Source organism: Rhodococcus sp. 06-156-4 (assembly GCF_002259345.1).
Classification (GTDB): Bacteria; Actinomycetota; Actinomycetes; order Mycobacteriales; family Mycobacteriaceae; genus Rhodococcoides; species Rhodococcoides fascians_E.
The window spans coordinates 168,436-225,515 of the sequence record NZ_NPGB01000014.1; the positions used below are offsets into that span (position 1 = coordinate 168,436).

Annotated in this window: 52 protein-coding genes, 2 tRNA genes and 2 pseudogenes (2 of these 56 only partly in view); 29 read left to right on the forward strand and 27 right to left on the reverse strand. The window is 64.5% G+C overall.

The features are described from left to right. A protein-coding gene (locus tag CH290_RS08915; RefSeq protein ID WP_020111397.1) for an alpha/beta hydrolase crosses the window boundary here: on the reverse strand, positions 1 to 473 show its start. It extends 559 nt beyond the left edge of the window; only the first 473 of its 1,032 coding nucleotides appear in the window; it begins with the start codon at positions 471 to 473; its stop codon lies off the left edge, out of view. 117 nt (positions 474 to 590) lie between these two features. Here CH290_RS08915 and CH290_RS08920 point away from each other — a divergent pair, with 117 nt between their 5' ends. Then, positions 591 to 1,973 (forward strand): WS/DGAT/MGAT family O-acyltransferase, encoded by a 1,383-nt coding sequence (locus CH290_RS08920; protein ID WP_019664534.1) that lies wholly within the window; start codon positions 591 to 593, stop codon positions 1,971 to 1,973. An 11-nt stretch (positions 1,974 to 1,984) separates the two neighbouring features. Here the strand turns inward: CH290_RS08920 and metG are convergent, their stop codons facing one another. After that, positions 1,985 to 3,541 (reverse strand): methionine--tRNA ligase, encoded by a 1,557-nt coding sequence (gene metG, locus CH290_RS08925; RefSeq protein ID WP_033190766.1) that lies wholly within the window; start codon positions 3,539 to 3,541, stop codon positions 1,985 to 1,987. Between the two features lie 20 nt (positions 3,542 to 3,561). Between metG and CH290_RS08930 the strand changes: the two genes are divergently transcribed. From CH290_RS08930 to rsmA, 3 genes are all read left to right on the forward strand, one after another. Further along, the gene (locus CH290_RS08930) at positions 3,562 to 4,392 is read left to right on the forward strand and encodes a TatD family hydrolase (protein WP_027498739.1); all 831 of its coding nucleotides are present in this window, start codon (positions 3,562 to 3,564) and stop codon (positions 4,390 to 4,392) included. A gap of 201 nt (positions 4,393 to 4,593) precedes the next feature. After that, positions 4,594 to 5,721, forward strand: a complete 1,128-nt coding sequence (locus CH290_RS08935; RefSeq protein WP_033190767.1) for a resuscitation-promoting factor — start codon at positions 4,594 to 4,596, stop codon at positions 5,719 to 5,721. 36 nt (positions 5,722 to 5,757) lie between these two features. Beyond that, positions 5,758 to 6,633, forward strand: coding sequence for a 16S rRNA (adenine(1518)-N(6)/adenine(1519)-N(6))-dimethyltransferase RsmA (gene rsmA, locus CH290_RS08940; protein WP_019664538.1), 876 nt, complete (start codon positions 5,758 to 5,760; stop codon positions 6,631 to 6,633). Positions 6,634 to 6,644: 11 nt separating this feature from the next. Here the strand turns inward: rsmA and CH290_RS08945 are convergent, their stop codons facing one another. Further along, positions 6,645 to 7,631, reverse strand: coding sequence for a helix-turn-helix transcriptional regulator (locus tag CH290_RS08945; RefSeq protein ID WP_033190830.1), 987 nt, complete (start codon positions 7,629 to 7,631; stop codon positions 6,645 to 6,647). A 70-nt stretch (positions 7,632 to 7,701) separates the two neighbouring features. Here CH290_RS08945 and CH290_RS08950 point away from each other — a divergent pair, with 70 nt between their 5' ends. The 4 genes from CH290_RS08950 (at position 7,702) to CH290_RS08965 (ending at position 11,663) form a co-directional block, all read left to right on the forward strand. Then, complete coding sequence (locus CH290_RS08950) at positions 7,702 to 8,637, forward strand: 4-(cytidine 5'-diphospho)-2-C-methyl-D-erythritol kinase (protein WP_027498738.1); 936 nt, start codon at positions 7,702 to 7,704, stop codon at positions 8,635 to 8,637. After that, positions 8,637 to 10,433, forward strand: coding sequence for an ABC-F family ATP-binding cassette domain-containing protein (locus CH290_RS08955; RefSeq protein ID WP_033190768.1), 1,797 nt, complete (start codon positions 8,637 to 8,639; stop codon positions 10,431 to 10,433). The genes CH290_RS08950 and CH290_RS08955 overlap by 1 nt, the downstream gene beginning before the upstream one ends. A 91-nt stretch (positions 10,434 to 10,524) precedes the next feature. Then, positions 10,525 to 10,989, forward strand: a complete 465-nt coding sequence (locus CH290_RS08960; protein ID WP_033190769.1) for a GNAT family N-acetyltransferase — start codon at positions 10,525 to 10,527, stop codon at positions 10,987 to 10,989. After that, positions 10,986 to 11,663 carry a DUF4166 domain-containing protein gene (locus CH290_RS08965; protein WP_033190770.1) on the forward strand — a complete coding sequence of 226 codons (678 nt, stop codon included), beginning with the start codon at positions 10,986 to 10,988 and terminating at the stop codon, positions 11,661 to 11,663. Before CH290_RS08960 ends, CH290_RS08965 begins: the two co-directional genes overlap by 4 nt. Positions 11,664 to 11,672: 9 nt before the next feature. On the opposite strand, the gene CH290_RS08970 is transcribed toward CH290_RS08965, so the two are convergent. From CH290_RS08970 to CH290_RS08980, 3 genes are all read right to left on the reverse strand, one after another. Further along, complete coding sequence (locus CH290_RS08970; RefSeq protein WP_033190771.1) at positions 11,673 to 12,284, reverse strand: hypothetical protein; 612 nt, start codon at positions 12,282 to 12,284, stop codon at positions 11,673 to 11,675. A 92-nt stretch (positions 12,285 to 12,376) separates the two neighbouring features. Continuing rightward, positions 12,377 to 13,030, reverse strand: a complete 654-nt coding sequence (gene pnuC, locus CH290_RS08975) for a nicotinamide riboside transporter PnuC (protein ID WP_033190772.1) — start codon at positions 13,028 to 13,030, stop codon at positions 12,377 to 12,379. Further along, the gene (locus CH290_RS08980; RefSeq protein ID WP_020111386.1) at positions 13,030 to 14,691 is read right to left on the reverse strand and encodes a peptide chain release factor 3; all 1,662 of its coding nucleotides are present in this window, start codon (positions 14,689 to 14,691) and stop codon (positions 13,030 to 13,032) included. Before CH290_RS08980 ends, pnuC begins: the two co-directional genes overlap by 1 nt. 145 nt (positions 14,692 to 14,836) lie before the next feature. Between CH290_RS08980 and CH290_RS08985 the strand changes: the two genes are divergently transcribed. Beyond that, on the forward strand, positions 14,837 to 16,471 hold the full coding sequence (locus tag CH290_RS08985; RefSeq protein ID WP_019664547.1) for a fatty acyl-AMP ligase: 1,635 nt from the start codon (positions 14,837 to 14,839) through the stop codon (positions 16,469 to 16,471). A gap of 87 nt (positions 16,472 to 16,558) precedes the next feature. Here CH290_RS08985 and pth read toward each other — a convergent pair whose 3' ends face one another. From pth to CH290_RS09000, 3 genes are all read right to left on the reverse strand, one after another. Next, entirely contained in the window at positions 16,559 to 17,137 is a 579-nt protein-coding gene (gene pth / locus CH290_RS08990) for an aminoacyl-tRNA hydrolase (protein ID WP_033190773.1), read from the reverse strand. A gap of 89 nt (positions 17,138 to 17,226) precedes the next feature. Next, positions 17,227 to 17,868 carry a 50S ribosomal protein L25/general stress protein Ctc gene (locus CH290_RS08995; protein WP_170945143.1) on the reverse strand — a complete coding sequence of 214 codons (642 nt, stop codon included), beginning with the start codon at positions 17,866 to 17,868 and terminating at the stop codon, positions 17,227 to 17,229. 154 nt (positions 17,869 to 18,022) lie between these two features. Continuing rightward, on the reverse strand, positions 18,023 to 18,655 hold the full coding sequence (locus CH290_RS09000) for a TetR/AcrR family transcriptional regulator (RefSeq protein WP_020111384.1): 633 nt from the start codon (positions 18,653 to 18,655) through the stop codon (positions 18,023 to 18,025). 60 nt (positions 18,656 to 18,715) lie between these two features. Between CH290_RS09000 and CH290_RS09005 the strand changes: the two are divergent. Continuing rightward, positions 18,716 to 19,480 (forward strand): annotated as a pseudogene (locus CH290_RS09005) (DMT family transporter); the annotation flags it as partial. A 43-nt stretch (positions 19,481 to 19,523) separates the two neighbouring features. Here CH290_RS09005 and CH290_RS09010 read toward each other — a convergent pair. Next, positions 19,524 to 20,702: an aminotransferase class V-fold PLP-dependent enzyme gene (locus tag CH290_RS09010; protein ID WP_033190831.1), complete on the reverse strand. Its 1,179-nt coding sequence runs from the start codon at positions 20,700 to 20,702 to the stop codon at positions 19,524 to 19,526. 171 nt (positions 20,703 to 20,873) lie between these two features. Here CH290_RS09010 and egtA point away from each other — a divergent pair, with 171 nt between their 5' ends. Genes egtA through egtD form a run of 4 tightly spaced genes read left to right on the forward strand, consistent with a single transcriptional unit; the run spans position 20,874 to position 25,132 of the window. Further along, entirely contained in the window at positions 20,874 to 22,103 is a 1,230-nt protein-coding gene (gene egtA, locus CH290_RS09015; protein ID WP_019664553.1) for an ergothioneine biosynthesis glutamate--cysteine ligase EgtA, read from the forward strand. After that, positions 22,100 to 23,398 (forward strand): ergothioneine biosynthesis protein EgtB, encoded by a 1,299-nt coding sequence (gene egtB, locus CH290_RS09020; RefSeq protein WP_026347696.1) that lies wholly within the window; start codon positions 22,100 to 22,102, stop codon positions 23,396 to 23,398. Before egtA ends, egtB begins: the two co-directional genes overlap by 4 nt. Further along, on the forward strand, positions 23,391 to 24,125 hold the full coding sequence (gene egtC / locus CH290_RS09025; protein WP_033190832.1) for an ergothioneine biosynthesis protein EgtC: 735 nt from the start codon (positions 23,391 to 23,393) through the stop codon (positions 24,123 to 24,125). The genes egtB and egtC overlap by 8 nt, the downstream gene beginning before the upstream one ends. A gap of 11 nt (positions 24,126 to 24,136) precedes the next feature. After that, the gene (egtD, locus tag CH290_RS09030) at positions 24,137 to 25,132 is read left to right on the forward strand and encodes an L-histidine N(alpha)-methyltransferase (protein WP_033190774.1); all 996 of its coding nucleotides are present in this window, start codon (positions 24,137 to 24,139) and stop codon (positions 25,130 to 25,132) included. On the opposite strand, the gene CH290_RS09035 is transcribed toward egtD, so the two are convergent. The 8 genes from CH290_RS09035 to CH290_RS09070 all read right to left on the reverse strand — a co-directional run bounded on the left by CH290_RS09035 (position 25,106) and on the right by CH290_RS09070 (position 32,702). Next, complete coding sequence (locus CH290_RS09035) at positions 25,106 to 26,485, reverse strand: ABC transporter permease (RefSeq protein WP_020111378.1); 1,380 nt, start codon at positions 26,483 to 26,485, stop codon at positions 25,106 to 25,108. The two genes, egtD and CH290_RS09035, sit on opposite strands and share 27 nt — an antisense overlap. After that, on the reverse strand, positions 26,482 to 27,234 hold the full coding sequence (locus CH290_RS09040) for an ABC transporter ATP-binding protein (RefSeq protein WP_019664558.1): 753 nt from the start codon (positions 27,232 to 27,234) through the stop codon (positions 26,482 to 26,484). The genes CH290_RS09035 and CH290_RS09040 overlap by 4 nt, the downstream gene beginning before the upstream one ends. A 98-nt stretch (positions 27,235 to 27,332) precedes the next feature. Continuing rightward, on the reverse strand, positions 27,333 to 27,986 hold the full coding sequence (locus CH290_RS09045) for a response regulator (protein ID WP_033190775.1): 654 nt from the start codon (positions 27,984 to 27,986) through the stop codon (positions 27,333 to 27,335). Then, positions 27,983 to 29,167, reverse strand: coding sequence for a sensor histidine kinase (locus tag CH290_RS09050; RefSeq protein ID WP_019664560.1), 1,185 nt, complete (start codon positions 29,165 to 29,167; stop codon positions 27,983 to 27,985). The genes CH290_RS09045 and CH290_RS09050 overlap by 4 nt, the downstream gene beginning before the upstream one ends. 26 nt (positions 29,168 to 29,193) lie before the next feature. Then, positions 29,194 to 29,772: a hypothetical protein gene (locus CH290_RS09055; protein WP_033190776.1), complete on the reverse strand. Its 579-nt coding sequence runs from the start codon at positions 29,770 to 29,772 to the stop codon at positions 29,194 to 29,196. 340 nt (positions 29,773 to 30,112) lie between these two features. Beyond that, complete coding sequence (locus CH290_RS09060) at positions 30,113 to 31,096, reverse strand: ribose-phosphate diphosphokinase (RefSeq protein ID WP_019664562.1); 984 nt, start codon at positions 31,094 to 31,096, stop codon at positions 30,113 to 30,115. Further along, positions 31,093 to 32,577, reverse strand: coding sequence for a bifunctional UDP-N-acetylglucosamine diphosphorylase/glucosamine-1-phosphate N-acetyltransferase GlmU (gene glmU, locus CH290_RS09065; protein WP_052060086.1), 1,485 nt, complete (start codon positions 32,575 to 32,577; stop codon positions 31,093 to 31,095). Before glmU ends, CH290_RS09060 begins: the two co-directional genes overlap by 4 nt. 54 nt (positions 32,578 to 32,631) lie before the next feature. Then, a tRNA-Gln gene (locus CH290_RS09070) sits at positions 32,632 to 32,702 on the reverse strand. Positions 32,703 to 32,935: 233 nt separating this feature from the next. Between CH290_RS09070 and CH290_RS09075 the strand changes: the two genes are divergently transcribed. The 4 genes from CH290_RS09075 to CH290_RS09090 all read left to right on the forward strand — a co-directional run bounded on the left by CH290_RS09075 (position 32,936) and on the right by CH290_RS09090 (position 39,036). Then, complete coding sequence (locus CH290_RS09075; protein ID WP_019664564.1) at positions 32,936 to 33,562, forward strand: TetR/AcrR family transcriptional regulator; 627 nt, start codon at positions 32,936 to 32,938, stop codon at positions 33,560 to 33,562. A gap of 190 nt (positions 33,563 to 33,752) precedes the next feature. Then, entirely contained in the window at positions 33,753 to 34,391 is a 639-nt protein-coding gene (locus CH290_RS09080) for a ScbR family autoregulator-binding transcription factor (RefSeq protein ID WP_019664565.1), read from the forward strand. Positions 34,392 to 34,486: 95 nt separating this feature from the next. After that, complete coding sequence (gene mfd / locus CH290_RS09085) at positions 34,487 to 38,125, forward strand: transcription-repair coupling factor (RefSeq protein WP_033190778.1); 3,639 nt, start codon at positions 34,487 to 34,489, stop codon at positions 38,123 to 38,125. Continuing rightward, positions 38,125 to 39,036: a nucleoside triphosphate pyrophosphohydrolase gene (locus CH290_RS09090; RefSeq protein ID WP_020111372.1), complete on the forward strand. Its 912-nt coding sequence runs from the start codon at positions 38,125 to 38,127 to the stop codon at positions 39,034 to 39,036. Before mfd ends, CH290_RS09090 begins: the two co-directional genes overlap by 1 nt. A gap of 151 nt (positions 39,037 to 39,187) precedes the next feature. On the opposite strand, the gene CH290_RS09095 is transcribed toward CH290_RS09090, so the two are convergent. The 6 genes from CH290_RS09095 to efeU form a co-directional block, all read right to left on the reverse strand. Next, entirely contained in the window at positions 39,188 to 39,829 is a 642-nt protein-coding gene (locus tag CH290_RS09095; protein WP_033190779.1) for a dihydrofolate reductase family protein, read from the reverse strand. A gap of 92 nt (positions 39,830 to 39,921) precedes the next feature. Continuing rightward, complete coding sequence (locus tag CH290_RS09100; protein ID WP_033190833.1) at positions 39,922 to 40,305, reverse strand: hypothetical protein; 384 nt, start codon at positions 40,303 to 40,305, stop codon at positions 39,922 to 39,924. Between the two features lie 23 nt (positions 40,306 to 40,328). Beyond that, on the reverse strand, positions 40,329 to 40,856 hold the full coding sequence (locus tag CH290_RS09105) for a DUF3558 domain-containing protein (RefSeq protein WP_033190780.1): 528 nt from the start codon (positions 40,854 to 40,856) through the stop codon (positions 40,329 to 40,331). Positions 40,857 to 40,991: 135 nt separating this feature from the next. Then, positions 40,992 to 42,236 carry an iron uptake transporter deferrochelatase/peroxidase subunit gene (gene efeB, locus CH290_RS09110; RefSeq protein WP_080748815.1) on the reverse strand — a complete coding sequence of 415 codons (1,245 nt, stop codon included), beginning with the start codon at positions 42,234 to 42,236 and terminating at the stop codon, positions 40,992 to 40,994. Continuing rightward, entirely contained in the window at positions 42,217 to 43,383 is a 1,167-nt protein-coding gene (gene efeO, locus CH290_RS09115; protein WP_033190782.1) for an iron uptake system protein EfeO, read from the reverse strand. Before efeO ends, efeB begins: the two co-directional genes overlap by 20 nt. Next, positions 43,380 to 44,237: an iron uptake transporter permease EfeU gene (efeU, locus tag CH290_RS09120; protein WP_019664573.1), complete on the reverse strand. Its 858-nt coding sequence runs from the start codon at positions 44,235 to 44,237 to the stop codon at positions 43,380 to 43,382. The genes efeO and efeU overlap by 4 nt, the downstream gene beginning before the upstream one ends. A gap of 151 nt (positions 44,238 to 44,388) precedes the next feature. On the opposite strand from efeU, the gene CH290_RS09125 reads away from it, so the two are divergent. The 9 genes from CH290_RS09125 (at position 44,389) to CH290_RS09165 (ending at position 53,415) form a co-directional block, all read left to right on the forward strand. Then, complete coding sequence (locus CH290_RS09125) at positions 44,389 to 45,114, forward strand: lytic transglycosylase domain-containing protein (RefSeq protein WP_033190783.1); 726 nt, start codon at positions 44,389 to 44,391, stop codon at positions 45,112 to 45,114. 203 nt (positions 45,115 to 45,317) lie between these two features. After that, a complete protein-coding gene (gene eno / locus CH290_RS09130; protein WP_020111364.1) occupies positions 45,318 to 46,604 on the forward strand; it encodes a phosphopyruvate hydratase in 1,287 nt (428 codons plus the stop codon). Between the two features lie 30 nt (positions 46,605 to 46,634). Beyond that, on the forward strand, positions 46,635 to 47,315 hold the full coding sequence (locus CH290_RS09135; protein WP_230594178.1) for an FtsB family cell division protein: 681 nt from the start codon (positions 46,635 to 46,637) through the stop codon (positions 47,313 to 47,315). Next, positions 47,312 to 47,839 carry a DUF501 domain-containing protein gene (locus tag CH290_RS09140; RefSeq protein WP_033190784.1) on the forward strand — a complete coding sequence of 176 codons (528 nt, stop codon included), beginning with the start codon at positions 47,312 to 47,314 and terminating at the stop codon, positions 47,837 to 47,839. Before CH290_RS09135 ends, CH290_RS09140 begins: the two co-directional genes overlap by 4 nt. Then, a complete protein-coding gene (locus tag CH290_RS09145) occupies positions 47,836 to 48,780 on the forward strand; it encodes a Ppx/GppA phosphatase family protein (protein WP_033190785.1) in 945 nt (314 codons plus the stop codon). The genes CH290_RS09140 and CH290_RS09145 overlap by 4 nt, the downstream gene beginning before the upstream one ends. A gap of 118 nt (positions 48,781 to 48,898) precedes the next feature. Continuing rightward, positions 48,899 to 50,329 carry a short-chain fatty acid transporter gene (locus CH290_RS09150; RefSeq protein ID WP_026347701.1) on the forward strand — a complete coding sequence of 477 codons (1,431 nt, stop codon included), beginning with the start codon at positions 48,899 to 48,901 and terminating at the stop codon, positions 50,327 to 50,329. Between the two features lie 46 nt (positions 50,330 to 50,375). Beyond that, positions 50,376 to 50,452 (forward strand) — tRNA-Leu (locus CH290_RS09155). A gap of 427 nt (positions 50,453 to 50,879) precedes the next feature. Then, a complete protein-coding gene (locus CH290_RS30660; RefSeq protein WP_230621142.1) occupies positions 50,880 to 52,148 on the forward strand; it encodes a hypothetical protein in 1,269 nt (422 codons plus the stop codon). A gap of 46 nt (positions 52,149 to 52,194) precedes the next feature. Beyond that, positions 52,195 to 53,415: an SNIPE associated domain-containing protein gene (locus CH290_RS09165; RefSeq protein WP_033190835.1), complete on the forward strand. Its 1,221-nt coding sequence runs from the start codon at positions 52,195 to 52,197 to the stop codon at positions 53,413 to 53,415. 940 nt (positions 53,416 to 54,355) lie between these two features. Here the strand turns inward: CH290_RS09165 and CH290_RS09170 are convergent. Further along, positions 54,356 to 54,700: a MerR family transcriptional regulator gene (locus CH290_RS09170; RefSeq protein ID WP_033190786.1), complete on the reverse strand. Its 345-nt coding sequence runs from the start codon at positions 54,698 to 54,700 to the stop codon at positions 54,356 to 54,358. A 97-nt stretch (positions 54,701 to 54,797) separates the two neighbouring features. Here CH290_RS09170 and CH290_RS09175 point away from each other — a divergent pair, with 97 nt between their 5' ends. Next, a complete protein-coding gene (locus tag CH290_RS09175) occupies positions 54,798 to 55,730 on the forward strand; it encodes an SDR family NAD(P)-dependent oxidoreductase (protein ID WP_052083382.1) in 933 nt (310 codons plus the stop codon). Between the two features lie 44 nt (positions 55,731 to 55,774). Continuing rightward, positions 55,775 to 56,173 (forward strand): annotated as a pseudogene (locus CH290_RS30665) (IS110 family transposase); the annotation flags it as partial. A gap of 146 nt (positions 56,174 to 56,319) precedes the next feature. On the opposite strand, the gene CH290_RS31110 reads toward CH290_RS30665, so the two are convergent. After that, positions 56,320 to 56,613, reverse strand: a complete 294-nt coding sequence (locus CH290_RS31110; RefSeq protein WP_368665487.1) for an Abi family protein — start codon at positions 56,611 to 56,613, stop codon at positions 56,320 to 56,322. A gap of 123 nt (positions 56,614 to 56,736) precedes the next feature. Beyond that, positions 56,737 to 57,080, reverse strand: the 3' portion of a protein-coding gene (locus tag CH290_RS09185; protein ID WP_033190787.1) for a universal stress protein. It continues 103 nt past the right edge of the window; the window shows 344 of its 447 coding nt (coding positions 104-447); its start codon lies beyond the right edge, outside the window; the stop codon is at positions 56,737 to 56,739.

Below are 57,080 nucleotides of genomic sequence, written 5' to 3' on the forward strand. Positions count from 1 at the left end.
CCGTCGACGCCGTCCTCCACCGCATGTGCGATGGGGTTGCGCGGCATCATCCGGTAGTCGACCGACAGAACCGGAGCGTCCGCGCTGGCCGAGACACGTGAAGTCAGACGCCGGTGGCTGTTCAGCCCGCAACAGACGAAGGCGCCTCCGTGCAGGTAGAGCACCACGCGGTCGTTGGAAACGCCCTCGGCGCGGATCCATTCCGCCTCGCACTCGGCGAGCGTGACCTTGCTGTGGCGGGTTCCCTTGAGCGGCGGCACCAGCATTCCCGCGTAATCGACGAGGCCCATCGGCCACGGAAGAGCGGACGTCTTGGACCACACCGTGAGGAAGGGGCGAACCGTGAGCTGCAGATACGTCGAAAGAGCGCGCGAGTGAAAGCTGCGACCGTGCATGTCGAGCCTGGTGGGGACGCCTCCGGGCGTCGGCTGGGGCAGAGCGGTGAGCACGGTGGTCATCGTCCTCGCCTCCATTTCGCGTCTTCTTGGAACTCCTGGTAACGGACAATAACCCGTGACCTAGTCTGTCTAAACATGCGGTCGTGTTCGATGTCACACCGTGATCGAAACTAGGCGGAAAGGTGATCGCAGATGGCGCTCATGCCTGTTACCGAGTCCATGTTCTTGATCGCGGAGTCTCGCGAACACCCTATGCACGTCGGCGGATTGCAGTTGTTCGTTCCGCCTGGTGACCCCCACGAATTTGCAGAAGAAATCCACAAACAATTCACAACGGGCGACGTGCACGATCTGTTTCGAAAACGCCCCGGCCGACCGGTGAACGTCATGGGAAGCCTCGCCTGGTCGAGGGAAGACGACATCGATTTCGAATACCACGTGAGGCGCGTGGTACTGCCTGCTCCTGGTCGCATCAGAGAACTCTTCCAATTTCTCTCGCTGCACCACAGTGCACCCCTCGACCGGTACCGGCCGATGTGGGAACTGCACATCATCGAGGGCCTCGCCGACGGCCGGATCGCGCTCTACACCAAGGTTCACCACTCGCTCGTCGACGGCGTGTCCGCGCTCAAGCTGATGTTGAACACCCTCACCACCGACCCCGACGACCGCACCGGCGTCGCCACGTGGGATCCGTCGCTGTTCCGGGAGAAGAAGCGCAAGGAAGCGCCGGGAGCGCTGGAAAGGGTCTCCGGGGGGTTGTCTCTCGGTCGCAAGCTTGCCGGCGACATCGCGGACTTCGTACCTGCCGCAGCACGATTGGGCGTGCGCGCCGTCCGCAACGAAGGTGCGCAACTGCCGCTGCGTGCGCCGCGAACGATGTTCAACGTGCCGATCGGTGGTGCGCGACGCTTCGCGGCCGAAAGCTGGTCGATCAGCCGAATGAACGCGGTCGCAAAGGCATTGGACGTGACCCTGAACGACATTCTGCTCGCCATGTGCTCGGGAGCCCTACGGGGATATCTGATCGATCAGGACGCCTTGCCTGAATCACCCTTGATCGCAATGGTTCCCGTCTCGCTCCGCAAGCCGGGCGAGGACAGCGGACCGGGCAACTCCGTATCCACCATCCTGTGCAATCTCGGTACACACCAACCGGATCCGCTGGACCGGCTCGCCACCATCACCGACTCCACCGTCAAGGGCAAGGACATGATGCGGGAGTTCAACACTCTCGAATCCCTCGCCTTCGGCGCCGTCACCATGCTGCCACTGCTCTTCGGACCGGTACCCGGCTTCGTCAACAACACGCCGCCGCCGTTCAACGTCATCATCTCCAACGTCCCCGGAACGAAGGACGAACTGTACTGGAACGGCGCCAAACTCGACGGAATCTACCCGGCGTCCATCGTCTGCGACGGCATGGCGCTGAACATCACCGTCGCAAGCAACGGCGACTCGCTCAACTTCGGCCTCATCGGCTGCCGTCGCAGCGTCCCACACCTGCAGCGCATGCTCACACACCTGGAGAACTCACTGGAGGAGCTGGAGAAGGCGGTCTCTGCGTCTGCGTGAGTGGTGAACCCTCAGAGGTCCTTCACCTCGTATTTGGGGAAGACCGGTGACGGTGTGGGCAGAGGCGAACCCGGCACGATGCGGGTGCCGATGTCGGAGAACTGGTTCGCCGGGCCGCCGAGGAGTTCGAGGATGCGAGCCGCCGATCCTGGCATGACCGGTTGCACCAGAATGCCGACGATGCGCAGGACTTCGAGCGTCACGTACAGCACGGTGGCCATGCGGTCCGGGTCGGTCTTGCGCAGTACCCACGGTTCCTGCTGGGAGAAGTAGCGGTTGGTCTCGCCGAGCACCGACCAGATTGCTTCCAGAGCCGTGTGCAGCGCTTGGACGTCGAATTCGCGTCGGCAGATCTCGAGCAGTGCATCGGCGCGGGCCAGCAAAGCTTCGTCGTCGGTCGTGAACGGTCCCGGCGTCGGGACCTTTCCTTCGAGGTTCTTGGCCACCATCGTCAGCGAGCGCTGCGCGAGGTTGCCGAGCTCGTTGGACAGGTCTGCGTTCATGCGGGTGACGATGGCCTCGGCGCTGTAGCTACCGTCCTGGCCGTAGGAGACCTCGCGCAGCAGGAAGAAGCGCAGCGGGTCCAGGCCGAACTCGTCGACGAGCGCGAACGGGTCGACGACGTTGCCGACCGACTTCGACATCTTCTCGCCCTTGTTGTTCAGGAATCCGTGCACGAACACCCGCTTGGGCAGCTCGATGCCCGCGGACATGAGGAACGCCGGCCAGTACACGGTGTGGAAGCGCGTGATGTCCTTGCCGATGATGTGCAGGTCAGCGGGCCAATACTTGGCGAACTTCTCCGACGATGCGTCCGGGTAGCCGACGCCGGTGAGGTAGTTGGTCAAGGCGTCGACCCAGACGTACATGACGTGCTCGGGATCGTTCGGGACCTGCACGCCCCAGTCGAACGTGGTGCGCGAGATGGACAGGTCCTTCAGTCCACCCTTGACGAAGCTGACGATTTCGTTGCGCCGCGTGTTGGGCGCGATGAAGTCGGGGCTGCTGTCGTACAGCTCGAGCAACTTGTCCTGGTACGCCGACAGCTTGAAGAAGTACGTCGACTCCTCGGTCCACTCCACCGGCGTGTTCGTCTCGGTGGCCACGCGGGTCCCGTCGTCGGCGACGGTCGTTTCGCCCTCGGTGTAGAACGCCTCGTCGCGTACCGAGTACCAACCGGAGTACGTGTCCAGGTAGATGTCGCCGCGCTCGACCATCTTCGACCAGATCGCTTTGCTGGCCTCGTGGTGATCGGCGTCCGTCGTGCGGATGAATCGGTCGTAGGAGATGCCGAGTGTCTCGTCGAGCTTCTTGAACACGTCTGAGTTGCGTGTCGCGAGGTCGCGGACGTCGATGCCCTCTTTGGTGGCCGTCTGCTGCATCTTCAGGCCGTGCTCGTCCGTGCCGGTCAAGAACATGACGTCGTATCCGTCGAGTCGCTTGAATCGAGCGATCACGTCCGTCGAGATGTACTCGTATGCGTGGCCGATGTGCGGGACACCGTTGGGGTACGCAATGGCGGTCGTGACGTAGAAGGTGGGCCGTGAGGCATCAGCTGGCGCAGTCATGGTGCGCCTACTCTATCGGCGTGAGTAGAGAACGTCCTGCACCACCTTTGCCGGAAGCGCTGTCGCCACTCGTCGACGCGCACACACACCTCGACGCCTGCGGCGCATCCGACGCCGGGAGCGTGGCCGAGATCCTGGATCGGGCCGAGTCCGTCGGCGTCGGGAGAGTCGTGACCGTCGCCGACGACCTCGAGGCCGCGCGCTTCGCCGTCGACGCCGCGAACTGGGACTCTCGGGTCTGGGCGGCCGTCGCGATCCACCCGACGCGGGCGAACGTTCTCGACGACGACGTCAGGGCGGAGATCGAGCGGTTGGCGTCGGATCCTCGGGTCGTGGCCGTCGGCGAGACGGGGCTCGACTACTACTGGCCGGGCAAGCTCGACGGGTGCGCGACCGTCCCCGAGCAGCAGGACGGTTTCCGCTGGCACATCGACCTGGCAAAGCGGCTCGGCAAGCCGTTGATGATCCACAACCGCGAGGCCGACGACGACCTGCTGTCCGTGTTGACGGACGAGGGCGCGCCGGAGACGGTGATCTTCCATTGCTTCTCCTCGGGTCCGGAGACCGCGCGAGCGTGCATCGACGCCGGCTACGTGCTCAGCCTCTCCGGCACGGTCAGCTTCAAGAACGCCCACGCTCTGCGCGAAGCGGCCGTGCTGATTCCGGACGGCCAACTGCTCGTCGAGACCGACGCACCGTTCCTGACGCCGCATCCCTTCCGCGGTGCACCGAACGAGTCGTACTGCCTTCCGTACACAGTGCGCGCATTGGCGGACATCCGCGGTGCCGATCCGGTCGAGCTCGCGTCGCACGTCACCGCCAACGCCGAGCGGGTGTACGGCCTCTCCTGACGCCTACTTTCGCTCACCTTCCAGTCATCCGCTCGTGTTGCAACCTGTGCGAGTGACTGAAACGTGTGCGGCAGCGCCCCCAGGTGACCGAACGTCACGTTCGCTCCGGACCGGGCGAGCAGAGTTGCGGTAGCTCCATCAATTCGTTACCGTACCGTGATCCAGCCGACGGGCTCTGCCCGAAGAACTCAGGAATTGCTTGTGTCCAGTATTGCTCGCCTGAACTCCTCCAGGTCCATGATGTTGTACCTGGTGGTCGCTGCGCTGCTGGCCACTCTGATCGTCGGGGGCGCCACCGCGGTCGCACGTCACAAAACGGTGACGATCGACGTCGATGGCGAAATGATCACGCTCAGCACCATGACGGGAGACGTCAACGGTGCTCTGCAGGCCGCAGGCTACGAAACAGGCGACAAGGACCTGGTAGCACCCTCGGGTGACTCGGAATTGTCGGATGGTGAGACGGTCGTCCTCCGTCGCGCTCGAGAGCTGAGTGTGACGGTGGACGGCCAGCCTCAGCAGATCTGGACGACCGCGCTGACCGTCGACGAGGCGTTGCAGCAGATGGATCTGGCCGAGGATGTGCACGTGTCCGCGTCGCGCGGCGAACGTCTTCCGCTGGAGGGCACCGAACTGGACGTGGCGTTGCCCAAGGCAGTGTCCCTGGTCGACGGCGCCGCACCTGCCGCACCGCTGACCCTGGCTGCGCCCACCGTGCGTGAGTTCCTGGAGGAAGCGGGCAAGCCGCTCGAGCAGGCCGACACCGTGACCCCCGCGCCGGATGAGAAGGTCGAGGACGGCACCGAGATCGTCGTCACCCGTGACCGTACCGAGACCAAGACCGAGACCACCGACGTCGAGCCTCCGGAGCAGCGCATCGAGGACCCGACGATGAACATGTCCAGGACCGTCGTCGAGAACCCGGGTTCGCCGGGCGTCTCCGACATCACCTGGGAGATCAACACCGTCAACGGCCAGGAAGTGGGCCGCGAGAAGGTCGACGAGGACATCCAGGTTCCCGCACAGCCCAAGGTCGTGCGTGTCGGAGCGAAGCCGGGAACCGAGGTCCCGCCCGTCGAGAACGGTGCGATCTGGGATGCGCTCGCGCAGTGCGAGGCAACCGGCAACTGGGCCATCAACACCGGCAACGGCTTCTTCGGCGGCGTGCAGTTCGATCAGAACACCTGGGAACGTCAGGGCGGACTGAAGTACGCCCCCCGCGCGGACCTGGCCACCCGCGAGGAACAGATCGCCATCGCGTCCGTCACGCAGAAGTCCCAGGGCTGGGGCGCCTGGCCCGCGTGCACCTCGCGACTCGGCTATCGGTGACGAACCATCGAGTGACGGGTGCGTAGAGTTTTCACAGTGTCCGAACATGTGAGAGAACCCGCGGCGCTGCTCGGACCCGCGGAAGTACGGTCTCTCGCCGCAGAACTGGATGTCCGTCCCACCAAGCAACTCGGACAGAACTTCGTCCACGACGCCAACACCGTCCGTCGCATCGTCGCCTCGGCGGGTGTCGGGGGAGCGGACACCGTGCTCGAGGTCGGCCCCGGACTCGGCTCGCTGACGCTGGCGCTTCTCGATGTCGCCGACGCTGTGATCGCGGTCGAGATCGATCCCAAGCTCGCCGCACGGTTGCCGCAGACGGCAGCCGAACGAGCGCCGTCACACGCCGACCAGTTGACCGTCGTCGAGTTCGACGCGCTTCGGGTCACTGCTGCGGACATTCCCGGTGACCCGTCCGCTCTGGTCGCGAACCTGCCGTACAACGTGGCGGTTCCGGTTCTGCTGCACCTGTTCTCGCAGTTACCGACGCTGCGCACCGCATTGGTCATGGTGCAGGCCGAGGTTGCGGACAGGCTCGCGGCGGACCCGGGTAGCAAGATCTACGGAATCCCGAGCGTCAAGGCCAACTTCTTCGGCACCGTCAAACGTGCAGGCTCAGTCGGGCGTTCGGTGTTCTGGCCGGTGCCGAAGGTCGAATCAGGACTGGTTCGTATCGATCGGTACGCCGAGCCTCCGTGGCCGATGGACGACGAGCACCGCCGTCGCGTCTTCGCCGTCGTCGACGCAGCATTCGCGCAGCGCCGAAAGACGTTGAGAGCAGCGCTTGCCGGATGGGCGGGTTCGCCGGTAGAAGCCGAGCGGCGGCTGCGTGAAGCCGACATCGACCCCAGTGCCCGCGGGGAAACCATCGACGCCGCGGCATTCGTGCGGTTGGCGGGCACTCGAGCCTGATCCTTCGCCCCTCATCGCTCGACTGTCGAGCGCACACTCGCGAGATACCGTTCGCTGAGAAGGCTGTGTCGCTGAGCCACTTTCAGGCACTCGTCGCGCAGTTCGGGCGGGTCGAGGACGGTGAACGGCGTGTCGAAGGCCGAAAGCCATCGTGCAATGGAGGCGAGTGAGTCACCGGACAGGATGAGGGTGCACGCGTCCTCGGAGCCGGATTCGAGGGTGCCCCACTGCTCGTCGACCATCGGTGCAATCGTTTCGATGGATGCCGCCAGTTCGATGCGTGCCTGCACTCGGGTGAAGGTGCGGTCGATTCCGGCGGCGACGAATGCCGCGGCACCGCCGTCGGGAAGTGGTCGCGGGGTGAATCGCGGGCCGGTGGGGATCTTGGGTTCCAGCCTGTCCACGCGGAAGGAACGCCAGTCCTCGCGCAGCAGGTCCCACCCGAGCAGATACCAGCGTGCCCCCGAACGCACGAGGCTGTAGGGCTCGACTTCGCGGCGGGCTTCCGTGCCGTCGTGGCGGCGGTAGTCGAACCTGAGGCGTTCGTGGTTGTGGCAGACCCCGGCGACGGTCGACAGCACCGTGGCGTCGACCGCAGACACCGCCGTGCGTTCGACGACGTCGATCCGCAATGCGTCGAGGCGGTGCTGGATGCGTGACGGCATCACCTGGCGCAACTTGGTCAGCGCGCGCAGCGACGCCTCCCCGATGCCCGCTACGGAGCCTCCTGCTGCGGATTGGAGGCCGAAGGCGACGGCGAGAGCTTCGTCGTCATCGAGGAGCAGCGGTGGCATCTCGGCACCCGCACCGAGTTGGTATCCGCCGCCCACCCCGGCCGTCGCGTTCACGGGGTATCCGATCTCTCGGAGTTTGTCGACGTCGCGGCGGACGGTGCGCGGCGTGACGTTCAGCCTGTCGGCCAGGTCGGCTCCGGCCCAATCACGACGTGTCTGGAGCAGTGACAGCAGCTTGAGCAGTCGTGCAGATGTTTCCCGCATGGGTTCGATGATGGCAGGTATTGCGGACGGATGCTGTCCTCGAACCGATGCTCGATTAGTCTTGAACACCGTGCTCTCAGTTGTCCACAGTCCCGTTGTCGTTCGGGCTCCGTCCAAGGTCAACCTGCATCTGTCCGTGGGTGACCTCCGCGAGGACGGCTACCACGAACTGACGACCGTCTTTCAGGCGCTCTCGCTGTCCGACGAGGTCTCGGTGGTGCCGTCGCAGGGGCTGAAGGTGATCGTCAAGGGCGCCGACGCGAAGAGTGTGCCGACGGACGAGCGGAACCTCGTGTGGAAGGCCGCTGTGCTTCTGGCGGACAAGGTGGGGCGTGAACCTCTCGTCGAGATCACGATCGACAAGGGAATCCCCGTCGCGGGCGGCATGGCCGGTGGTAGTTCCGATGCCGCGGCGACCCTCGTCGCACTCGATTCGCTGTGGAAGCTGGACCTCTCGCGCAGCGAACTCAGTGATCTCGCCGCTCAGCTCGGCAGTGATGTCCCGTTCGTTCTGCACGGCGGAACGGCGGTAGGGACGGGCCGCGGCGAGAAGCTGCTTCCGGTGTTGTCACGCAACAGTTTCCACTGGGTGCTGGCGCTGGCCAAGGGCGGATTGCAGACTCCTGCCGTCTTCGCCGAACTGGACGAGCTGAGGGCGAAAGGCGATCCGCCCCGATTGGGCGATCCGGACGCCCTGATGCAGGCCCTGGTGAGCGGCGACGCCCACGCTCTCGCTCCACTTCTGGGCAATGACCTCCAAGCCGCGGCGGTGTCGCTCCTCCCGCAGCTGCGTCGTACGTTGCGAGCAGGCCTGACCGCAGGTGCTCTGGCCGGGATCGTGTCCGGATCCGGCCCGACCTGCGCATTTCTCTGTGCCGATTCCGATACCGCGGTGTCGGTCGGCGCCGAACTCTCCGGTGCAGGCGTCTGCCGTACCGTGCGTGTCGCGAGCGGACCCGTTCCCGGCGCTCGTGTAGTCACTAGTGAATCGATTGGTTTCCCCTGATGGTCAATCTCGTCAATCTCGAAAACGTCTCCAAGTCCTTCGGTGTCAAACCGCTGCTCGACGGCGTCTCGCTCGGTGTGCAGGAGGGCGAGCGCATCGGCATGGTCGGCCTCAACGGAGGCGGCAAGACAACCACTCTCGAAGTGCTCGCAGGTCTCGAACCACCGGATTCCGGGCGCGTCAGCCGCGTCGGCGGGCTGCGGATGGCCGTCGTGACGCAGCGCGGGGTTCTGCCGCCGGGATCGACCGTCGGACAGGTCGTTCTGGATCCGCTCGGCATGGCCGAGCACGAGTGGGCCGGTGATTCGCGGGTCCGCAACATCCTGACCGGCATCGGTATCGCGGACCTCGGTCCTGCGGGCAGCTCGGGTCTCGACGCCACCATCGACAACCTGTCCGGCGGCGAGCGTCGCCGTGTCGCGTTGGCGGCAGCCCTGGTTCAGGATCTGGATCTGCTGGTGCTGGACGAGCCGACCAACCACCTCGACGTCGAGGGTGTGCAATGGCTTGCGGCTCACCTGGTGTCGCGGCGCAGTGCGCTCGTCGTCGTGACACACGATCGGTGGTTCCTCGACACCGTCGCCAACCAGACGTGGGAAGTAGTCGGCGGCAAGGTCGAGACGTACGAGGGTGGGTACAACGACTGGATCTTCGCGCGCGCCGAACGTGCCCGCCAGGCCGATGCGTCGGAAGAGCGTCGTCGAAACCTCGCACGTAAGGAGCTCGCCTGGCTGCGGCGCGGTGCTCCGGCTCGAACGTCCAAGCCCAAGTACAGGATCGAAGCCGCCGAGGCCCTCATCGCCGACGTGCCTGCGCCCCGAGATTCCGTGGCATTGGCGTCGTTCGCGAAGCGCAGGCTCGGACGGGTCGTCATCGAACTCGAGGACGCCCGCCTCGAAACTCCCGACGGCCGTGAGCTGGTGAAGGACTTCACGTGGCGTCTGGCGCCGGGTGAACGCGTCGGACTCGTCGGCGTCAACGGTTCCGGCAAGACGACGCTGCTGCGTACCCTCGCGGGCGAGCTGGAACCGGCGACCGGCAAGAGGATTCAAGGTCAGACCGTGGAGATCGGTTGGCTGAGACAGGAATTGGACGATCTGCCGAAGAACCTGCGTGTTCTCGACGCCGTCAAGGAAGTCGCGGAGCGAATCACCCTCGGTGACAAGGAGATCTCCGCCGGTCAATTGGCCGAACGGTTGGGGTTCACGCCTGCGCGGCAACGCACGCCCGTCGGCGATCTGTCCGGCGGCGAGCGTCGCAGGCTTCAGCTGACGCGTGTGCTCATGGCCGAGCCGAACGTGCTGCTGCTCGACGAGCCGACCAACGACCTGGACATCGATACGCTGCAGCAGCTGGAGGACCTGCTCGACGGTTGGGCCGGAACTCTCGTCGTGATCAGCCACGATCGTTACCTGATCGAACGTATCTGTGATTCGACGTGGGCTCTGTTCGGTGACGGCAAGCTCACCAACCTGCCCGGAGGGATCGAGGAGTACCTGCGGCGTCGTGCGGTTCTCGCGGCCGAGGCGACGCCGGATTCCCTGACGACCGGGGGGACGGCGAAGAAGGCGGTGCGCGACGCCGCGTCCGAGCGGGCAGCGCGTAAGGAACTGAGCAAGCTCGAGAAGCTGGTGGTCCGGTTGTCGGATCGCGAGATCGCGCTGCACGCGGAACTCGCGGAAGCGGCCACGGATCCGGGCAAGCTCGTGGAACTCGACGCTGAGTTGAAGAAGGTTCTGGCGGACAAGGACGTCGCCGAGGAACGCTGGATGGAACTGGCTGCCGAGCTCGACTGACCTACGTGAGTGGCAATGTGGTGCCTATGGTCACTCCGCGGGCTCCGCTCCTGCCCCTGCCCTACATTTCCGCTCACATAGGGTGGGGTGCATGAACCCGACGCTGGTGCTCATGGACCCCGAGCGAGTCCGGGAATGGCTCGCGGGTACCAGGGAACGGTACGTGGCCGAACGCGTCGCGACGGGAGAGACGCAGGCCGAGGCGGAAGCCAATGCGGAGATTTCCTACCGGCTCACATTCCCCGGTGGAGTGCCCACGCCGACCCAGCGCATCTTCGACGTGTTCGACGACGACGTACGCGTCGGCTACCTGTGGATCGCTCCGCGAAACGACGCGGAACCGCTGCACTGGTGGGTGTGGGACATCGAGATCGACGAGGAGTTCCGCGGTCGGGGGCTCGGCCGGGCGACGATGCGGCTGGCAGAGGATTCCGCTCGGTCGGAGGGAGCTGTGTCGTTGGGGCTCAACGTCTTCGGTGGCAACGCCGTCGCTCGGCAGTTGTACACCTCGTTGGACTATCGGGAAACGTCGATTCAGATGAGGAAAGACCTATGACATCCGTCGTGCGTACCGCTCTCGGTAGCGAGTTCGAGAAGCTCCATCCGAAGGTGCAGTGGAGGTTCGGTCTCGCATCCGGAGACCATCGATGCCAGCTCGGAGTGGGTGTCATGGAAGAAATGCGGCACTCGACGTTGATTCCGCCGCCGGTGCTGTGGCTCGGCGGAAAACGTGGGCTGTTTCCCGGTGGGCGGGGGACGGACGTGCCGTTCACGATCGAAAACTATGCGTACGTCGACGCTGTCGGCCGCGAGACCATGGCGTTCATTCGTCGGTTCGCGTTCGCCGGATCACCTCAGGGGATGAACTCGGTGATGGTGACGCCCGCTCGCACGCCCGGCGCGGACTTCGCGCTGGACTACCTCGGCTTCTCCTCGGACATGATCGTCCGAACGACGTGCTCGGTCGACTCCGCCGGCGGCCTCGTCCTGGAGAGCGGTGCGCCGCGGGTACTGGGAATCAGGATTCCGCAGCTGGCGTCGGCTCTGACCTCCGCGCGGGAGTGGTGGGACGAAGACGAACAGAAGCACCGGGTGCAGATCGACGTCAAGAGTCCGCTGCTGGGCACGCTGTTCCACTATCACGGCTGGTTCACCGCAGAAGAACACGAGTGTGCTCCGGCCGACATTCCGGCCGGAGCACACCCGTCGAAGCTGGTGGAACGGGAGTGACCTAGCGGGTCAGCGGTAACCCTTGGCCGGGTTCAGCAGGTCGAGAACGATGGTCTGGCCGTTGGATCGAACGTGAATCTCGGGGTTCTGCAGACCGCCGGACACCAGGTACTCGCCGAGGAGCTGCAGCAGCTCGTCCGGGCCGACGGACGTGTCCGGGGTGCGGATGTCGCCGGTGCGGCTACCGAGCTCGTTCTGAGTGAGGCGGCCCGCGATGCGCACGGACGCGACGCCCATGGCGGTGCGGCGGTCAGGGGCTCCGCCGCGGCCGGCGGCCGTGGACGTCGAGCCCGACGAGTGGGTGGAACGGCCATTGGTAGGCAGGCCGTGCTCGGAGATCTGATCGCTAGTAGTCACTTCAACCTCGTTCGAATCCTTGGAGGGCTGCTTCGGCGTTGTGCTGTCGGCTTCTTGCTTCGTCTCGGCCTTCGATGCGGAGTTCTCGGTCGACTTCGCCGCTACTGGGTCCGCAGCCGCACTGTCGGTCGCCGCGTCCGAGGGGGAGTTCGACTTGGACGCCGAGACGCCGCTGGCCAGCTTGGGAGTCGGCGTGCTCAACCGGTGAGCCGGCGCCTGGCCGATCTTGATTCCCGCCAGCGGATAGCTGGATCCCTGCGTCATAGCGAGCCCTGCGTCATATCCAACCCCACATCAGAAGCGTGAAAACCTACTCGAAGTCCGTTCGGACCACCGAAGAATAACACTTCACCCGTTTAAGCGGAGATTTTCGAAGTACCGTTCGCCTTCTGAATGCGCAGCCACACCACGAAACCCCAGGCCACAAAGGCTGCGTACACAAGATACAGAAATGCGGACGGGTAGAAACCGGCACGGAACAGCAGCGGCACACCCACCACGTCGACGCCGATCCAGATCAGCCAGAATTCGGTGATTCCCCGTGCCATGCCGAACGTCGCGAGCAAGGATCCGGTGAAGATCCACGCGTCGGCCCATTTGCCGTAGGACCCGAGGTACCCGAACAGCTGGGCGAAGGCAGCGGTGCCGACGACCATCACCGCGATCATCGCGATGCGTTCCTTCGTCGACGCCCACCGCGGCAACACCGCCGTCTTGCGGGCCCGCGAGGTGCGCAGCCACTGCGACCAGCCGTAGACGCTGACCGCGATGAACAGCAACTGGCGCCCGGCTTGCCCGTACAGATCCAATGCCTGCGGCGTGTGAAAGGCGCCGCCGAGGAACACGGTGAACAGCAAGGCGTTGCCGATGATCCCCACCGGCCACGCCCACACCACTCGCCGCATTCCCCCGATCGCCGACGCCAGGCCGAAGCCGTTGCCGACGATCTCGCGCCACAGGATGGGGTGTCCCGCGATGGAGACCTGCGCGTCGAGCAGCCCGAGGAGCACTATTCGCCCGCGGCGACGAGAGGCTCCAGCGTCAGTTCGGGCATTTCCTTCTCGAGGTACTGCAGACGCCACTTGTCGCTGACGAGTGCCAGCAACGCGCCGTCGGTGCGAGTGAAGACCTCGACGCCACGCTGGCGGCCGAGTTCGACGGCGGATTCGGTGTCGGTGCGGCGTGCGACGGAGTAGCCGAGCGGTTCGAGCCGGGCGTCGACGCCGAACTCGGACTTCATGCGGGCGGTGACCACCTCGAACTGCATCGGCCCGACGGCGGCGAGGACAGGGGAGGCGTCGCCGCGAATATCGTTGCGCAACACCTGAACCACGCCTTCGGAGTCCATCTGTTCCACGGCGCGACGGAACTTCTTGTACTTGTCCGCGCTGTCGACCCGCAGGGCAGCGAAGTGTTCGGGCGCGAAGGACGGGATGGGTGGAAACTCCACCTTCTTGTCGGTGAACAGGGTGTGACCCGGTGCCAGCGCGGTGGCGTTGACCAAGCCGACGACGTCGCCGGGGTAGGCGTTCTCCACGGTGGTGCGTTCGCGGCCGAACACCGTCAGTGCGTACTTCGTCGTGAACGGTTTGCCGGTCTGTGCGTGGGTGACCACCATGCCGCGCTCGAACACGCCGGACACGACGCGCATGAACGCCAACCGGTCGCGGTGCGCGGTGTCCATTCCGGCCTGGACCTTGAAGACGACGGCACTGAAGGGATCGGTGACGTCTCGGACACCGCCCTTGACGTCGTCGCGCGGGCCGGGTGCGGGCGCGAGGGCGACCAGTGTGTCGAGGATCTGGCGGACACCGAAGTTCAGCATCGCGGAACCGAAGATGACCGGCGACGTCTGCCCCGCCAGGAACAGCTCCTGGTCGTGCGCTTGCCCGCTCGAGACCAGCAACTCGCTCTCCTCGAGAGCCGTCTCCCATTCGTCACCCTCGCGGGCGGCCGCGGCGTCGGCGTCGAGCAATTCCTCGGGGGCGATGGTCGCGCCGCCCGCGGTTCGGGTGAACCGGATGTAGTTGCCTGCGCGGACGTCGAGCAGACCGCGGAAGTCGCCCGCGATACCGACGGGCCAGTACAGGGGCGTCGGCGTCAGGCCGATCCGCTGCTCGATCTCGTCGAGAAGTTCCAACGGCGACTGGCCGGGGCGGTCCCACTTGTTGATGACGGTGATGACCGGGATACCGAACTGTCGGCACACCTGGAAGAGCTTGAGGGTCTGCGGTTCGAGGCCTTTGGCGGCGTCGATGAGCATGACCGCGGCGTCGACGGCCGTCAGGACGCGGTAGGTGTCCTCGGAGAAGTCGGCGTGACCAGGGGTGTCCACGAGGTTGATGACGTTGGTGTCGTCGACGGCGGCGTCGACCTGGTAGTTGAACTGCAAGGCCGTCGAACTGACCGAGATGCCTCGCGCCTTCTCCATCTCCATCCAGTCGGAGACGGTGGAGCGCCTGCCTGCCTTGCCGTGGATCGCGCCTGCCTCGGAAATGACACGAGCGTGCAGCGCCAGAGCCTCGGTGAGCGTCGACTTACCGGCATCGGGATGGGAGATGACGGCGAACGTCCGGCGCCTGGACACCTCGGCGGGAAGTTCCTTGTGAGCGTTCTTGGGGGCCGACTCGGTGGGCGCAGTGTTGGTCTCGACCGAATCCGGCGTACTCAAGCGAACCTCTTCTATTCACGGGGGCGGTGTTGCCGGTACCAGGGTACTCGTGGTCGTTCGTACGTTTTCTCGGGTAACGGCTCCGCGGGCCTGCGAATTTCAATAGCGTGGGTACAGGTCGGACCGTCGGCACAGGAGATGAGTTTTGAGCAGATTCACCGAGGAGATGTTCTCGACGGCGCGCACGAGCGAGCGGGGGCTCGTCACCGGTGAGCCGGATCAGGCGCTGAGGCAGTCCTGGGGCGAGATTCACCAGGTGGCGCGATCGATGGCGGGCGCACTCGCCGACGCAGGCATCGAACGCGGCGACGCCATCGGTGTCCTCGCCGGCCAACCGGTCGACATCGCGCCTGCGTGCCAGGCGACGTGGATGCGAGGCGGATCGGTGACGATGCTGCACCAGCCGACACCGCGTACCGACCTCGGGGTGTGGGGCACCGACACCGAGACGGTCGTGAAGATGATCGACGCGAAGGCTGTCATCCTGGGCGCCCCGTTCGACATCGCGGCGCCCATTCTCGAAGAACGCGGCATCACCGTGCTGAAGATCGACGACATGCGGGCGGGCCGGGACTGCGATCCCGTCGACACCGACGAGTCGGACATCGCACTGCAGCAGTTGACGTCCGGATCCACCGGTTCACCGAAGGCCGTGCGCATCACGCACGAGAACTTCTACGTCAACGCGTACGCCATGATCGACCGCATCAAGTTCGACGTCGACTCCGACGTGATGGTCAGCTGGCTGCCTCTGTTCCACGACATGGGCATGGTCGGGTTCCTGACGGTGCCGATGCAGGTGGGTGCCGAGGTCGTCAGCATCACGCCGCTGGATTTCCTCCGGTCACCGCTCCTGTGGGCCAAGCTGATCCACAAGTACGGCGGAACCGTCACCGCAGCACCCAATTTCGCGTACTCGCTGCTCGCGAGGAGACTGTCGCAAGCCGAGGACGATCTCGATCTCGACCTGAGTTCGCTCCGCTACGCGTGGAACGGCGCCGAGCCCGTGGACCCGGACACGATGGCGGCGCTGGCCGAGGCCGGGGCGCCGTACAACCTCGATCCGCTCGCACTCGCGCCCGTGTACGGCATGGCCGAAACCACACTCGCCGTGTCCATCCCCGACCCGGGCCAAGGGCAGGTCCTCGACGTCGTCGACGCCGATCTGCTCGAGGCGATGGGCCGAGCCGTCCCGTCGACCAAGGGCAATCTGCGACGCCTTGCGACACTCGGCAAGATGGTGCCGAACCTCGAAGGCCGTGTCGTGGACAAAGAAGGCCAGGTCCTCACTCCGCGCGGCGTCGGCATCATCGAAGTGCGCGGCAAAGCCGTCACACCGGGGTACATCACCGTCGACGGACCCGTCGCCACACAGGACGAGGACGGGTGGCTCGACACCGGCGATGTCGGCTACTTCACCGAAGAAGGACTGGTCGTCGTCTGCGGCCGCGTCAAGGACGTCATCATCATGGGCGGCCGCAACATCTACCCGACCGACATCGAACGTGCAGCAGGCTCGGTACGCGGGGTGCGACCGGGTAACGCCGTCGCGATCAGGCTCGACGCGGGCGACAAGCGGGAGAGCTTCGCCGTTGCCGTGGAGACCAACGACTTCCAGAATCCCGACGAGGTGAAGCGAATCGAACACGACGTCGTTCACGCCGTGCACTCGGAAGTAGGAGTACGGCCCAGAACCGTTGCCGTCCTCGGTCCCGGATCGATTCCCAAGACGTCCTCCGGCAAACTCCGTCGATCCAACTCGGCGGGGCTGCTGGGCTGAGTGGGACCGAGTCAGCACCCTTTTTGCAGACTTCGCACGCCTTCCAGTGCGAGAGCACGCGTGCCAGCTCGGCAAAAACGGTGCCAGCTACCTCGGATGAACCTGGTTCTGCGCTGCTTCGAGGCCGACGCGCAGGAGTAGTTCGGCGGCGTCGGCGGCCTCTTCCACGATCACGCCGAGGTCCTTGCGTTCGGCCGAGGAGAAGGGTTTGAGGACGTACGAGGCCGGGTCCATTCGGCCGGGAGGACGCCCGACTCCGACGCGCACACGCAGGTAGTCCTTGGTGCTCAGGTGCTGAGAGATGGAGCGAAGCCCGTTGTGGCCGCCTTCGCCGCCGCCGAGTTTGAGGCGGATGGCACCGAAATCGATGTCGAGTTCGTCGTGGACTACGACGACGTTCGACGGCTCGACGGAGAAGAATCGTGCCAGGCCCGCGACGGGTTGCCCGGACAGGTTCATGAAGGTGCGGGGTTTGGCGACGATCACCGAGCGGTCCGCGAGGCGTGCTTGGACGATGTCGGAGTTCGACTTCTTGTGCGAGGAGAACTTCGCACCGATCCGGGTGGCGAGCGCGTCGGCGACCATGAATCCGACGTTGTGGCGGGTCGTTTCGTACTGTGCGCCGGGGTTACCCAGGCCGACGATCAGGGCCGTATCTGCTGTCACGGTTGATCATGCTCCCATCGAGAAGGGTGAAACGAGAACGCGCCGCTCCCGACGAGGGGAGCGGCGCGTGTCGTGATGCGGGGCTGAGATCAGCTCTCGTCGGAGCTTTCCTCGGATGCCTCTTCTTCGTCGACGACGTCGCCGGTCGGAGCTTCTTCGCCCTCGGCTTCGAGGTCTTCCTCGGTCGGGGCCTCGACGACGTTGACGAGCAGGAGCTCGGGGTCGGAGATCAGGGTGACGCCGGCCGGAAGGGTCAGGCCGCCTGCGAGGATCTGGGTGCCTGCCTCGACGCCCTCGACCGAGACCTCGACGGACTCGGGGATGGACAGTGCGTCGGCCTCGATCTCGACGACGGTCGAGTCGGTGGTGACCAGGGTGCCGGGGGCTGCGTCACCCTCGACGACGACGTTGATCTCGACGGTGACGCGCTCGCCCTTGCGCAGGACGAGGAGGTCGGCGTGCTCGATGCTGCGCTTGATCGGGTGAACGACGACGGACTTGGTCAGGGCGACCTGCTCCTTGCCGTCGATGTCGAGGGTCAGAACAGCGTTGGTGCCGTCCTTACGCAGGACTGCGGCGAATGCGCGGGTGTCGAGGGCGAGGTGCTGCGGGTCGGTGCCGTGTCCGTACAGAACAGCGGGGACCAGGCCGTCGCGGCGTGCGCGGCGTGCAGCGCCCTTGCCGAACTCGGTGCGTACAGCAGCCTTGAGGTTGTTTACTTCGTTCGACATCAGAGAACAGCTCCTTGAGATCACGGTGTGGGCAAGTGCTTCGTCGGGGCAGACACGAACGAGCACGGCCGAGGAGCCGAGCCGCGTCGATCACGGTAGTTCCTGTGCGGAGCTACCCTCGCCGAGACAACCCGGGAGACTCTACACGACCCCCTCACGTGAGTGGAAACGTAGACCTGGGGGAAGGAGCGGAGCCTGCGGAGCGACCGGACTGCAAGGCTCCACTCACGATTCCATTCACAAGGGTGGAGGCGATGGATCGGGCGACGTCGACGGCGTCGGCGCGAGCTCCCGCGGTGCTCATCACGACGGCGCCTTCGTGGATAAGGGACAGTTTCAGGCCGAGCTCGTCGGGTGCAGGCAGGCCTGCGTCCTCGGCGAGCTGAACGAACAGTGCTCGCGTCCAGTCCTTCTCGGATCGGATGACGTCCAGGGCCGGGTGGTCGGTCCCGCCGTATTCGGCGAAGGCGTTGACGAACCCGCAGCCGCGGTGGTTGTCGCGCATCCAGGAGGCCAGCGCGTCGTAGATGCTCAGGACGCGTTCGGGGCCGGTGGGGATCGGTTCGAGGTAGGCGTTGACGAACTCGCGCCATCTCTCGAAGCGTCGCTCGAGGTACCGCATCACCAGTCCGTCCTTGGAGCCGAACCGGTCGTAGAGCGTCTTCTTCGTCGTCCCGGCTTCGTCGGCGATGAGGTCGACGCCGACGGCCCGGATGCCGCGTTCGTAGAACAACGCGCTGGCGACGGTGAGGATGCGCTCGCCCGCGGGTGTCAAAGCCTTGGTCATGGGTGTCTCCGATCACAGGTCCACTGCAAGTATACAGACCTGTATGGTTACCTCGTCGGTATGGACAAACTAGCGGCCACCGCTCTGGTGATTCTGTGGAGTTCCGGATTCATCGGCGCGGACCTCGGCACCGCCCACGCGCCCGCACACACCCTGCTGGGATGGCGGTACCTCGTTGCTGTCGCGATCCTCGGTGCCTGGTGCTGGTATCGGGGGCTCCGCACGACCTGGGCGGGGGTTCGCCGGCAGAGTGTGCTCGGCTTCTTCAGCCAGTTCCTCTACCTGGCGTGCGTGTTCGGGGGCGTCGGGCTCGGTGTTCCGGCGGGTACGGCGGCGCTGATCGCGGCCATGCAGCCCCTGGTCGTGGCGGGCCTGGCTGCACGTCTGTTGGGCGAGGGTTTCGGCGTCGGCAAGTTCGTGTCTCTGACCGTGGGATTCGGTGGAGTCGTCGTCGTGGTCGCCGGTGACCTCGGCGGTGAGGGTGCGCCCTGGTTCGTGTACTTGCTGCCGCTGGCGGGCATGGTGTCGCTGGCCGTCGGCACCGTTGTCGAACGCAAGCTGCGCACGACGGAACCGATTCCGCTCGCGATGCTGATCCAGGCGTGCGTCGCGGCCGGACTCTTCATGGGATGGAGCGCGGTTCTCGGCGACGCAACGCCGCCCGTCACGGTCGGCTTCTGGGGCGCGGTCGCGTGGTTGGTCGTGCTGTCGACCTTCGGCGCATACGGCACCTACATGTTCGTCCTGCGCCGCAGCGGGGCCACCCGTGTCAGCGCGCTGCTCTACCTCACACCTGCGACGACGATGGTGTGGGCTCTGCTGATGTTCGGCGACCCCATCACCTGGACGGCTGTGGCCGGGACGGCGATCAGTGCCCTCGCCCTGTGTGCATGGAGGCGACCAGCTCGTCGAGTTGATCGAACGTCACGAAGTAGTGCGGAGATGCGCGAATCACCGAGTCCAACCCTCTCGAGCTCATGTCCACGAGTGTCGAACGTCGATGGCTGACCGTCACGGTGATGCCCTTCGCGGCCAACTCGTCGCGCACGTCGGTGGGATTCCTGCCGTCGACGGTGAAGGACACGATGCCGCTGCGCCGGTCACCGAGGTCGTGGACGGTGACGCCTGCGACGGTGCGAAGGCCGGCGCGTAGGTGTTCGGCGCGGGCGCTGACGGCGTCCTGGACGGCATCGATTCCGATGTCCAGCAGGTAGTCGACGGCCACGCCGAGCCCGAGTCGGGACGCGACGGAGCATTCCCAGAATTCGAACCGCGAGGCGTCGGCCGCGAGTTGGTACTCACGTTCGCCGCTCCATTGCGCACTGTGCAGATCGAGTGCCGGTGGCTCGAGCGTGTCGGCGAGACCTGGGCGGACGTAGAGGAATCCCGTTCCGCGGGGCCCGCGCAACCACTTTCGGCCCGTCGCGCTGAGTGCGTCCACCCCGAGTTCGCCGACGTCGACGCGCACCTGTCCGATTGATTGGCATGCGTCGAGCAGTACGAGTGCGCCGACTCGGTGGGCGAGTTCGGAGACCTCTCGTGCGGGATTGATCAGTCCACCGTTGGTGGGCGCGTGGACAAGTGAGACAATTCGGACGCGTTCGTCGAGCATGTCCTCGAGTGCGGCGAGGTCGATCTGGCCCGAGGGGTCGCTCGGTACGAACTCCACGGTTGCGCCCGTCGCGGCGGCGCGCTGCAGGGCAGCGATCGCGTTGGACGCGTATTCGACCTGGCAGAGCAGTATCCGATCACCGTGAGTCAGCGGGATGGAGTAGAAGAAGTCGCTCCACGATCGAGTTGCGCTGTCGCTCAGAGCAATGCCCGACGGCGTCGCGCCGATCAACCTGGCAATGGAGGTCTTGACTGCCGCGAGATCGGCCATCCGTTCGTTCGCTGCGCGGTATCCACCGACCGCCGCTTCGCGACGAAGATGTGCGACGGCGGCGTCGACGACGGGGTCGGGCGGCAGTGACGATCCCGCGCTGTCGAGGAAAATCGAGGAGACCGCGGCCGGTGTGTCCCGGCGGATCCGATCGAGATCGAACATGTCGACGCCTTCCTGGTGCACTGCTGGGGAGTCGTGGTTACTGTCGTAAGCGGAGCCCGACGGGTCGATCCGCAGGCTTCACTCCTGCAAGGCTTTCACATGTGCTCGGTTTCGAGCGGAACAGCCTCGGGTAGTCGTGGCAACTCAGCTAGTCGGGACGAACGTGAGGAGATGGCGATGACGTCCACGGTCAAGTCCCGGGGGCTGAGCTCGCGGCCTGCCGCAGCGGCCTACGTCGAACGTGTGTGCTTCAAGCTCGGTCCACCTCGACTCATCGGTGCCGAATTGGAGTGGTTGACACACACGCCGGACGGGGCGAGGCCCGCGTTGGACTCTCTGGCGGCTGCCCTCGGGCAGTACGCCCCGCGAAACATTTCCTCCATCTCGCCTGCCCGTCCGCTCCCCGGCGGGAGCGTCGTGACCATCGAGCCGGGTGGCCAGGTGGAACTGTCCAGTTCGCCGTTCCCGTCGGTGCGGGAGCTCGCTCGATCGGTCGACGCGGACTCCCGTCTTCTCGAGTCGATGCTGAACACCGCACGGATCGGTATGACGTCCGTTCCCGCAGATCGCGACCGGGAACCGCAGCGTCTGCTCGTTCTCCCTCGATACTGCGCGATGGAGGACAGGTTCACGACCATCGGCCCCTTCGGCAAACTGATGATGTGCAACACGGCCGCCGTTCAGGTGAGCGTCGACGCCGGGCGGGACCGCGAGGACGTGGCGCGCCGGTGGACCATGTTGGAGGCCGTCGGGCCCGCACTCGTCGCCGCCTTCGCGTGCTCGCCGACGCTACGCGGTGCACCGGAGGGGAGCTGGGCGTCTCAGCGGATGCGGACGTGGCTCGAATTGGACGGCAGCAGAACCGAAGTGCCCAACACGGGCGATCCGATCGCGGACTATTCGGCTTGGGCGCTCGACGTCCCGCTGCTATGTATCAGGGGCGAGAGCGAGAACTGGACGGCTCCACCGGGAACGACGTTCGCTGACTGGATTGCCGACCACGGCCGTGTCGGGCGACCACCGACCACCGATGATCTCGATTACCACCTCACCACGTTGTTTCCGCACGTTCGCGCGTGTGGGCACTTCGAGATCCGCTACCTCGACGCACAGCCCGACGGCCAGTGGGTCGTTCCCGCAGCCCTGTTCGACGCATTGCTGTCCGGGCCCGACGTGATCGAGCGCGCAACGCAGATCGCGGCGGAGACTGCCGGCCGGTGGGTCGACGCTGCCCGCGACGGTCTCGCCGATTCCGATCTTCGTCGTGCCGCAGAAGCGTTGCTGCACTTGGCTGCCGACAACTCGTCGGACCATCGAACGCTGTTGCTGGACACCGCCGAGCGATGTCGTCTCGCATCGGCACCTATCGCACAGCATTCCACCGGAAAGGAATCGGCATGACGAGCACCGAACAACTGCGCAGCACCGTCGAGCGGGTACTCGCCCGCAGTCGTGCCCGCAGTTCGGCCCTCACCGACGCAGTGGACGACGCGGACCTCACCGCGCAGCATTCGCCGCTGATGAGCCCGCTCGTCTGGGACCTCGCGCACATCGGGAATCAGGAAGAACTCTGGCTTGTCCGCGACGTCGGCGGGCGCGAACCGGTACGGTCCGACATCGACGAACTGTACGACGCGTTCAAGCACTCCCGGTCCAGCCGTCCGTCACTTCCACTGCTGACACCGGACGAGGCGCGCGCGTACGTCGGGTCCGTCCGCGACAAGGTGTGGGACGTACTCTCCGCCAGTCCGCTGGACGGGCGCAGGCTCGAACGCGATGGCTTCGCCTTCGGCATGGTGGCCCAGCACGAGCAGCAGCACGACGAGACGATGCTCGCGACCCACCAATTACGTACCGGTCCAGCGGTTCTCCACGCGCCGCCTCCTCCCGCAGCGCAGATCTCGGCGGCCGGAGAAGTGATCGTCGACGGTGGTGTCTTCACCATGGGCACCACGCTCGACCCGTGGGCACTCGACAACGAACGACCCGCACATTCGACGTACGTCGCCACGTTCGCCCTCGACGTCGCGCCCGTGACCAATCGTCAGTACGAGGAATTCATCGCCGACGGTGGATACTCGCGTCCGGAACTGTGGAGCGAACGCGGCTGGGCACACCGAACCGCCGAAGGGCTCGTTTCCCCACAGTTCTGGGAACGCGACGCCGACGGCAGCTGGTGGCGTCGGGCATTCGGGGTGACGGCACCGATCAAGCCCGACCAGCCCGTCGTACACGTCTGTTTCTTCGAAGCCGAGGCGTACGCGCGGTGGGCAGGCAAAAGGCTGCCGACCGAAGCGGAGTGGGAGAAGGCTGCCCGTTTCGATCCAGCGACCGCGACGGTACGCAAGTACCCGTGGGGAGATGCCGAACCGACCGAGGTGCACGCCAATCTCGGTCAGCGGCACCTCGAACCCGCCGACGTCGGCGCCTACCCGGCCGGGGCGTCGCCGCTCGGAGTGCAGCAGCTGATGGGTGACGTGTGGGAGTGGACGTCGTCGGATTTCGAGCCCTACCCGGGCTTCGAGCCGTTCCCGTACGCCGAGTACTCCGAGGTGTTTCTGCGCGGTGATTACAAGGTCCTGCGCGGCGGATCGTTCGGGACGGACGAGGTCGCGTGCCGCGGCACGTTCCGCAACTGGGACCACCCGATCCGGAGGCAGATCTTCGCCGGCTTCCGGTGTGCCCGAGATGTGTAGGCACCTGGGCTATCTCGGACCGAGACGGTCGGTCGCCGACGTTCTCACCGCCGGCGAGAACTCGTTGTTCGTGCAGTCCTGGGCGCCGAAGGACATGCGGGGCGGCGGCACGATCAACGCCGACGGATTCGGCGCGGCGTGGTGGGACGACGACGGTGCCCGCAGCTACCGCAATGCGATGCCGATCTGGTCGGACCCGGCGGTCGCCGACGTACTCGGTGCGACGTCGTCGACGGCCGTGCTCGGAGCCGTTCGGTCTGCAACCGTCGGGATGCCGGTCGAGCGGAGTGCCTGCGCCCCGTTCACGGACGGGACGTGGGCGTTCAGCCACAACGGTGTCGTGTTCGGGTGGCCCGACGCGTTGGCCGAACTGGCGTCGGAGGTGCCGCCGACCGAGTTGCTGGCACTGCCGGCACCGACGGATTCTGCGGCTCTGTGGGTGATTCTCCGGAACCTGCTGCGGCAGCACGATCCGGAGAAAGCGTTGCGGGTGTTGATCTCCCGCGTGGAACAGTCGTCGCCCGCTCCGCGTCTGAATCTCCTGCTGAGCGACGGTCACACGTTGTACGCGAGCGCGGTGTACCACTCGCTCTCCGTACTGGACACGGGGGACTCCGTCACCGTGGCATCCGAGCCCACCGACGGGGACTCCCGGTGGGTGTCGCTTGCGGACCGAACTTTCGTCGTCGCCCGACCGGGGCATGTCGACGTCACAGATCTCGATTGAGGGGAAAGCTTATGGCTAATATCGCTCTGGACGTGCACATCTCACCCGAAAGGCTGCTCGACGATCTTCGTTCCGATGTGCGGTTGGGTATGACGGCGGCGCCGAAAAGGATTTCTCCCAAATGGTTCTACGATGCGCGTGGGAGCGAGCTGTTCGAGCAGATCACCGAACTGCCGGAGTACTACCCGACGCGCACCGAGCGTGCACTGATCGAGGCACACGCCTACGACGTCGCCGAGCGGACGGACGCCGCGATACTGGTGGAGTTGGGTTCGGGGTCCTCGGAGAAGACACGACTGCTGCTGAATGCGGGCATCAAGCACGGGTCGCTGCGCAAGTACGTACCCCAGGACGTGTCGCCGACGGCACTGGAGGGGGCGATCGAGGTGATCGCCCGCGAGCATCCCGGGCTCGAGATCCAGGGGATCGTCAGCGATTTCACCGATACCCTGCAGAACCTTCCTGCCGACGGCAGCCGAACCATCGCGTTCCTGGGCGGCACTCTGGGCAATCTCATTCCCGAGGAGCGTGCGCTCTTCCTCGCCGACATCGCCCAGGCTCTGATCGTCGGTGAATTCCTGCTGCTGGGAGTCGGATTGGTAGTCGAGGAGAGTGTGGTCGTCCCGGCGTACGACGACGCGGCCGGTGTCACGGCGCAGTTCAACGCGAACGTTCTGTCGGTGTTGAACGAGCGTTTGAACGCGAACTTCGATCCAGGCCAGTTCGAACATGTGGCGCTGTGGAATTCGGACGCCGAGTGGATCGAGATGCGTTTGCGGGCTCGCACGGCGCAGGACATCCGAATCGAGGATCTCGACCTCGACGTCCACTTCGACGAGGGCGAGGAGTTACGCACGGAGATCTCGGCCAAGTTCAGGAAAGAGGGGATAGAAGCAGAACTCGTCGACGCGGGGTTCCGCGTCGACGAGTTCTGGACCGATCCGGAGAGCAGGTTCGCCCTCATCCTCGCCAGTCGGACATCACTCGGACAGCGCGACGACCGGTGAGATGGAGTTCGCTCGGCGCGACGGCATGAGCGAGGCCACCAACGCCAGCACCGCAGCCGACAGGACGGTTCCGGCGATGAGCGCCCATGGCAGCGTCGGCAGGCCGATGCCCGATTGCGCGATGGAACCGAGCAGCGATTGCGCGGCCGCCCATCCGTAGACGATGCCGAGGAGAAGGCCGAAACCCATCGACGCGATCACCATCTGCGCGCTCTCGGACACGATCATTCCACGGACCTGCTTGCGGGTGAAGCCGAGAGCGCGCAACAGGCCGAGTTCGCGGGTGCGCTGCATGACGCTGAGCGAGAGGTTGTTGACCATCCCGACGGCCGCGATGACACCCGAGAAGCCGATCAGTCCGGTCATGATCCCGACGGTCACCGTCAGCACCTGATCGAGCGATTCTTCGCTGAACTCGTGTTGCAGCATCGTTCGGTAGCTGTACATCGCCACGGCGAACGTCACCACCAGCGTGACGCCGATCAGCAGACCCAGCGCTGTGCGCGTGGCACGCTCCGGGTACCGCGTTGCGTTCGCTGCGGCCAGGCGCGCCGACGGCGTGCTGCCGAAGAGCCTGCCGACTACTCGCAGGACCCACGGCACGATTCTGTGTGCGCCGACCATGATGCCGGTGAACGACGCGGCGCCGCCGAAGAAGGCGATGAGCACACCGGCAGGGGTCACCGTGCCGACGAGCACCCCGAGTCCCAACAACACTGCGCCACCGGCGATGAGAACGATCGACAACGTCGTGCGTGCGGCTCGCCGCCGCGAATCCTCGGACGCAGCGGTCACGACGACGCCCGTCGCCTGAATCGGCGTCACGTCGAGGACGCGTTTGCTCCCGATGTACGACGCGGCCCACGTGGTTCCCACGACGATGACGACCGGCAGCGCGACGAGTGGCTGCACCGTCGTGTATGCGACGTCGGGTAGCTTGCCTGCACCGACGGCGATCGCTCGGGCGAGGTGACTGGCGGCGACACCCACCACCAAGCCTACTGCGGCACCGAACAGTCCGACGGACAGTCCTTCCCGGGACACGGATCGACGCAGTTCTCGGCCGGATGCACCGAGGAGCCGGAGCAGCGCAATGGTTTTCGTGCGGCCGGCGACGATCGTACCGAACGTGTTCGCGGTGACGACCGACGCGACGTACAGCGCGAGAAGTACGAACACCATCGCGACGCTGTAGAGAGCGACGGCGACAGCACCTTGTCCGTCGGTACCGAAGATGTCGAGCAGGAACGCCGTTGCCTGGATCAGCACCACACCGAAGAACGATGCGAGCGCTGTGACGAGGATGCTCGCTCCGTGTTCACGACGCGGTGTCGACGCGGTGGCGGCCCTCATGCGACCTTCTCCATCGCAAGCATGTAACCGGAGATCTGCTCGGGCGTCGAACGTCCGCGCTCGTCGACGATTCGCCCGTCCGCCAGGAACACGATCCGGTCTGCGTAGCTGGCCGCGACCGGGTCGTGCGTGACCATGACGATCGACTGCCCGTACTCGCGAACCGCGGCCGCCAGGAGCGCGAGAACTTCACGGCCGGTGCGGGAATCGAGGTTTCCCGTCGGTTCGTCCGCGAAGATCAGGTGTGGCCGCGAGCCGAGCGCCCGTGCGATGGCGACCCGCTGCTGCTGCCCACCGGACAACTGATGGGGGCGATGGGACGTGCGTTCACTCAGGCCCAGTGTGGCGATGAGCTGTTCCACCCATGCGGCTTCCATCTCGGTCGGTGCGTGGCCGTCGAGCTCGAACGGAAGCAGAATGTTGGATCTGACGTCCAGCGTCGGGACCAGATTGAAAGCCTGGAAGATGAAGCCGATCTGGCGTCGGCGAAGCTCGGTGAGTGCATCGTCGCCGAGATCGGTGATGTCGGTGTTCGCGAGCACGACTTGCCCGGACGTCACCGAATCGAGGCCCGCCATCACGTGCATGAGGGTCGATTTGCCGGAGCCCGACGGGCCCATGATGGCCGTGAACTCTCCGGAGCGGATGTCGAGCGACACGTCGTCGAGCGCGTTCACGTGGTTGGCTGCGTCGCCGTAGCTCTTGTGGACCCGGTGAACCCGGGCTACCGGTGCTGGTGTTGTGGTCATGTCTGTAGAAACTACGAACCACCGGGGTGAAAAGCGTCAGGCTGCAGTCTCTGCTTCGTACATCCAGAGGATGATCTGGGGTCGGTGCATCGGGGAGTTCACCGCACCAGACCGTGTTCGAAGGCGTACACGACCAACTGAACGCGATCCCGCAGACCGAGCTTCGTGAAGATTCTGCTGATGTGAGTCTTGACGGTTGCTTCGCTCAGGAACTCCTGTGCCGCGATCTCGGAGTTGCTCGCACCCCTCGCCGCCAGGTGAAACAGCTCGCGTTCACGTGCGGTGAGAAGCTCGAACTCCTTGGGCACCTGTGGAGTTGCCGGAGTGTCGGTGAAGTGACCGAGCAACGCCGTCGTAGCCGACGCCGCGATCACCGAGTTACCGGCATGAACGGTGCGGATCGCCGCGAGCAAGAATTCAGGATCGGCGTCCTTGAGAACGAATCCACTCGCGCCGGCCTTGATCGCCTTCGCCGCACTCTCGTCGAGATCGAAGGTCGTCAACACGAGGATCCTCGGCGGCTCGCTCGATGCGGCGACGATCTCCGCTGTCGCCGCAATGCCATCGAGAACCGGCATCCGAATGTCCATCAACACGACGTCGGGGGAGACCTCGGCCGCCAACTCGACCCCGGCCTTGCCGTCGCCGGCCTCGCCGACGAACTCGAGATCGGGTTGCGACGAGATCAGCATCCTGATCCCGGCACGAAAAAGCTGCTGGTCGTCGACCAGCGCTACCCTGATTCGGCTCATTCCGCAGGCTCCGTTCCTGTGAGTGCTCCGGGAATGTGCGCGACGAGTGTCCACACACCATGATCGTGGCTGGTCTTCAGGGTGCCGCCGGACAGGACCGCGCGTTCGCGCATACCGATGAGGCCGTGCCCGCCCGTGGATTCGGGTGCTTTTCGCACCGAGTTGCGCACGGTGAGCGTCGTGCCGCTGGGTCCGGACTCGACGGCTACCGATACCGGGCGCGACGAGTCCCCGTGCCGCAGAGCGTTGGTCAGTGCCTCCTGCGCTATCCGGTACAGCGTCAGATGACCTCCGGCACCCAGGTTTGCGGAGTCGCCGGTGGAATCGAAGTCGATCCGCAGCCCGGCCGCGCGCATTCGGTCGACCAACGTGGACAGGTCCTGCGATTCCGTGGCCGGAACGTCGTCGGTGTTGTGGCGTAACTGGGCCAGCACGCCGCGGACGTCGCGTAGTGCGTCGCGAGCGGTGCCTGCGATGGTGCCGAGGGCCTCGTCGACAGCCTCGGGATCCGCTTTGCGTGCGTACCGGGCACCGTCGGCCTGCGCGATGACGACGGCGAGGGAGTGCGCGACTATGTCGTGCATGTCGCGGGCGATTCGGTTGCGCTCGTGTTCGACGGCAATGTCCTGCAGTGCCCGTTCCTGTTCGATCTCGGCCAACGCGCGTTGGTGCTTCTCCTCGATGGACATCCGGTTCGCCAGCGCGATGCGACCCAGCGCCCACGACAATCCCAGGACAGCCCAGGAGGCAACCAGCAGGATGATCAGTTGCTGCGCGTAGTCGCCGACGGAGCGGCTGCCGTCCGGTGAGACGTTCGGGTCCCCGACGAGGGTGAGAAAGGTAGCGGCGACTATGCCGCCGACGACGGTGGACACGAGACCGATCTTGCGAACGCGGTCCGAACCGTATGCAGCAGTGGCGAACAGCACGAACAGAATTGCAGTGTCGGCGCCCTGTGTGCCGAGACCACCGGCCATCTGACCGATGGCGAAGACCCAGGAGATCGCCAGCGCCAGAGGAGGCGAGAGACGACGCAGTGCCAGCGCGACGCCGTAGCCGAGCAGGACGACAACGGCGAGCGCACCGTTGTCTGCGGCGGCGGACGGAAACAGCACGGCCGTGAAGACGGCGGCGAATCCGACGTCGATGGCGACCTGATAGCGCGCTAGCGTCCTGAACACCCGTCCAGGGTACGTACCGCCGAGTGTCAGATGCGGCGACGCGCCTTCTCGAGCGCACCGAGGGTGGTGAGCACGGTGGTGCGCTGCTTCTCGAGATCCTTGCGGCGCGCGCGTGCCGGCAGGCTTTCCTGTCCCTCGATCGCGCTGATCTGTGAGTCGACGTCGGTGAGCTGAGCGAGCAACTTCTGCACTCGCGACTCGAGCTCGATCATGTCGATGCCACTGACACCCGCCTGCTGCTTCTTGGGAGCGGCCGGCTTGCTCGCAGCAGCAGAGGAAGCAGACGACGAGCTTGCACTGCTCGGTGCCTGGCGAGGAGCAGCAACTGCAGCAGCAGCCCTGGGGCGCAACGCTTTGCGAACCGCAGCCGGATCCGGCAGCTTCTCGAGACGAATGCTGTTCAGCACGGCACGAGCATCACGAGCAGTGACGCGGTACTCGCGCTCCTCCTCGTCGTCGGACGCAAGAGTGCCGCCGAGTGGGCGCAGACCGTACATGCCGATGAAGTGCTTCGCCTCGTCGATGACGGCTTCTTTTTCACGGCACAGGCCGCAACGCGGTTCATTGCGATAAGTTTCGATCGAGTCGGTGCTTCCGCACCACACGCACCCACCCGGAGTCCACCGGGCGATACGGACGGTAGAAGTTGCTGCAGGGCTGTCCATGGTTTGCGCGTCGATCACGACGAGTCATCTTAGGGTACAACGCAACCCGCCCCGCACACCCCCTCCCTCCCGAACTGCGCTTTCCATCACCGAAGTGACGAAGCTCATTTCCAGGAATCAGGGGTCTGCGGAGCGGGTGTAAAGAAACCGAACGTGACGTTCGGTCACTTGGGTGGACCGTCCGTTTGGAGCGAACGTGGCGTTCGGTCCGTCAGACGGACTGAACGCCACGTTCGCTCCGGAAAGTGCGGAGCTACACCACCGGAGCCTGCGGAACGACCTAGGCCGAGCCGTTGAACAGGCTTGTGACGGACCCGTTTTCGAAGACCTCGCGGATGGTGCGGGCGAGGAGGGGTGCGATGGACAGCTCGGTGAGGGTGTCGAATCGCTTCTCGTCGGTGATGGGGAGGGTGTTGGTGACGACGACTTCCTTGGCTCCGCAGTTGGCGAGGCGTTCGGCGGCGGGGTCGGAGAGGACGCCGTGGGTGGCGGCGATGACGACGTCGCCTGCTCCGGCTTCCTTGAGGACCTTGACGGCGCCGGCGATGGTGCCGCCGGTGTCGATCATGTCGTCGATCAGGATGCAGGTGCGGCCTTCGACGTCACCGACGACGCGGTTGGACTTGACCTGGTTGGGCACCAGTGGATCACGGGTCTTGTGGATGAAGGCGAGGGGTGCGCCGTCGAAGCTGTCGGCCCACTTCTCTGCGACGCGGACTCGGCCGGAGTCGGGGGAGACGACGGTGATGTGTTCGAGGCTGTACTTGTCGCGGATGTGATCGGCGAGTTGGCTGTGTGCGTGCATGTGGTCGACGGGGCCGTCGAAGAAGCCCTGGATCTGGTCGGTGTGGAGGTCGACGGTGATGATCCGGTCGGCGCCTGCGGTCTTGAGCAGGTCGGCGACGAGGCGTGCGGAGATCGGCTCACGTCCGCGGTGCTTCTTGTCCTGGCGGGCGTACGGGTAGAACGGCAGGATCGCGGTGATGCGCTTCGCCGATCCACGCTTGAGCGCGTCGATCATGATGAGCTGTTCCATCAACCAGGTGTTGAGCGGGAAGGGGTGGCTCTGCAGGACGAAGGCGTCCGATCCTCGGACCGACTCCTCGAAGCGAACGAAGATCTCGCCGTTTGCGAAGTCGCGTGCGGTCTGCGGGGTTACCTCGATCCCCAGTTCCTTCGCAACCTGCTGTGCGAGTTCGGGGTGAGCTCGACCCGAGAAGAGCATGAGGTTCTTCTGGTTGTCGATCCAGTTCGGGGTGGTCACTGCTGTTCGCCGTCCTTTGATTTTTGCGCGTTTGCCGATTCGGCCGCCAGAGCGCGTGCTGCAGCGTCTGCTGCGGCAGTGCCTGGACGCTTCTTCTCGACCCAGCCTTCGATGTTGCGCTGGGAACCAGCGGAGACAGCGAGCGTCCCCGGTGGTACATCGTTGCGGAGCACGGTGCCTGCTCCGGTGTACGCGCCGTCGCCCACTCGCACGGGGGCGACGAACATGTTGTCCGAGCCGGTGCGGACGTGGGATCCGACTACGGTTCGGCTCTTGTTGACGCCGTCGTAGTTGACGAACACGCTCGATGCTCCGATGTTGGAGTGTTCGCCGATGGTCGCATCTCCGACGTACGTCAGGTGCGGCACTTTCGAGTGGTTGCCGACGGTCGAGTTCTTGGTCTCGACGAAGGTTCCGATCTTGGCGCTGTCCCCGATGTCCGATCCGGGGCGCAGGTAGGCGAAGGGCCCGACGGTTGCGCCGGGCCCGATGGTGGATTTGTCTGCCTGCGTACGTACGACGGATGCGCGTTCGCCGACGACGACGTCGCGCAGAGTCGTGTCGGGTCCGATGACGGCGTCCTCGCCGACGTGGGTGCTGCCGAGCAGCTGGACACCCGGCTCGAGTCGAACGTCGGCACCGACGGTGACGTCGATGTCGATCCAGGTGGTCGCGGGATCGACGACGGTGACTCCCGCGCGCATGTGCTTTTCGACGATGTGGCGGTTGAGGACGGCGGTGACGTGGGCGAGCTGAACGCGGTCGTTGACGCCCATGACCAGGTCGGGGTCGGCGAGCTGGGTTCCGTACACGGGTAGGCCGCTGCTCTTGCTGATCTTGACGACGTCGGTGAGATAGAGCTCGTGCTGCGCGTTGGCCGTACTGAGCTTGCCGAGCGCGACGCGCAACGCGGTCGCGTCGAACGCGTAGACGCCGGAGTTGACCTCGTCGATCAGGACCTGCGCGGGGGTGGCGTCGGCGTGTTCGACGATCTCGGCGACCTGATCGTCGTCGGCGCGGACGATGCGGCCGTACCCGTTGGCGTCGTCGGGCACGAACGTCAGGACCGTCGCTGCTGCGGGAAGCGGCGCGCTCAGGTGCTCGTCGAGCAATGCTTTGAGGGTGTGTCCGTCGAGGAGGGGGACGTCGGCTGCCGTGACGAGGACGGTTCCCTCGAAATCGTCGGGAAGTGCACTGAGGCCGCACTGCACTGCGTGGCCGGTGCCCAGCTGCTGTTCCTGCACCGTGGTGACGATGGTGCGTCCGAGTTCCTCGCTCAGTTCGAGGACGGATTCGGTGACCCGCTCGCGGTCGTGTCCGACGACGGTGACGAGGTGGTCGGGACCGAGGTCGGCGGCGGCGTGCAGAGCGTGCGCGAGCATCGTCCGCCCGGCCAGCGGATGCAGAACCTTCGGGGTCTTGGATCGCATTCGGGTGCCTGCACCTGCTGCGAGAACGACCACGGCGGTATGCAACGGCAACGGGGCTCCTCGGGCGACGATCGCTGAACTGGATCTTCAGGGCAATGTTTCTCGCTCCGCCGCCAGGACTCGAACCTGAACTATCTGAACCAAAATCAGAGGTGCTGCCATTACACCACGGCGGATCATTTCACCAGCGGTTTCTCCGGTCGCCGGTGTCTGCACAAGACAGACTACTGGCCTCGAAGCTCCCGCCGAGCGCAACGAGTCTCGCATGCGGGGTGGCCCGAGGTCGAACCGCTCCCGCCGATCGGTGTCATTCGTCCCATAAGCTCGGGTTTCGACGCTGGGAGACCGGAGCTCCAAGTTTCGACGCCGGGAAACCGGCAGGAGTGACCAGATCACAGGGAGGTGCGTCATGTCCGAGCCCGAGAAGGCGCCGCGTGTCCGGATGACGGGCACGCAGCGTCGCGAACAGTTGATCGAGATCGGCCGCTCCTTGTTCGCCGAGCGGGGGTACGAGGCGACGTCGGTGGAGGAGATCGCGGTCCGCGCGAACGTGTCGAAGCCCGTCGTCTACGAGCATTTCGGCGGCAAGGAAGGTCTCTACGCCGTCATCGTCGACCGCGAGATGTCGACTCTGCTGCACATGGTCACCTCGTCGCTGTCGCAGAACCGATCGCGGGTGAGGGTCGAGCGGGTTGCTCTCGCATTGCTGACGTACGTGGAGGAGCGAACCGACGGGTTCCGCATCCTGGTCCGTGACTCTCCGGTCGCTGCTGCCGACGGCAAGTACTCGTCGTTGCTGAACGATGCGGTGAGCCAGGTCGGGCACATCCTCGCCGGCGACTTCACCCGTCGAGGTTTCGACGCCGGGTTCGCGCCGCTCTACGCGCAGGCGCTGGTCGGGATGGTGTCCATGACGGCTCAGTGGTGGCTCGACGTCAGGGAGCCGTCGAAGGAAGTCGTCGCCGCGCACGTTGTCAATCTGTGTTGGAACGGTCTCACCAATTTGGAGGCCGCGCCCCTACTGGCCGGTGAATGAGCCGAGTATTTCCCCACGTGTCGGTGAAAGAGCGGGTAGGGTTTGATTTGCGTCCATGAGACCTACTTCACAGCGACGCATGTATGTTGTTCGGACCATCTGCACGTTGACCAAGGTAAGAATGCCACCGAGTGGTACCGTTCGCTCGTAATTTGCGCAGTGGCAGTCGAGTATTGCGAAGGCGGATCCAATGGTCAGACAGGCACGCGCTGAGATCACGCGCGACACCGTGCTGTCGGGTGCCGCAAATGTTTTTCTGCGGCTCGGCTACGCGAACGCGAGCCTCAGCGAGATCATCTCTCAGTCCCAGGTCACCAAAGGTGCCCTCTACTTCCACTTCGGGTCGAAGGAAGAGTTGGCTCGCGCGGTCATCGACGAGGGCAACGGCCGGCTCATCGCGGCGTGCCAGCAGTTCAACGACGGCCGTATCCCTGCGCTGGAAGCAGCCATCGGCATCTCCTACATCGTCGTCGACATGTCGGTGAGTGACCCGATGGTGTCGGCAATGCTGCGGCTCAGCCACCAGATCGGTGACTACCGGGGCACCCAGGGCAACGTGATGTCCGGCTGGAGCGAGTCGTTCAACGCGCTGGCCGCCAAAGCGATCAAGCAAGGTGACCTCGCCGCTGATGCCGACCCCGCGACCATCGGTGCTCTCGTCCTCGAGATCCTCACCGGCGTGCACATGGTTGCCGTCGCCACAGGCAACACGGAGGAGCTTCCGTCTCGGATGGAACGTCTCTGGTACTACCTCCTTCCGTCACTCGTGACGGCGGGCAAGGTCGAGTACTTCCGTGAGTTCGCGGCCCGGCGCGTCATCCGGCACTAGTTGCCCGTAGCTGGACGTATGTAAAGAACGCACGACGTCGGCGGTAGGATCGATCGCGATATCCATTGCGCCGATCTCGCTCAGGAGCCCCGCAGTTGTCTTCCGATTCTTCGCTTGCACTGTCGGGCCTCGCGCGCGTCGCGCTATCGGACTCCACGCTCGCCGCCTTGCGCGACGCCGTCGGAGCCGCGGAGCGCACCCTCGTCGCACCCAATTCGGTGCGGCCGTTCGTCGCATCCGCCATCGCCGAGCGAGCGCAGGTCCTCGTCGTCACCGCAACCGGCCGTGAGGCCGACGATCTGACGACGGAACTGAAACAGATTCTCGGCGACGCCGTCGCTCAGTTCCCGTCGTGGGAGACACTGCCGCACGAGCGGTTGTCCCCGAGTGCGGACACCGTCGGCCGACGGCTCGAGGTTTTGCGACGCCTGGCCCGGCCGGACGACAAGGACTACGGCCCGACGCTTCAGGTCATCGTCACCACCGTTCGCTCGCTCGTGCAGCCGATGGCGCCGGGGCTGGGGGAGATCGAACCCATCGGCTTGCGCGTCGGCGTCGAAATCGACTTCGACGGGCTCATCCACCGCCTCGTGGAACTGGCCTACACGCGCGTCGACATGGTCGGTAAGCGCGGTGAATTCGCCGTTCGCGGCGGTATTCTCGATATCTTCTCGCCGACGGCCGATCACCCCGTTCGCGTCGAATTCTGGGGCGACGAGGTCACCGAGCTGCGCGCCTTCTCGGTCGCGGACCAGCGGTCGCTCCCGGACGTCGACATTCAGTCGGTCATCGCGCCGCCGTGTCGTGAGCTGATTCTCACCGAGACCGTCCGTGACCGTGCGGCGGCGCTCGCTGCGGACAACCAGGCGGACGCAGCGCTGGTCGAGATGCTGGACAAGCTGTCCGCGGGTGTTCCCGTGGAAGGCATGGAGGCCCTGCTACCGCTGCTGCAACCCGGTGAGCTCCAGCTGCTCGCCGACGTATTGCCCGACGGCGCGCATGTCCTGCTGTGTGATCCGGAGCGAATCCGCACGCGTGCAACCGATCTGGTCCGTACCGGCCAAGAGTTCCTGGAAGCGTCGTGGACGGCCGCGTCGGTCGGCGGAGCGGCTCCGCTCGACGCGTCGACGGTCAACACCGACAGTCTCGGCGGAGTGAGCCTGGATCTCGGGGCGTCGGCGTACCGCTCGCTCAGGCAGATTCGTGAATCCGCACAGGCGCTGGGACGACCGTGGTGGACCATCAGTCCTCTCGCGTCCGGAAGCGAGGACGAGGTCGCACTCGTCGTCGAGTCGGTCCCGGAGGTCCGTGGCTCCGAGGAGTTGCTCGCCGGTGTGTTCGCGATGCTCCGCGCACACGTCTCGACGGGTGGGCGCGCGGTCATCGCCGTCGCCGGTGCAGGCACCGCCAACCGCATCATCGAGCGGCTCGGCGAAGCGGAAGTACCTGCGGCACATATCGAGTCGGGGTCCGAGCCGTTGCCGGACGTCGTCAGCGTCCTGTGTGGCACGTTGAACGAGGGACTGATCCTGCCCGACGCCCGGCTCGTGGTCGTCACCGAGAGCGACCTCACCGGAAACCGCGTCGCTGCCACCGAAGGGCGAAAGCTACCGGCGAAGAGGCGAAATCAAGTCGATCCGCTCGCTCTCGTGGCCGGCGACAGCGTCGTGCACGATCAGCACGGCATCGGACGATTCGTGGAGATGATCGAGCGCACCGTCGGCGGTGCACGACGCGAATACCTCGTCATCGAGTACGCACCCAGCAAACGCGGTCAGCCCGGCGACCGATTGTTCGTGCCGATGGATTCGCTGGATCAGCTCTCGCGCTATGTCGGTGGCGAATTGCCGTCGCTCAGCAAGCTCGGCGGATCCGACTGGGCGAACACCAAACGAAAGGCGCGCAAGGCGGTTCGTGAGATCGCCGGCGAGCTCGTGCAGTTGTACGCGGCGCGTCAGGCGGCGCCGGGCCACGCGTTCGGTCCGGACACCCCGTGGCAGCGTGAGATGGAAGACGCGTTCGGGTTCACCGAGACCATGGACCAGATGACCGCGATCACCGACGTCAAGGCGGACATGGAGAAGGCAGTTCCGATGGACCGCGTAATCCTCGGCGACGTCGGCTACGGCAAGACGGAAATCGCCGTCCGCGCCGCGTTCAAAGCAGTTCAGGACGGCAAGCAGGTGGCGGTACTCGTGCCGACAACGCTGCTGGCACAGCAACATCTGCAGACGTTCACCGCACGAATGGCCGCGTTCCCCGTGACGGTCAAGGGGCTCTCTCGCTTCACCCACGGCGCCGAGTCGAAAGAGGTCATGGCCGGTCTGGCCGACGGAACCGTCGACGTCGTCGTCGGCACGCACCGCCTGTTGCAGACGGGTGTCGTGTGGAAGGATCTCGGCCTCATCGTCGTCGACGAGGAACAGCGGTTCGGCGTCGAGCACAAGGAGCACATCAAGTCGCTCCGCACCCACGTGGACGTGCTGACGATGTCCGCGACGCCGATCCCTCGTACGTTGGAGATGAGCCTCGCTGGGATTCGCGAGATGTCGACCATCCTCACTCCACCCGAGGAGCGCCATCCGGTTCTGACCTACGTCGGCGCGTACAACGACAAGCAGGTCGCGGCTGCGATTCGACGCGAACTGCTGCGCGACGGCCAGGTGTTCTTCGTGCACAACCGTGTCAGTTCGATCGACAAGGCCGCGAAGCGAATTCGTGATCTCGTTCCGGAAGCGCGCGTCACCACGGCGCACGGTCAGATGAACGAGGAGACCCTCGAACGCACGGTGCAGGGCTTCTGGGAACGCGAAACCGACGTGCTGGTGTGTACCACCATCATCGAGACGGGTCTCGACATCTCCAACGCCAACACGCTGATCGTCGAGCGCAGTGATTCGCTCGGCCTGTCTCAGCTCCACCAGCTGCGTGGACGCGTCGGACGTAGCCGCGAGCGTGGTTACGCGTACTTCCTGTACCCGGCGGAGAAGCCGCTCACCGAAACTGCCTACGACAGGCTGTCCACCATCTCGCAGAACTCCGACCTCGGTGCCGGTATGGCCGTCGCCATGAAAGACCTCGAAATCCGCGGCGCCGGAAACGTTCTGGGCGCCGAACAGTCCGGCCACGTCGCCGGCGTCGGATTCGATCTGTACGTGCGGTTGGTCGGCGAAGCCGTGGAAGCGTACCGGGCAGCCGCCGACGGCAAACCGATCTCCACCGACGAAGCGCCGAAGGAAGTGCGCATCGACCTGCCCGTCGACGCACACATTCCGCCGGACTACGTCACCAGCGACCGGTTGCGGCTCGAAGCGTACCGAAAGCTGGCTGCTGCAACGGATTCCGACTCGATCAACGCGGTGCTGGACGAGCTCGTCGACCGCTACGGCCCACTTCCCGAGGAAGTGGGACGCCTGGTGTCCGTCGCGAAGCTTCGTTTGATCGCGAAGGAGTACGGGCTCACGGACGTCAACGTTGCGGGCACCCAGGTCAAGCTGGCGCCGATGGATCTGCCCGATTCCAAGCAGATCCGACTCAAGCGGCTCTACCCCAACGCCGCGTACCGCGCCACCACCGGTGTGGTGCAGACGCCCCTGCCACGCGTGGAAGGCGGCGGCGTCGGTGCTGCGCGAGTGCGGGACGTCGAGTTGGTCCAGTACATCGCCGACCTCATACTGTCACTCGACGGTAAACCGTCCAGGTCGGTGTTGCTGGAGCAGACTGTGGGGGTGTGATGACGGTAGTGCTGCTGGATCCCGTTCGCCCGACGATGGTCCCGGCCGAGGCCGTGGAATTCCTCAACGGAATCGTCGAGTTCACCGAGGAGGTTCCGGTGCGCACCCGGTGGCTGTTCTCGGGTACCGCGCACGCCGACGGCTCCGCCGAGGTCCTCGTCAGCACCGACCCGTCGAACCCGGATGTGCAGCAGCGCATTCGGCGCGGTGACCGCGTGATCTCGTCACCCAAGCTGCCTGGTGACGACCTTATCGCTGCCGTACTTCTGATGGACCGCCTTCGGGTCCGCGGTGGGTGGGAAGCTCAGCAGACACACGCGTCGTTGAGCGGTTACCTGCTGGAAGAGACGTACGAGCTCCTCGACGCCATCCACAGCGGCAACCTCGAGGACCTGAAAGAGGAACTCGGCGACATCCTGCTGCAGGTGCTGTTTCATTCTCGGATCGCGCAGGACGCGTCGGAAAATGCATTCGACGTCGACGACGTAGCAGCGGGTCTTGTACGAAAGCTGACTCACCGAACCCCGCACCTCGACGACGGATCGACCGGCCCGATCGACATCGCTGTGCAGGAGAAAGCGTGGGAGGAGAAGAAGGCAGCCGAGAAAGCCCGCGGTTCCTGCCTGGACGGCGTCGCACTCTCCCAACCCGCACTGGCATTGGCCCAGAAAGTCGTCGCGCGGGCGAGCAAAGCTGGACTTCCCGACGAGCTGATTCCCGACGAACTTCGCGTCGTACACATCGGCCTCGACCACAGTCACGGCGGCGAAAGCGCCGAGGACTTGTTGCGGCGCAACGTCTTGCGTTTCGCCGACCGAATCCGCGACGCCGAAAAATCCGCCAAGGTCCACGGCGCAGTCCCCGGCAAACTCACCGCCATCGAGTGGATCGAGAACTGGGGTAGGCGGTAGGTCCGCCTCCTTTGGCGCACGAATGGGCCCTGCTAGCTACCGGTACGCATGAATGTGACATCCAAGCGATGAGGGGCTGGTCGGCCGGTTTTCCGGAGCGAATGTGACGTTCGGTCAATGCTGCGCGCCTGGGCGTGCGTCTGCGATGAGGCTACTTACGCCAGAACAGATGATGTGTGACGCCGCTGGGGCTTGGCACTGATTCGTGTTCGAATCGGTCGTCGAGTTCGTCCGGTGACTCCCATAGTTTCAGGCCCGACCCGAACTCGATCGGAGCGACAGCAACGTGCAGTGCGTCGACGAGATCGGCGTCCAAGAACTCTCGGATCGTTGTGACGCCGCCGCCGAGACGTACGTCCTTACCGTCGGCCGCCTGCTTGGCTCTGTCCAACACATCTGCCGGCGAACTGTCGACGAAGTGAAAGGTTGTGTCGGAGAGTTGGATCGAGGGGCGCTTGTGGTGTGTGAGTACGAACACCGGGGTGTGGAACGGTGGCTCATCACCCCACCACCCCTCCCATTCGTGGTCCGTCCACGGCCCGCGTTGAGGTCCGAACTTGTTCCGGCCCATGATCTCGGCGCCGATGTTGTTCGAGAAATCGCGGGCGAAGTAGTCGTCCAAGCCCCGGGACCCACTGGAACCGGCGTTGCCCGGAAAACTTGCCGTGGCGAAGAACCACTTCATCAACGTCAGATGGTCGAGACCGAACGGGTTCTCGAGGCTCTGGTCGACGCCTGCGGCGACCCCGTCGGCTGAGATGGTGAAATTCTGTACCCGCAGTAGCTGTGCCATGTGTCTCCCCGCATCGAAGGTGCCGTTTCGGAGTGTAGACCCGGCATCCGCGCAAACTTCATCGCCGACGACGGCGAGGCCTGGCCGGTGGATCAGTTGGGGAACGTCTGCGCGACGTCGGATGCAGTAGCCGCATCGGTATCCGAGTACTGATCGAAGAACTTCTGGAACACCGCCTGCATTTCCCTCACCACTTGAATGTGGCTGTCGATGACACCGACCATGCTGTTCTGTCCGCCCACCGCTTTCTCGGACAGAATTTGTGCAAACTGTTTGCCCATCTCGAAGTCGCCGTATCCATCGACCTTTGCCAGCAGTGACGCAGACTCCTTATGAATGTCCAGCTTGTTCAAATATTGTTGGCACGCTCGGTCGCATTCTCTTGCTGTGTTTTCGTCGAGGTAGAGCTGGCCGGAATCAGCGGCCAGCGCCAAGCCCTGCCAGTAGGTCAGAGCAGGCGTTGGTTCAGGCGACATGGTCACTCCTTATGTTGGGGATCTCATGATTGGGGAAACGACTCTGCGATAGCTCGAGTGTGGCGAGTGACGATCTCGCATAGGTCACCCTCTTGGTCACGCGACCCTTTGCGCATAGCGGTGAACACCGCAACCCCACTCTGGGTATCGAACGCGACGTCACACGCGGTTTCGGCGGACGAGACGCTGGAATCATAGGTCACGGCTTCGCGACCCGACAGAACAAGCGGCGCGAAGTTCGCGTTGTCGGGATTTTCTCTGACGTCGTCCAGGGTATGGACGGGAGAGAACAGGGAAGAGTAGCTGTACCAGTCGCGGCCCGCTGGGCCCTGCCAACTGCAGATGGTCCAGCCCGGGGTGGTGTATCCCCTGTCTGCCATGGATTCTCTTGATGCTGGGTCGAGGCCTGCGGCGGTGATGGTGGTGTCGGGGATGGTGCAGGGGTCGAAGGTCTGGTCGGAGGGGGAGTCGGCGACGGCGTCGCCGGTGATGTCGGTGGAGCAGCCCACCAGCAGTGCGACGCTGATCGCCGTCAGACAGGCCTTACGCATAACTTCCCCCTCGCAGAAATCACGTCGTCAGGTTAGACGCGCGCGAGGTCGGATCGGTTCCACTTCGGTAGAAGACGTTCTCGTCGAGCGGCTTGGATGCGCCACGCAGGCTGTCTGCTCGCATGAATGAACCATTCATGCGAAGAGGGTAGACCCCCAGAATTCCGATTCACCCAATCCGGGCGGGCAGGCGAAGACGGCGGAGCCGACGTGTTGGATGTATTCGTTCAGTAGGTCTTTGCGGGCCAGGGCCAGCTGCATGGGCACGAACTGCTCGAGTGGGTCTCGGCAGTACGCAATGAAGAACAGTCCTGCGTCCAGGTGACCGAATCCGTCGGAGCCGTCGGTGAAGTTGTAACCGCGCCTGAGGATTTGGATGCCGTCGAGGTTCTCCTTCGAGGCGAGACGCACGTGGGCGTCGGAGTCGATCAGCAATCCTTCAGGACCTTTGGAATCGAGGTCGAGGGCGTCGAATTCGTCTTTCAGGCCCAGGGGCGCGCCGGTTCCCTTGCTGCGCCCGATGACTCGTTCCTGCTCCTTCAGCGTGGTCCGATCCCAGGATTCGATCAGCATGCGGATTCGACGCGCAACCAGGTACGAGCCTCCGGCCATCCATGGTTGATCGTCGTCTTCCCCGACCCAGATGTAATCGTCGAGCAGTTCGGGATCCTCGGCTTTGAGGTTGGCCGTTCCGTCTTTGAATCCGAACAGATTTCGTGGTGTCGCCTGGGTGGTCGACGTCGACGACGTGCGCCCGAATCCGAGTTGGGACCACTTGACTGACACGGTGCCGAATCCGACGCGTGCGAGGTTGCGGATGGCGTGGACTGCGACCTGCGGGTCGTTGGCGCAGGCCTGGATGCAGAGGTCGCCGCCGGAGCGGCGTTCGTCGAGATTGTCGGCGGGAAAGTGCTGCAGGTCGGCCAGAGACGTCGGCTTGAGATCCGCAAGCCCGAAGCGGGTGAACAGTCCGGGCCCGAATCCGATCGTCAGCGTCAACGACGACGCGGACAACCCCAATGCCTCACCGGTGTCCGACGGCGGGCGGTACTCACCTGCGCCGACGGCGCCACCGTCGAATGTTTCTTCGCCCCGGGTGAGCCGCTCCGCCATGAGCGTCCACTTCTGGAGCAGCGCAACGAATTCGTCGCGTGACTCGGTGGTGATGTCGAATGCGACGAAGTGCATGCGGTCCTGTGCCGGAGTGACGATGCCGGCCTGGTGCGCTCCGCGAAATTCCACGATGTCCGACGCGTGGTCCTCGTCCGACTCCGCGCATGCGGCAACGGCTCCCGTCCCGACGAGGGCCGCGCCCACCCCGACGGCGCCGAACAGGCGCCGCCGAGAGAAGCGAGAAGTATTACTGTCCGGCAACGACACCCTGTACCTGACTTACCTCGGCGGACAGTGCGTCGATCTTGTTGGAGAGTTCCTGACGCTGGGGTTCGGTGACGGTGTCGTAGAAGACGAAGCCGTCGCCCTGGCGGTACTCGGCCAGTTCGGCGTCGAGCTCGGCGAAGCGTGCATCGATGGCCGATCCCAGCTCTGCGTCGTTCTGATCGATGATCGGACGCACTGCGGCAACTGCTGCCTGGGAGCCGTCGACGTTCGCCTGGAAGTCCCACAGGTCGGTGTGCGAGAAGAAGTCTTCCTCGCCGCTGATCTTGGTCTTGGCGACCTCGTCGAGCAGTCCCTGGGCGCCACCTGCGACCTGAATGGGGTCGATGGTGAAGTCCTCGGCCTTGACCTTCTCGGCGAGTTCTGCGACGTCGGCCTGAAGCTGATCGGCCATCTGGTTCGTATCGGGCTGCAGCCCCTGCTCCCAGAGATCTTTCTCGATGCGGTGGAAGCCGGTCCAGGTGTCACCGGGCTCGACGTCCGGTTCACGCAGATCGATGCGCGGGTCGAGGTCGTCGGGGAACGCTTCGGCAACCGGTTCGATTCGCTCGTAGTAGCTACGGGTGACGGGGAACTGGGCCTTCGCGGCTTCGATGTCGCCGGACTTCACGGCGGCGACGAACGATGCCGTGGTCTCCTGGAGCGCGTCGACCTGGCTGACGACGTATCGCTTGTAGCCGGTTGCGGCCTCGTCGAGCAGTCCATTCTCGTCGGCCTGACGCACGGCGTCGCCGGAGACGACGAAGTCTGCGCGGATTCCGTCGCCGACCATTCCTGCCTTGCAGGCGGTTTGGTAGGTGCCGGGGTCGGGCAGGGCGACGATGAGCTGACGCGTCAGGCCCGGTCCGATGTTCTCGACCTCGCCCATGACACGGTCGCCTTCGCCGTAGACGTAGAACTCGGTGACCTTGGTTCCGTTGTTCGTGATCTGGAACGTCGAGTTGCCGGTCGTTCCTTCGGACGTCGCGACATCGCACGTGGTGTCGGTGGCGGCGACCGCGATGTCGCCGGAACCGGACTCGGATCCGCCGTCGGACGACGATTTCTCGGTGCAGCCGGCGAGAGCGAGCGGCAGAGCCGCGAGTGCGGCCAGCGCAAAGGTGGTACGGCGCAAGGGAGTGCCTTTCATGAGGTGACTGCGGGTTCGGGTACGCGAACCGGCCGAAGGAACAGGTAGAGAACGACAGCGAGGTAGAGCACCCATCCGGTGACCTGCAGGACGGTGGGTTCGGGTCGGAAGTTGAAGATGCCGGCGAGGACGGTGCCGTACCAACTGGACGCGTCGAACTGTGCGGTGATGTCGAAGGCCGTCGAACCTCCGCCGGGCAGAATCCCGCCGATCTGCAGTGCACGGATTCCGTACGCGAGAATGCCTGCCGCGACGACGATCAGGAAGATGCCGGTGTATTTGAAGAACACCGCGAAATTGATGCGGATGGCGCCGAAGTACAGCAGAACCGTCAGTCCGGCCGCGGCGACGATTCCCAGCAGAAGTCCCAGCAGCGGCCACGAACTGCCGCCCGTGTTCTCCGCGTATCCGACCATCAGCAACGCAGTTTCGACGCCTTCGCGTCCGACGGCGAAGAACGACAGCGCCAGGACCGCGAGTGGTCCGACGGTCAACGCTCGCTCCATGCCGGAGCGGAGTTCGCCGGAGATGTCTTTGGCAGCGGTGCGCATCCACAGCACCATCGCGGTGACGATGCCGACGGCGACCAGCGAGGCGGCTCCGGCGATGATCTCCGCGGTCAGTCCGGTGACCGTCGACGTTCCGTAGTGAATGACGAAAAAGATCGCTGCCACCATGGCAACAGCCAGCCCGACTCCCAACCAGACCCACTTCAACGCGTCGCGCCGCTCGGCCTTGACGAGGAAAGCGACCAGGATCATGACGACGATGCCCGTTTCCAGGCCTTCTCGGAGGCCGATCAACCCGCTTCCGAACATTTGGGTGGCGATGGGCGGAGCGGCTAGGACGGACACGTTCGGTGCTCCTGAAGCGTTGCGAGAAAGGGTAGGGAACCCTCATGTGGTTGAGAGCAACATACACCCTCGTGCATATTGGAAAACGCCTTTGACCTGCGCATACTCGGCGCTTTAGGTTTCTATTACTTTTCGTGTGCAGGATGGACCTGTGAAGAAGCGAGTGGCCTACGTCGTTGCTGTGGTCGCGGTGGGTCTGTTGGCTGCGGCGTGCGGCTCGTCGGAACCGCCGCGTGCGATTCCCGAAGGCATTCCTCCCGGAGCGGGAACGCCGGTGCCCGAGATCGACTTCAACGCACAGGGGAGAACGGCGGACCTCCTGCTCGATTGGGCGGAGCCCCAGGCCGACGCCATGAACATCTCGGTTCCGGCGTTGGCGGCCTACGGTCACGCCGCCGCGATCATGTCCGACACGGCACCCGGCTGCGGCATCGCCTGGACGACGCTCGCCGGAATCGGCTACATCGAAAGTCGCCACGGCACGTACCAGGGCTCGTCCGTCGCCCCCGACGGTCTGGTGTCGCCCGCGATTCGCGGCATCCCATTGGACGGCGGCCCGGGCGTCGCCGAAATTCCCGACACCGATGGTGGCCAACTCGACGGCGATCCGGTGCATGACCGCGCGATGGGCCCGATGCAGTTCATTCCCGAGACCTGGAAGAAATGGGGCGTCGACGCCAACGGTGACGGAATCGCCGATCCCGACAACCTCGACGACGCAGCTCTGACCGCAGCTCGCTACCTCTGCGCGCGCGGAGGTGATCTGCGTACTGCGGAAGGGTGGGAGCGCGCGCTCATGGCCTACAACCAGTCCGGTGTCTATCTCCGAGACGTCCGCGACGCTGCAGCCGCCTATTCAGTCGGCACCACTGCGTGACTCCGCAGGCTCCGCTCCTGACTTTCCCTGGTCACTCCGCAGGCTCCGCTCCTGACTTTCCCTGGTCACTCCGCAGGCTCCGCTCCTGACTTTCCCTGGTCACTCCGCAGGCTCCGCTCCTGTGCGTCGCGGGGAGGTCAGGCGAGCGGCTAGTCTGACACCCGGCACTTACCCGCCCGCCCCCGTTACAAGGAGAAGCATTCGTGGCCATCATTGAGCAGGTCGGAGCTCGCGAGATTCTCGACTCCCGTGGCAACCCCACGGTCGAGGTCGAGGTCGCACTGGACGACGGAACACTGACCCGCGCAGCGGTTCCTTCCGGAGCGTCCACCGGTGAGCACGAGGCAGTCGAGCTTCGTGACGGCGGCGAGCGTTACGGCGGCAAGGGCGTCGAGAAGGCTGTCAACGCTGTTCTCGACGAGATCGCACCGGCTGTCATCGGCCTCGACGCCATCGAGCAGCGGGCCGTCGACCAGGCTCTTCTCGATCTCGACGGCACCCCGAGCAAGGCGCGTCTCGGCGCGAACTCGCTGCTCGGTGTTTCCCTCGCGGTGGCGAAGGCGGCTGCGGAGTCCGCTGGACTCGAGCTGTTCCGTTACCTCGGCGGACCGAACGCACACATCCTTCCCGTACCGATGATGAACATCATCAACGGTGGCGCGCACGCGGACAGTGGCGTCGACGTCCAGGAGTTCATGATCGCGCCCATCGGTGCGCCGACCTTCAAGGAATCCCTGCGCTGGGGTGCCGAGGTCTACCACTCCCTCAAGTCGGTTCTGAAGGCCAAGGGCCTGTCGACGGGCCTCGGGGACGAGGGTGGCTTCGCGCCCGACCTGGCCGGAACCAAGGAAGCGCTCGACCTCATTCTCGACGCCATCGCCAAGACCGGCCTCAAGCCCGGACAGGATGTGGCGCTCGCACTCGACGTCGCAGCCACCGAGTTCTACACCGCAGGCACCGGCTACGCCTTCGAGCGCGCTACCAAGTCCGCCGAGGAGCTGTCGGCGTTCTACGGCGAACTCGTCGACGCCTACCCGCTCGTCTCCATCGAGGATCCGCTGGACGAGAACGACTGGGACGGCTGGGTTGCCCTCACCGAGGCCATCGGTGACAAGGTGCAGCTCGTCGGCGACGACCTCTTCGTCACCAACCCGGAGCGTCTCGAGGACGGCATCGTCAAGGGTGCGGCCAACGCGCTGCTGGTGAAGGTCAACCAGATCGGCACGCTCACCGAGACCCTCGACGCCGTCGACCTCGCGCACCGCAACGGCTACAAGACGATGATGAGCCACCGGTCCGGCGAGACCGAGGACACCACCATCGCGGACCTGGCGGTTGCCGTCGGCAGCGGTCAGATCAAGACGGGTGCGCCCGCACGTTCCGAGCGCGTCGCGAAGTACAACCAGTTGCTGAGAATCGAAGAAGCTCTGGGTGACGCGGCGCGTTACTCGGGTGAGCTGGCTTTCCCCCGGTTCAATTACGAGGGATAGTTTTCAGCTCGACTCGACGAGGGTGATTGCATGGCGGCACGACGAGGAAGATCCGGGACAAGCCCAGGTGGGCGTGATCCCCGGCCTCGTGGTCGCTCTGCATCCCGGGGCCGGACGTCCGGAGCTGCGTCGGGAGACGAGCGCAGCTCCGGTCAGCCGGCGCCGGAGCCGTCCGATCAGGCGCGTGACGCCGTGGTCGGCGGCAAAGCAGCTCCCCGACGGGTAGGCGCGCGGGCTTCGTCCGGCGGTGAGCGCACGTTTCTCGGCCTGTCGACGGCCAAGGCCGTGGTCCTCGCCGTCGTCGTGTGCGCGTTGGCGTTGACGCTCGCGATGCCGCTGCGCACCTACTTCTCGCAGCGCGCCGAGCTCGAGCAGGTTCTCGCCGAGCGCACCGGACTCGAGCAGGACGTCAAGGACCTGGAGCTCGAGAAAACGCAATTGAACGACCCGACGCGCATCGCAGCCAATGCGAAGTCCAGGCTCCGCTGGGTGATGCCGGGGGAGACGCCGTACACGGTGCAGTTGCCGGGGGACGTCGGTCCGCCGGTGGACGACGTGGAAACCACCAAGCAATCCGAAGGCCCGTGGTACCGGGACCTGTGGGAGTCCGCGGTGCAACCGCAGGGGCCCGTGGAGGAACAAGAAGTGGTGCCGGATCGGGCTGTTTTGCCCGAGCCTGCACCGGACATCGAAGGAGGACCGGTCGGGTGAGCTCGGCAGTCTCGAAGGAAGATCTCGACGCCGTAGCGGCTCAACTCGGACGCGAACCCCGCGGTGTTCTCGCCATCGCGTATCGATCCCCGGACGGTAGGCCCGGTGTGGTGAAAACTGCCCCCAAGCTGCCCGACGGCACCCCGTTCCCCACCCTGTTCTATCTGACGGATCCGCGCTTGACTGCTGAGGCCAGCCGTCAGGAATCGGCGGGCGTGATGCGAGAGATGACTCTTCGGTTGTCCGAGGACGAGGAACTGGCCGCCGGATATCGGCGCGCGCACGAGTCCTACCTGGCCGAGCGCAACGACATCGAATCTCTCGGAACCGATTTCACCGGCGGAGGTATGCCGGATCGGGTCAAGTGCCTGCACGTGTTGATCGCTCACTCCCTCGCCAAGGGCCCGGGCGTCAACCCACTCGGTGACGAGTCGGTGGCGCTCGCCGCCGAGACCTCGTTGCGCGGCACAGCAATTCCGGCCGACTGGCCGACCATCGCCGAACTTCGCGGAGAGACTTCATGACTCGGGTAGCAGCCATCGATTGCGGCACCAATTCCATCCGCCTCCTCGTTGCGGACATCAAAGACGGTGTTCTGACGGATGTTGCGCGGGAGATGCGCGTCGTGCGCCTCGGCCAAGGCGTCGACGCGACGGGTTCCTTTGCGCCCGAGGCGATCGAACGCACCCGCGTCGCGCTCGAGGAATACGCTGGCATCATTCGCGAAGCCGGTGCGTCGGCGCTGCGCATGGTCGCGACATCCGCCACCCGCGACGCCGCGAACCGCGACGACTTCTTCACGATGACGCGAGAGATCCTGGATCCCATCGTGCCCGGTTCGGTCGCCGAGGTCATCACCGGTGACGAGGAAGCACGGCTGTCCTTCGCCGGTGCCGTCGGCGAACTCGACGCCAAGGGTGCACCGTTCGTCGTCGTCGACCTCGGCGGCGGGTCCACCGAACTCGTTCTGGGTGATCGCAAGGGTGTGCGTGCGGCATTTTCCGCCAACATCGGGTGCGTCCGTCTGACCGAGCGTTTTCTGCACTCCGATCCGCCCACCGCCGACGAGATCGCCGGAGCTCGCGCGTACGCCCGCGAGAAGTTGGAGGACGCGTTCGAGGACGTCAACATCGGCGAGGCCTCTAGTTGGGTCGGCGTCGCGGGCACCATGACCACCATCGCAGCCATCGCTGCAGGGCTGCAGGAGTACGACGCGGACAAGGTCCACCTGACGCGTGTGTCCTTCGGGGACCTGTTCGACGTGTGCGACCGTCTGATCGGAATGACTCGCGCAGACCGAGCGGCGTTGGGGCCCATGCACCCCGGACGGGTCGACGTCATCGGTGGCGGTGCCATCGTGACCAGTGTTCTGGCCGAAGAGTTCGAGCGTCGCGGCGCCGTCAGCACCCTAGTGGTCAGTGAACACGACATTCTCGACGGCATCGCCCTGTCCGTGAAGGCGTAGTTCTGCAGATTCGCAGGTAGTACCTGCGGCGATGCTCCTTGCATCGGTGTCCGGTTCGGTGAACTCTGTGACGTGCGACACGCACGCGCAGGGGACTACGCCGAAACGAGGATCATCGATGACGACGACGCAGGCACCCGCAGAGAAGGGCCTGGCACGGCTCGCGCAAGGATTGGCCCGAGCAACCGAGAAATGGTTCCCCGACGCCTACATCTTCGCTTTGGTGGGCGTTGTCGTCGTCGCGGTGGCGGCGTTCGCGAACGGGTCGTCGCCGCAGAACGTCGTCGACGCCTTCGGTGGGGGTTTCTGGGATCTGACGGCGTTCACCCTGCAGATGGCGATGGTGGTGCTCACCGGGTACGTCGTTGCGACGTCGCCCCCGGTGGCGCGGCTGATCACCCGTCTGGCGCTACTGCCTCGTTCACCCAGCAGCGCAGTGAGTTTCGTGGCTCTGCTTTCCTGTACGGTGTCGTTTCTGAACTGGGGATTGAGTTTGGTCTTCAGCGGTTTGCTCGCTCGCGCGATCGCGCGACGGTCGGACATGCAGGCCGACTATCGGGCTCTCGGCGCCGCGGCCTTCATGGGGCTCGGTGCGGTGTGGGCGCTCGGAATGTCCTCGTCCGCGGCACAATTGCAGGCAACTGCGAGTTCCCTGCCCGGACCGCTGCTGCAGATCACCGGTGTTCTCGATTTCGGCAAGACCATCTTCACGTGGCAGTCGTTGGTGACCTGTTTGATCATCACGGTGATCACCGTCGTCATAGCGCATCTGTCCGCACCGAAGGGCGCGGCGATCAAGACTGCAGAGAGCATGGGCGTCGATCTCGACGACACGATCGACGAGCCGGCTCCGCGGTCGCGTCCCGGCGAGTGGCTCGAGTACAGTCGGGTCCTTCCGTTGCTGATCGGTGCAATGACGCTGGGATGGCTTGTGTCGCAGCTACTGACGTTGCCGGTGCTGTCGGTGGTGTCGAGCCTGAACGGCTATCTTCTGGTTTTTCTGATCCTCGGTCTCGTCCTGCACGGAACGCCCAGAAGGTTTCTCGACGCAGTGTCCAAAGCAGTGCCGGCCACCGCGGGCATACTCGTTCAATTCCCGCTGTACGCGGCGATGGCTGCCATTCTGGTCGAGGCCGAGGGACGGGGAGGCGTCACGATCTCCGAGCACCTCGCGAACTTCTTCACCGACATCGGTAGCGGCGGCGGCTTTGCTGTCGTCATCGCGATCTACACCGTGATCCTCGGGCTGTTCGTGCCCTCCGGCGGAGGTAAATGGCTGGTCGAAGCGCCCTACGTCATGCAATCGGCTACCGACGTGCAGATGAACCTTGGCTGGACCGTCCAGATCTACAACGTCGCCGAGGCACTGCCGAACCTCATCAACCCGTTCTTCATGCTTCCGCTGCTCGCCGTACTGGGCCTGCGGGCCCGCGATCTCATCGGATTCACGTTCCTGCAGTTCATCTTCCACTTCCCGGTCGTCCTGCTGCTGGTGTGGCTCCTGGGCATGACCTTCGACTTCGTGCCACCGGTCATCCCCGCCCAGTAGCGGACCGATATGATCGTCACCGCTGGAACCAGCGGTCCCAGCAATCGCCCCTATAGCCCAATTGGCAGAGGCAGCGGACTTAAAATCCGCACAGTGTCGGTTCGAGTCCGACTGGGGGCACCAGAGTCCAGATGGATCCATTCTCGATTGCCGCACAGCGTATTTCGATGGGCATAGATGTACTGGGTGGACGCTCGCGGATGTGTATGGACCCCGCGGAGTAGCGGATTCTGTTCGTTGTCAGAGAAGTCGTGCCTCCGGTCGAGTTTGTGCTGCTCAGAGCGCTTTCGCAGGAGTGTGTTTTGCCTCGAGTGTCATGGCTCGGTGTCACAGAATGTCACAAGTCATCACGAACTGGACGCGTGCGGCACGAGTCCATCCGTCCATGCAAATGGCTTTGCCGGTGACTCGATCCATCGCGGCAATGTCATCCGAAAGTGTCATTCGAGTAGATGAAGGGGCCGCCGGCCGAAGTCGAAGGGCACCGGATTTGTCTGGATGGGTCGCTACAGTGCAGGAACTAGCAACGATCAGAACAGAGGTGTCACGGGTGGCGAAGCGTCGAGGTTTTTTCGCGGAGATGCAGCACCAAAACCGGCTACGCGAACAACGTGACCGCCAGCAAGCACGAGCCCACGCGCAGGCGACTGCACGAGCTGTGCGGTTGTCGGAAAAGGCACGGCGCGATTGGGAGCGCGCGTGCGCCTCCGCCGACCGCGCGGCGAATCAAGCTTCTGCAGCGGCGGTCAAAGAACGCGCCCGCTTGCACGTGGAGGCGCAACTGGCAGAGGTCGATGCGCGAAACGCCACCTTGGCTGAGAAGTACGAGGCGATCGACGGCATCCTGGCGGCCACGCTGGACGTGGACGATTACGTCGACCTGAACGCTTTACGACAGAAGATCGAGCATCCGCCGTTCGATCGACCGGATCTGACTACACCGACAACCCCGCCCCTACCCCTTCCGTTCCCACCAGAGCCGGTCTATGTCGAACCCGCGGCCCCCGAGGGTCTCGGCGCGATGCTGGGCGGAAGGAAACGTCACGCTGCCGCGGTGGAGCAAGCACAGGCGATGTATTGGCAACAGCGCCAAGGGTGGGAACAGGCTATCGCTCAGCGCAACCACACCCAGGCGGCCAACGAAGACGCCTATAGGGACGCCGAAGCGAGGCGCCTACAGTCGCTCTCCGTCGCTCAGTCCGAGTACGAGGCGGAGTGTGCAGAACGCCGGAAGCAGGTGATGCAGGCGAATGTCCAGTTGGAACGGCTGATGGTCGGGCTGCAAGAGGGTGAGCCGAGCGCGCTCGAAGAGTACATATCGATCGTGCTCGGGAACTCGGTGTATCCGGAATGCTTCGAGGTCCAGCATGACTTCTCGTTCGATGGTGCCGCCCGGGAACTCGAACTGACTGTCTCGGTTCCCTTGCCCTCGGATCTACCGACCGAGAAGTCGTTCAAGTACACCAAGGCAACTGACACGATCACCAGCACGCCACTACCGCTGAAAGCGCGCAAGGACCGATATGCAACCGCTGTGGCCGAGGTCGCGGTCCGCACCGCCCACGAGATCTTCGAGGCGGACCGTGACGGTGTGGTCAGCACCTTGTCGATGACAGTCGGGGTCGACACCGTGGACCCGGCCACTGGCCATCCCACTCGAATCACACTGGTTGAACTGGCAACGGATCGAACCGTCTTCGAGCGGCTCAATCTATCTGGCGTCCAGGCGACCGCGACGCTCCAGCACTTGAGTGCCGGCGTATCGAAGAATCCCCATGACCTGGTACCAGTGGGCAACACACGGGGAGTGCGCGGTTGAGCACCTATCAGGAAAGCCCTGTCTGCGATCACGCGTGCAGGCCACGATGACAGGCCCAGAAGACGCTATCCGGGCTCTCCGAACCACTCTGGTAGCCAAAGAGCGCGAGCTGAACGATCTCTTGGATCGCCTCAAAGTGGTTGAGCAAGAACGCGACGAGGCACGATCGCACGCTGCGCGACGGGGCTCCTCACCAACCACGGCTCCGGGGTCGGCGCCTACCGGCGTGGTGGAGACCGACGACCGGATCGTGTTGCAGGAGGTGGGCATCTACACCTACCAGCACCCCCTGGAGAACGCCGAGCAATTCCGTGAACGGTTGGCCGCGGTGCGTGACGAGATCAAGGCTGCGGTCGTCGGGGAAGAGGCCATAGTCGCATCGGACATGTTCAGCTTCAACAACTCTCTAGCCAAAGGCCGCAAGATGACTTCGGATCTGTCGAAGCTCATGCTGCGTGCCTATAACGCCGAGGCCGACATCTGTGTCCGTACCATCCGGGCGGGAAACCTAGCGACGGCCGTAAACCGCCTTGAAAAGGCCGCCGCCACGATCGCAAAACTCGGAGACATGATGCAGATGCATGTCGCCCAGACGTATCACAGGCTGCGGGTCGAAGAACTCGAGCTCACAGCCGATTACATGATGAAAGTTCAGGAAGAGAAACTCGCACAACGTGAGGAGCGTGAGCGTCTTCGCGAGGAACGCAAGGTCGAGCAGGAACTGGCGGCGCAAAAGGAGAAGCTGAACAAAGAACGAGCGCACTATCAAAATGTGCTCGACTCTTTGGGTGGCCTCACCGGTGATGAGGCGCAGCGTATTCGAGTCAAGTTGGGCGAACTCGACCAGGCCATCGCACAAAACGACTATCGTCGTGCCAACATTCGAGCTGGGTACGTGTACGTGATCAGCAACCGCGGTGCATTCGGACCGGACGTGGTCAAAATCGGTATGACCCGTCGGCTCGAACCGATGGACCGAGTCCGCGAACTGGGGAGCGCGTCGGTGCCGTTCCCATTCGACGTGCACGCGTTGTACTTCTCGGACGACGCTGTCGCATTGGAGGGGGCACTGCACGCGGCTTTTGCGACCCGTCGGCTCAATCACGCGAACCTCAGGCGTGAGTTCTTTTTCGCCGAGCCCAGTCAGGTGCGGAAGGTGTTGGCCCGGCATGTCGGGAACCTTCTGGAGTACACCAAGGAACCCGAAGCGACGCAGTATTTTCAGAGCCGGGGGAGCTGGCCGGTGAGCGTGAAGTCTCGACCCTGAAGTTTGACCGAACTTGGTAAAGGGCCGGTTGAAATCAGTCGGTCGACCCGGCTCGGCTCGCAGGTGGGTTCGCGGTGGGCGCACGTACGACCGTTCGATGGCATAGAACGCCGGGTTACGTAGGCAATGTGCAAGACGGCATTGGCGCAGTTGGCGGGGTTCTCTCCCCGCTGTACGTCAGGATGCAGGTGGATTCAGCGTGGTCTTTGTCGAGGGCCTCGTTGACACGAGAGTGACACAACTGGGTACATCCGGGGTTGGATCGGCCTGGACGCGAATGTGCGAAAAGTGTTGTCAAACAGGAAAATGTGGATTCATCGAAGTCCGGGTAAGTCCACTTCTCCGGACCTAAAAGCCGCACAGTGTCGGTTCGAGTCCGACTGGGGGCACCGGGGTCCGTGTGTGAATCCATTCTCGACTGCGTCACAGCGTATTTCGAGCGGGCACGATGTACTGAGTGGACGCTTACGGGTGCTTACGGACTTTGGTGAGCGGCGGATTCGGCTCTGTGTGACAGAAATCGTATGTTTTGGTTTTAGATGCGCTGGTCAGGAGGTCTGCGGAGGAAGCTTTCCTCCTATTAAGCTCGATGGGTGCGCGGTTGTTCAGCGCAAGCGTCGCCCTCGGTCGGTCGAAGCACGATCGGAGGCCACTTGCTTGCGTTGTCCGATTGCAGTTTGCTACATAGTCACAGAGACGGCCGAGAGGAGGCGGCCGAGTGCCACGCGAGCGAGCTGTCCGCTGGCGTTCCGTTCCAAGAGCACGGGATTCGGTCGGTGGAGATCTCTGCAATGAAAATTCCGAGCTCGACTACTCGGCTCGTGGTGGACAGCTGTTTGCCGGACAGTCGATCGGAACGCCGTGCTGCGGTGCAGACGATGACGATCTCCGCCCGATTCGTACCCTGCGCGACTGAATCTGTAGCCACTCGCTCCGCGGTCTACATGTTGGTGTGTAGGTAGTTGTTCAAGGATCTGCCGACTGCGGCAAGTCTGTCGGCTTCGGATCGAACGTCGTCGCGTAGCTCGGCAATACGTTCCAGCAGTTGAGGGCAGGCCGGCTCCGAGCGTTCGCCGAGCGTGCAGGGCAGCACGTCCTTCAGCAACGCGGTGGGCAGCCCGATCTCGAGCAGCGAGCGGATGGCTTCGACCGTCGTGACAGCATCGTCGGAGTACGTCCGATAACCATTGCTGGCACGCTGCGATGCAAGTAACCCCTGCTGCTCGTAATAACGCAACGAACGGACACTGGCACCGCTGCGGTTGCTCAACTCGCCGATTTGCACCGTGCTACTCCTCGCTGGCCCTGCCGACTCCACTGATTGTGTCGATTCGACTGGTTTCTTGACCCTGACACCAGTGTCAGACTTTACGCTCGTGAACATGAAGCTTCAACAATCACTCGAGATCGCTGACCCACTGTCCAACCTGCCCGACCTTTCCGGTCGCGTCGCCGTGGTCACGGGCGGTGCCAGTGGCCTCGGTCTCGCTACCGGCCGCGGTTTGGCGCATCTAGGAGCCGACGTGCTCCTTGGCGTCCGCGACATGGCTCGCGGGGAGCAGGTCCGGCGGCACATGGTCGAACAAGGCGGTCTCCGTGCCGATCAGGTTACGGTCGCTCACCTCGATTTGCTGGACCTCGAGTCGGTGTCCAAGTTCGCAGGGCAAATAGCGGATAGTCCGCTCGACCTTCTGATCCTGAACGCCGGAATCAGCAGTGTGCCATTACGACTGAGCCCCCAAGGGGTGGAAAGCCAGTTCGCCACCAATCACTTGGGGCACTACGCGCTGACCGGTGCGCTGCTGACGGCTCTGGAACGTGGCAACGAACCCCGCGTGGTCACTGTCTCGTCCGCCCTCTACAAGCGGGCCACGCTCGACCTCGACAACCTCGCAGGTGCCAACGGTTACTCACCTGGCCGCGCCTACAACAGGTCCAAGCTGGCCAACGCGATGTTCGCTGTCGATCTGGGACGTCGTCTCGCGAAGGCCGAGAGTCCGGTTCGGAGCTTCGTAGCGCACCCAAGCATGGCTCGCACACCGCTGCACGGAACTTACCCGTCGACGACCACCCGCGTTGCAACCAAGGTGATCGCCAAAGTCATCGGCAGAGACTCCGATGCGGCTGCGGTCGCTGTCCTCACGGCTGCTGCGTCGCTGCAAGTGGACCCGCAGCTGTTCTGGGGCCCCGCCGGCTCGAAGTCCCACCCAGACGTCGTCGGCGTACCCTTCACCGCGTCAGCCACCGACGTACGTGCGGCAGCAAAGCTGTGGGCTACTTCCGCCCGCCTCTCGGGGGTGGACTACCTGCGCTGAGGTTCATCGCGGGCCTTGTGCGCGGAATCTCGCGAAGAACACAAGTGGGCGACGATCCGATCGGCGTTCTATTGACTTGGGGAGAATTCGAACATCACGCGGTAGGTCTCGAAGCCGATGGCACCCTCCTGCACGACAGAGCATTACCCAACGACGAGGCCCGCCCGCGGTCGGTATTCGACTGCCTCGCCGCCCACGGGCAGTTATCGACAATTTTTGCATAGCCCAACACGGTCGGGGCACTACCAGCGACCGTCGCCCGGGCGTGCGGTCACCGGGTGGCGTACCTGCCTGGTCTGGTGATACGCCGAATCGCAGATCTCTATCCCGGGCAGGCCAAGACCGTGCTTGCAATGCGTTCATTATCGCCGACAGTGCGAGCATCATGCCACACGCTCCGGCGCGTCGATACCGGTGAGGACACGCTCGCCGAGCTCCGTGTGGAGTTCGAGTGTAGGTTCCCCGGACGACGACAGCCTTTATGACACAGTGAAATACCTACGTGCCATGTCGAGGCCGCTCAATCGGCCGGGGCTCTCGGAGCAGGGTGTGTAGGCGTCGTGCCCAGCTGCTGTGGGGAGAGATGGTGTCAAGAATGGACCGTAGTGACACCAGTTCGGGGGTAGAGACGGTTGGGTGAGCGTTCATTCAGCGCGTCAATTTCGTTCAGCCACGAGATTGTGGGCGAATTCGGAATCGCTGGATAGACCCCCACTCCAAGGTTCCACAGACGACCGTGGTGGGCACACACATTTCGGACTCGGACGTACGTTTGCAACCAGACTTCGAGCACGGGTGTGGTGAGACCAACGTTCCCGGCTAGGTTGCGCCATAGACTGTGTTGCACCGAGTCCGATTTGTGGGGCTCCTGTCTTGGTTTCATACAGTGCTACGTGGGCTCGGGTGACAAGGTGTTGGAGGATATCGGCATAGTTGCTGCGCGCAATTCCGATGCTTAATGCCGACCAAAGCGACACCACAGGAGTTACTGGTTGCCGCATAGAGTTCAGGAGCGAGGGCGGCTGTGGGTATGGGCAACGTACACATCGCACGAGGCGGCAGCCGCTACGTCGCGAGCGATGCTTCCGAGCAATCGGCCAGGACCTTGAACACGCTTGTTGCCAACAACGATCAGGTCTGCGCCAATATCTCGGGCAGTCTTCAGCAATGCTTCCGAAGGGCTTCCCTCCGCGGGTGCTGACGATACGGTCAAGTCCGCGTGCCGCCGGCAGAGTTCGAGCGCGGTGAGATGCGCGGTTTTGGCAGCTTCACTATCGCTGCTGATGATTATCTTTTCTCCGGCAGGACTTTCCGACACCTCCTCGCGCCGGAACGCCCCGTAGGCAGTGA

What these genes read in the sequence shown, in the direction of transcription:
- CH290_RS09145 (WP_033190785.1), top strand. Translation starts at nt 47,836, where the DNA reads ATGACTCGGGTAGCAGCCATCGATTGCGGCACCAATTCCATCCGCCTC.
- CH290_RS09135 (WP_230594178.1), top strand. Translation starts at nt 46,635, where the DNA reads ATGGCGGCACGACGAGGAAGATCCGGGACAAGCCCAGGTGGGCGTGAT.
- CH290_RS08920 (WP_019664534.1), top strand. Translation starts at nt 591, where the DNA reads ATGGCGCTCATGCCTGTTACCGAGTCCATGTTCTTGATCGCGGAGTCT.
- CH290_RS09075 (WP_019664564.1), top strand. Translation starts at nt 32,936, where the DNA reads ATGTCCGAGCCCGAGAAGGCGCCGCGTGTCCGGATGACGGGCACGCAG.
- CH290_RS09010 (WP_033190831.1), bottom strand. Translation starts at nt 20,702, where the DNA reads ATGTTCGATCTCGATCGGATCCGCCGGGACACACCGGCCGCGGTCTCC.
- CH290_RS08965 (WP_033190770.1), top strand. Translation starts at nt 10,986, where the DNA reads ATGACATCCGTCGTGCGTACCGCTCTCGGTAGCGAGTTCGAGAAGCTC.
- CH290_RS09095 (WP_033190779.1), bottom strand. Translation starts at nt 39,829, where the DNA reads ATGGCACAGCTACTGCGGGTACAGAATTTCACCATCTCAGCCGACGGG.
- CH290_RS09035 (WP_020111378.1), bottom strand. Translation starts at nt 26,485, where the DNA reads ATGAGGGCCGCCACCGCGTCGACACCGCGTCGTGAACACGGAGCGAGC.
- CH290_RS09080 (WP_019664565.1), top strand. Translation starts at nt 33,753, where the DNA reads ATGGTCAGACAGGCACGCGCTGAGATCACGCGCGACACCGTGCTGTCG.
- CH290_RS08995 (WP_170945143.1), bottom strand. Translation starts at nt 17,868, where the DNA reads ATGTCGAACGAAGTAAACAACCTCAAGGCTGCTGTACGCACCGAGTTC.
- efeO (WP_033190782.1), bottom strand. Translation starts at nt 43,383, where the DNA reads ATGAAAGGCACTCCCTTGCGCCGTACCACCTTTGCGCTGGCCGCACTC.
- CH290_RS09100 (WP_033190833.1), bottom strand. Translation starts at nt 40,305, where the DNA reads ATGTCGCCTGAACCAACGCCTGCTCTGACCTACTGGCAGGGCTTGGCG.
- CH290_RS09175 (WP_052083382.1), top strand. Translation starts at nt 54,798, where the DNA reads ATGAAGCTTCAACAATCACTCGAGATCGCTGACCCACTGTCCAACCTG.
- CH290_RS31110 (WP_368665487.1), bottom strand. Translation starts at nt 56,613, where the DNA reads ATGAAACCAAGACAGGAGCCCCACAAATCGGACTCGGTGCAACACAGT.
- CH290_RS08970 (WP_033190771.1), bottom strand. Translation starts at nt 12,284, where the DNA reads ATGACGCAGGGATCCAGCTATCCGCTGGCGGGAATCAAGATCGGCCAG.
- egtA (WP_019664553.1), top strand. Translation starts at nt 20,874, where the DNA reads ATGGCGATGACGTCCACGGTCAAGTCCCGGGGGCTGAGCTCGCGGCCT.
- metG (WP_033190766.1), bottom strand. Translation starts at nt 3,541, where the DNA reads ATGACTGCGCCAGCTGATGCCTCACGGCCCACCTTCTACGTCACGACC.
- CH290_RS09105 (WP_033190780.1), bottom strand. Translation starts at nt 40,856, where the DNA reads ATGCGTAAGGCCTGTCTGACGGCGATCAGCGTCGCACTGCTGGTGGGC.
- CH290_RS08960 (WP_033190769.1), top strand. Translation starts at nt 10,525, where the DNA reads ATGAACCCGACGCTGGTGCTCATGGACCCCGAGCGAGTCCGGGAATGG.
- CH290_RS09150 (WP_026347701.1), top strand. Translation starts at nt 48,899, where the DNA reads ATGACGACGACGCAGGCACCCGCAGAGAAGGGCCTGGCACGGCTCGCG.
- CH290_RS09000 (WP_020111384.1), bottom strand. Translation starts at nt 18,655, where the DNA reads ATGACCAAGGCTTTGACACCCGCGGGCGAGCGCATCCTCACCGTCGCC.
- CH290_RS08945 (WP_033190830.1), bottom strand. Translation starts at nt 7,631, where the DNA reads ATGCGGGAAACATCTGCACGACTGCTCAAGCTGCTGTCACTGCTCCAG.
- CH290_RS09165 (WP_033190835.1), top strand. Translation starts at nt 52,195, where the DNA reads ATGACAGGCCCAGAAGACGCTATCCGGGCTCTCCGAACCACTCTGGTA.
- CH290_RS09090 (WP_020111372.1), top strand. Translation starts at nt 38,125, where the DNA reads ATGACGGTAGTGCTGCTGGATCCCGTTCGCCCGACGATGGTCCCGGCC.
- CH290_RS09040 (WP_019664558.1), bottom strand. Translation starts at nt 27,234, where the DNA reads ATGACCACAACACCAGCACCGGTAGCCCGGGTTCACCGGGTCCACAAG.
- CH290_RS09045 (WP_033190775.1), bottom strand. Translation starts at nt 27,986, where the DNA reads ATGAGCCGAATCAGGGTAGCGCTGGTCGACGACCAGCAGCTTTTTCGT.
- egtD (WP_033190774.1), top strand. Translation starts at nt 24,137, where the DNA reads ATGGCTAATATCGCTCTGGACGTGCACATCTCACCCGAAAGGCTGCTC.
- egtB (WP_026347696.1), top strand. Translation starts at nt 22,100, where the DNA reads ATGACGAGCACCGAACAACTGCGCAGCACCGTCGAGCGGGTACTCGCC.
- CH290_RS08955 (WP_033190768.1), top strand. Translation starts at nt 8,637, where the DNA reads ATGGTCAATCTCGTCAATCTCGAAAACGTCTCCAAGTCCTTCGGTGTC.
- egtC (WP_033190832.1), top strand. Translation starts at nt 23,391, where the DNA reads ATGTGTAGGCACCTGGGCTATCTCGGACCGAGACGGTCGGTCGCCGAC.